This window comes from Arthrobacter sp. NPDC055138 (assembly GCF_053607305.1).
Genome location: NZ_JBSGTH010000007.1, coordinates 111,084 through 168,279, shown reverse-complemented (window position 1 = coordinate 168,279; position 57,196 = coordinate 111,084). Strand labels below are relative to the sequence as shown.

Annotated in this window: 55 protein-coding genes (2 of these 55 only partly in view); 17 read left to right on the top strand and 38 right to left on the bottom strand. The window is 66.5% G+C overall.

From position 1 onward, the window contains the following. Positions 1-400: the final stretch of a glutamate--cysteine ligase gene (locus ACWF5H_RS17155; protein ID WP_452038330.1), read on the top strand. It extends 749 nt beyond the left edge of the window; the window shows 400 of its 1,149 coding nt (coding positions 750-1,149); its start codon lies beyond the left edge, outside the window; it ends in the stop codon at positions 398-400. Positions 401-410: 10 nt separating this feature from the next. Here ACWF5H_RS17155 and ACWF5H_RS17150 read toward each other — a convergent pair whose 3' ends face one another. Further along, positions 411-2,711, bottom strand: a complete 2,301-nt coding sequence (locus ACWF5H_RS17150) for a glycosyltransferase family 2 protein (RefSeq protein WP_452038328.1) — start codon at positions 2,709-2,711, stop codon at positions 411-413. 246 nt (positions 2,712-2,957) lie between these two features. On the opposite strand from ACWF5H_RS17150, the gene ACWF5H_RS17145 reads away from it, so the two are divergent. Then, positions 2,958-4,544 carry a chitinase gene (locus tag ACWF5H_RS17145; protein ID WP_452038326.1) on the top strand — a complete coding sequence of 529 codons (1,587 nt, stop codon included), beginning with the start codon at positions 2,958-2,960 and terminating at the stop codon, positions 4,542-4,544. A gap of 44 nt (positions 4,545-4,588) precedes the next feature. On the opposite strand, the gene tsaD is transcribed toward ACWF5H_RS17145, so the two are convergent. From tsaD to alr, 6 genes are all read right to left on the bottom strand, one after another. Continuing rightward, positions 4,589-5,656: a tRNA (adenosine(37)-N6)-threonylcarbamoyltransferase complex transferase subunit TsaD gene (gene tsaD, locus ACWF5H_RS17140; RefSeq protein ID WP_452038324.1), complete on the bottom strand. Its 1,068-nt coding sequence runs from the start codon at positions 5,654-5,656 to the stop codon at positions 4,589-4,591. After that, positions 5,653-6,159 (bottom strand): ribosomal protein S18-alanine N-acetyltransferase, encoded by a 507-nt coding sequence (rimI, locus tag ACWF5H_RS17135; protein ID WP_452038416.1) that lies wholly within the window; start codon positions 6,157-6,159, stop codon positions 5,653-5,655. The genes tsaD and rimI overlap by 4 nt, the downstream gene beginning before the upstream one ends. Before the next feature lie 35 nt (positions 6,160-6,194). Continuing rightward, on the bottom strand, positions 6,195-6,863 hold the full coding sequence (gene tsaB / locus ACWF5H_RS17130) for a tRNA (adenosine(37)-N6)-threonylcarbamoyltransferase complex dimerization subunit type 1 TsaB (protein ID WP_452038322.1): 669 nt from the start codon (positions 6,861-6,863) through the stop codon (positions 6,195-6,197). A 78-nt stretch (positions 6,864-6,941) separates the two neighbouring features. After that, on the bottom strand, positions 6,942-7,361 hold the full coding sequence (locus ACWF5H_RS17125; RefSeq protein WP_364644494.1) for a VOC family protein: 420 nt from the start codon (positions 7,359-7,361) through the stop codon (positions 6,942-6,944). A 135-nt stretch (positions 7,362-7,496) separates the two neighbouring features. After that, positions 7,497-8,108, bottom strand: a complete 612-nt coding sequence (gene tsaE, locus ACWF5H_RS17120; protein ID WP_452038319.1) for a tRNA (adenosine(37)-N6)-threonylcarbamoyltransferase complex ATPase subunit type 1 TsaE — start codon at positions 8,106-8,108, stop codon at positions 7,497-7,499. 11 nt (positions 8,109-8,119) lie between these two features. Beyond that, positions 8,120-9,430 (bottom strand): alanine racemase, encoded by a 1,311-nt coding sequence (gene alr / locus ACWF5H_RS17115; protein ID WP_452038317.1) that lies wholly within the window; start codon positions 9,428-9,430, stop codon positions 8,120-8,122. A gap of 214 nt (positions 9,431-9,644) precedes the next feature. Here alr and ACWF5H_RS17110 point away from each other — a divergent pair, with 214 nt between their 5' ends. The 4 genes from ACWF5H_RS17110 to ACWF5H_RS17095 all read left to right on the top strand — a co-directional run bounded on the left by ACWF5H_RS17110 (position 9,645) and on the right by ACWF5H_RS17095 (position 12,164). Further along, positions 9,645-10,982, top strand: a complete 1,338-nt coding sequence (locus tag ACWF5H_RS17110; RefSeq protein ID WP_452038315.1) for a family 4 glycosyl hydrolase — start codon at positions 9,645-9,647, stop codon at positions 10,980-10,982. Positions 10,983-11,031: 49 nt separating this feature from the next. Beyond that, positions 11,032-11,415: a hypothetical protein gene (locus ACWF5H_RS17105; RefSeq protein ID WP_452038313.1), complete on the top strand. Its 384-nt coding sequence runs from the start codon at positions 11,032-11,034 to the stop codon at positions 11,413-11,415. 42 nt (positions 11,416-11,457) lie between these two features. Beyond that, complete coding sequence (locus ACWF5H_RS17100; protein WP_452038311.1) at positions 11,458-11,754, top strand: hypothetical protein; 297 nt, start codon at positions 11,458-11,460, stop codon at positions 11,752-11,754. A gap of 98 nt (positions 11,755-11,852) precedes the next feature. Further along, entirely contained in the window at positions 11,853-12,164 is a 312-nt protein-coding gene (locus tag ACWF5H_RS17095) for an MmcQ/YjbR family DNA-binding protein (protein WP_452038309.1), read from the top strand. Positions 12,165-12,206: 42 nt separating this feature from the next. Here the strand turns inward: ACWF5H_RS17095 and ACWF5H_RS17090 are convergent, their stop codons facing one another. The 3 genes from ACWF5H_RS17090 to ACWF5H_RS17080 form a co-directional block, all read right to left on the bottom strand. Beyond that, positions 12,207-14,807 carry an MMPL family transporter gene (locus ACWF5H_RS17090; protein ID WP_452038307.1) on the bottom strand — a complete coding sequence of 867 codons (2,601 nt, stop codon included), beginning with the start codon at positions 14,805-14,807 and terminating at the stop codon, positions 12,207-12,209. A gap of 4 nt (positions 14,808-14,811) precedes the next feature. Next, the gene (locus tag ACWF5H_RS17085) at positions 14,812-15,444 is read right to left on the bottom strand and encodes a TetR/AcrR family transcriptional regulator (protein WP_364644474.1); all 633 of its coding nucleotides are present in this window, start codon (positions 15,442-15,444) and stop codon (positions 14,812-14,814) included. A 62-nt stretch (positions 15,445-15,506) separates the two neighbouring features. Next, the gene (locus tag ACWF5H_RS17080; protein ID WP_452038305.1) at positions 15,507-16,934 is read right to left on the bottom strand and encodes an ATP-binding protein; all 1,428 of its coding nucleotides are present in this window, start codon (positions 16,932-16,934) and stop codon (positions 15,507-15,509) included. A 341-nt stretch (positions 16,935-17,275) separates the two neighbouring features. Between ACWF5H_RS17080 and ACWF5H_RS17075 the strand changes: the two genes are divergently transcribed. Genes ACWF5H_RS17075 through ACWF5H_RS17065 form a run of 3 tightly spaced genes read left to right on the top strand, consistent with a single transcriptional unit; the run spans position 17,276 to position 19,058 of the window. Beyond that, a complete protein-coding gene (locus tag ACWF5H_RS17075) occupies positions 17,276-17,662 on the top strand; it encodes an SHOCT domain-containing protein (RefSeq protein WP_364644468.1) in 387 nt (128 codons plus the stop codon). 44 nt (positions 17,663-17,706) lie between these two features. Then, complete coding sequence (locus tag ACWF5H_RS17070; protein ID WP_364644465.1) at positions 17,707-18,558, top strand: class II glutamine amidotransferase; 852 nt, start codon at positions 17,707-17,709, stop codon at positions 18,556-18,558. A gap of 38 nt (positions 18,559-18,596) precedes the next feature. Further along, a complete protein-coding gene (locus tag ACWF5H_RS17065; RefSeq protein ID WP_452038302.1) occupies positions 18,597-19,058 on the top strand; it encodes a DUF3817 domain-containing protein in 462 nt (153 codons plus the stop codon). 46 nt (positions 19,059-19,104) lie between these two features. Here the strand turns inward: ACWF5H_RS17065 and ACWF5H_RS17060 are convergent, their stop codons facing one another. From ACWF5H_RS17060 to ACWF5H_RS17050, 3 genes are all read right to left on the bottom strand, one after another. Then, positions 19,105-19,746, bottom strand: a complete 642-nt coding sequence (locus tag ACWF5H_RS17060) for a GAP family protein (RefSeq protein ID WP_452038414.1) — start codon at positions 19,744-19,746, stop codon at positions 19,105-19,107. 63 nt (positions 19,747-19,809) lie between these two features. After that, a complete protein-coding gene (locus ACWF5H_RS17055) occupies positions 19,810-20,979 on the bottom strand; it encodes an AI-2E family transporter (RefSeq protein ID WP_452038300.1) in 1,170 nt (389 codons plus the stop codon). 132 nt (positions 20,980-21,111) lie between these two features. Next, a complete protein-coding gene (locus ACWF5H_RS17050) occupies positions 21,112-21,528 on the bottom strand; it encodes a hypothetical protein (protein ID WP_364644454.1) in 417 nt (138 codons plus the stop codon). A 437-nt stretch (positions 21,529-21,965) separates the two neighbouring features. On the opposite strand from ACWF5H_RS17050, the gene ACWF5H_RS17045 reads away from it, so the two are divergent. Continuing rightward, positions 21,966-22,367 carry a PLD nuclease N-terminal domain-containing protein gene (locus tag ACWF5H_RS17045; protein ID WP_452038298.1) on the top strand — a complete coding sequence of 134 codons (402 nt, stop codon included), beginning with the start codon at positions 21,966-21,968 and terminating at the stop codon, positions 22,365-22,367. Between the two features lie 50 nt (positions 22,368-22,417). Here ACWF5H_RS17045 and ACWF5H_RS17040 read toward each other — a convergent pair whose 3' ends face one another. The 8 genes from ACWF5H_RS17040 to glgX all read right to left on the bottom strand — a co-directional run bounded on the left by ACWF5H_RS17040 (position 22,418) and on the right by glgX (position 34,103). Beyond that, positions 22,418-22,873 (bottom strand): GNAT family N-acetyltransferase, encoded by a 456-nt coding sequence (locus tag ACWF5H_RS17040; protein ID WP_452038296.1) that lies wholly within the window; start codon positions 22,871-22,873, stop codon positions 22,418-22,420. A 4-nt stretch (positions 22,874-22,877) separates the two neighbouring features. After that, positions 22,878-23,918: an L-glyceraldehyde 3-phosphate reductase gene (gene mgrA, locus ACWF5H_RS17035; RefSeq protein ID WP_452038294.1), complete on the bottom strand. Its 1,041-nt coding sequence runs from the start codon at positions 23,916-23,918 to the stop codon at positions 22,878-22,880. Between the two features lie 74 nt (positions 23,919-23,992). Continuing rightward, positions 23,993-24,403 carry a hypothetical protein gene (locus tag ACWF5H_RS17030; protein ID WP_452038292.1) on the bottom strand — a complete coding sequence of 137 codons (411 nt, stop codon included), beginning with the start codon at positions 24,401-24,403 and terminating at the stop codon, positions 23,993-23,995. Positions 24,404-24,742: 339 nt separating this feature from the next. Further along, complete coding sequence (locus tag ACWF5H_RS17025; RefSeq protein ID WP_452038290.1) at positions 24,743-26,395, bottom strand: NAD(P)H-hydrate epimerase; 1,653 nt, start codon at positions 26,393-26,395, stop codon at positions 24,743-24,745. A gap of 56 nt (positions 26,396-26,451) precedes the next feature. Next, complete coding sequence (locus ACWF5H_RS17020) at positions 26,452-27,624, bottom strand: DUF6226 family protein (protein ID WP_452038288.1); 1,173 nt, start codon at positions 27,622-27,624, stop codon at positions 26,452-26,454. A 10-nt stretch (positions 27,625-27,634) separates the two neighbouring features. Next, on the bottom strand, positions 27,635-29,473 hold the full coding sequence (gene treZ, locus ACWF5H_RS17015; protein ID WP_452038286.1) for a malto-oligosyltrehalose trehalohydrolase: 1,839 nt from the start codon (positions 29,471-29,473) through the stop codon (positions 27,635-27,637). Next, positions 29,470-31,776: a malto-oligosyltrehalose synthase gene (treY, locus tag ACWF5H_RS17010; RefSeq protein WP_452038284.1), complete on the bottom strand. Its 2,307-nt coding sequence runs from the start codon at positions 31,774-31,776 to the stop codon at positions 29,470-29,472. Before treY ends, treZ begins: the two co-directional genes overlap by 4 nt. 2 nt (positions 31,777-31,778) lie before the next feature. Then, positions 31,779-34,103 carry a glycogen debranching protein GlgX gene (gene glgX / locus ACWF5H_RS17005; RefSeq protein ID WP_452038282.1) on the bottom strand — a complete coding sequence of 775 codons (2,325 nt, stop codon included), beginning with the start codon at positions 34,101-34,103 and terminating at the stop codon, positions 31,779-31,781. Between the two features lie 215 nt (positions 34,104-34,318). Between glgX and ACWF5H_RS17000 the strand changes: the two genes are divergently transcribed. Together ACWF5H_RS17000 and ACWF5H_RS16995 are read left to right on the top strand one after the other, a co-directional pair. After that, the gene (locus ACWF5H_RS17000) at positions 34,319-36,076 is read left to right on the top strand and encodes a glycoside hydrolase family 10 protein (RefSeq protein ID WP_452038280.1); all 1,758 of its coding nucleotides are present in this window, start codon (positions 34,319-34,321) and stop codon (positions 36,074-36,076) included. Between the two features lie 9 nt (positions 36,077-36,085). Beyond that, positions 36,086-36,451 carry a hypothetical protein gene (locus ACWF5H_RS16995; RefSeq protein ID WP_452038278.1) on the top strand — a complete coding sequence of 122 codons (366 nt, stop codon included), beginning with the start codon at positions 36,086-36,088 and terminating at the stop codon, positions 36,449-36,451. A gap of 13 nt (positions 36,452-36,464) precedes the next feature. Here ACWF5H_RS16995 and ACWF5H_RS16990 read toward each other — a convergent pair whose 3' ends face one another. Further along, positions 36,465-36,854: a VOC family protein gene (locus ACWF5H_RS16990; protein ID WP_452038276.1), complete on the bottom strand. Its 390-nt coding sequence runs from the start codon at positions 36,852-36,854 to the stop codon at positions 36,465-36,467. A 178-nt stretch (positions 36,855-37,032) separates the two neighbouring features. On the opposite strand from ACWF5H_RS16990, the gene ACWF5H_RS16985 reads away from it, so the two are divergent. After that, positions 37,033-37,596: a dihydrofolate reductase family protein gene (locus tag ACWF5H_RS16985; RefSeq protein WP_452038274.1), complete on the top strand. Its 564-nt coding sequence runs from the start codon at positions 37,033-37,035 to the stop codon at positions 37,594-37,596. 3 nt (positions 37,597-37,599) lie between these two features. On the opposite strand, the gene ACWF5H_RS16980 is transcribed toward ACWF5H_RS16985, so the two are convergent. Continuing rightward, entirely contained in the window at positions 37,600-37,950 is a 351-nt protein-coding gene (locus ACWF5H_RS16980; RefSeq protein ID WP_364644819.1) for a holo-ACP synthase, read from the bottom strand. Positions 37,951-38,190: 240 nt separating this feature from the next. Continuing rightward, the gene (glmS, locus tag ACWF5H_RS16975) at positions 38,191-40,092 is read right to left on the bottom strand and encodes a glutamine--fructose-6-phosphate transaminase (isomerizing) (protein WP_452038411.1); all 1,902 of its coding nucleotides are present in this window, start codon (positions 40,090-40,092) and stop codon (positions 38,191-38,193) included. Between the two features lie 152 nt (positions 40,093-40,244). On the opposite strand from glmS, the gene coaA reads away from it, so the two are divergent. The 4 genes from coaA (at position 40,245) to ACWF5H_RS16955 (ending at position 43,643) form a co-directional block, all read left to right on the top strand. Continuing rightward, positions 40,245-41,222 (top strand): type I pantothenate kinase, encoded by a 978-nt coding sequence (gene coaA, locus ACWF5H_RS16970; protein ID WP_364644411.1) that lies wholly within the window; start codon positions 40,245-40,247, stop codon positions 41,220-41,222. A gap of 1 nt (position 41,223) precedes the next feature. Next, positions 41,224-42,036 carry a M15 family metallopeptidase gene (locus ACWF5H_RS16965; protein WP_452038272.1) on the top strand — a complete coding sequence of 271 codons (813 nt, stop codon included), beginning with the start codon at positions 41,224-41,226 and terminating at the stop codon, positions 42,034-42,036. 64 nt (positions 42,037-42,100) lie between these two features. Further along, positions 42,101-42,499, top strand: a complete 399-nt coding sequence (gene mscL / locus ACWF5H_RS16960; protein ID WP_452038270.1) for a large conductance mechanosensitive channel protein MscL — start codon at positions 42,101-42,103, stop codon at positions 42,497-42,499. Positions 42,500-42,662: 163 nt separating this feature from the next. After that, on the top strand, positions 42,663-43,643 hold the full coding sequence (locus ACWF5H_RS16955) for a hypothetical protein (RefSeq protein WP_452038268.1): 981 nt from the start codon (positions 42,663-42,665) through the stop codon (positions 43,641-43,643). 36 nt (positions 43,644-43,679) lie between these two features. Here the strand turns inward: ACWF5H_RS16955 and glmM are convergent, their stop codons facing one another. From glmM to ACWF5H_RS16885, 14 genes are all read right to left on the bottom strand, one after another. Continuing rightward, entirely contained in the window at positions 43,680-45,044 is a 1,365-nt protein-coding gene (gene glmM, locus ACWF5H_RS16950; RefSeq protein WP_452038266.1) for a phosphoglucosamine mutase, read from the bottom strand. Between the two features lie 218 nt (positions 45,045-45,262). Next, entirely contained in the window at positions 45,263-45,757 is a 495-nt protein-coding gene (gene rpsI / locus ACWF5H_RS16945) for a 30S ribosomal protein S9 (RefSeq protein ID WP_364644397.1), read from the bottom strand. A 37-nt stretch (positions 45,758-45,794) separates the two neighbouring features. Next, positions 45,795-46,238 carry a 50S ribosomal protein L13 gene (gene rplM, locus ACWF5H_RS16940; RefSeq protein ID WP_364644394.1) on the bottom strand — a complete coding sequence of 148 codons (444 nt, stop codon included), beginning with the start codon at positions 46,236-46,238 and terminating at the stop codon, positions 45,795-45,797. A gap of 468 nt (positions 46,239-46,706) precedes the next feature. Continuing rightward, positions 46,707-46,967, bottom strand: a complete 261-nt coding sequence (locus ACWF5H_RS16935) for a carbon storage regulator (protein WP_364644393.1) — start codon at positions 46,965-46,967, stop codon at positions 46,707-46,709. A gap of 139 nt (positions 46,968-47,106) precedes the next feature. Further along, the gene (locus ACWF5H_RS16930) at positions 47,107-48,531 is read right to left on the bottom strand and encodes a hypothetical protein (protein ID WP_452038263.1); all 1,425 of its coding nucleotides are present in this window, start codon (positions 48,529-48,531) and stop codon (positions 47,107-47,109) included. Then, on the bottom strand, positions 48,506-50,560 hold the full coding sequence (locus ACWF5H_RS16925; protein WP_452038261.1) for a flagellar biosynthesis protein FlhA: 2,055 nt from the start codon (positions 50,558-50,560) through the stop codon (positions 48,506-48,508). Before ACWF5H_RS16925 ends, ACWF5H_RS16930 begins: the two co-directional genes overlap by 26 nt. Next, on the bottom strand, positions 50,560-51,726 hold the full coding sequence (locus ACWF5H_RS16920; RefSeq protein WP_452038259.1) for an EscU/YscU/HrcU family type III secretion system export apparatus switch protein: 1,167 nt from the start codon (positions 51,724-51,726) through the stop codon (positions 50,560-50,562). Before ACWF5H_RS16920 ends, ACWF5H_RS16925 begins: the two co-directional genes overlap by 1 nt. After that, complete coding sequence (locus tag ACWF5H_RS16915) at positions 51,727-52,485, bottom strand: flagellar biosynthetic protein FliR (RefSeq protein ID WP_452038257.1); 759 nt, start codon at positions 52,483-52,485, stop codon at positions 51,727-51,729. It lies immediately after the preceding gene. After that, positions 52,485-52,760, bottom strand: coding sequence for a flagellar biosynthesis protein FliQ (gene fliQ, locus ACWF5H_RS16910; RefSeq protein WP_127511122.1), 276 nt, complete (start codon positions 52,758-52,760; stop codon positions 52,485-52,487). Before fliQ ends, ACWF5H_RS16915 begins: the two co-directional genes overlap by 1 nt. A gap of 2 nt (positions 52,761-52,762) precedes the next feature. Beyond that, entirely contained in the window at positions 52,763-53,626 is an 864-nt protein-coding gene (gene fliP, locus ACWF5H_RS16905; protein WP_452038409.1) for a flagellar type III secretion system pore protein FliP, read from the bottom strand. 2 nt (positions 53,627-53,628) lie between these two features. Continuing rightward, positions 53,629-54,498, bottom strand: a complete 870-nt coding sequence (gene fliO, locus ACWF5H_RS16900) for a flagellar biosynthetic protein FliO (protein ID WP_452038255.1) — start codon at positions 54,496-54,498, stop codon at positions 53,629-53,631. Next, a complete protein-coding gene (gene fliN / locus ACWF5H_RS16895; protein ID WP_452038253.1) occupies positions 54,499-55,197 on the bottom strand; it encodes a flagellar motor switch protein FliN in 699 nt (232 codons plus the stop codon). Then, the gene (locus ACWF5H_RS16890; protein ID WP_364644813.1) at positions 55,194-56,042 is read right to left on the bottom strand and encodes a flagellar motor switch protein FliM; all 849 of its coding nucleotides are present in this window, start codon (positions 56,040-56,042) and stop codon (positions 55,194-55,196) included. Before ACWF5H_RS16890 ends, fliN begins: the two co-directional genes overlap by 4 nt. Before the next feature lie 193 nt (positions 56,043-56,235). Continuing rightward, positions 56,236-57,196: the 3' portion of an OmpA/MotB family protein gene (locus ACWF5H_RS16885; RefSeq protein ID WP_452038251.1), read on the bottom strand. It continues 137 nt past the right edge of the window; 961 of the gene's 1,098 nt are visible here — the last part of the coding sequence; its start codon lies off the right edge, out of view; the stop codon is at positions 56,236-56,238.

The window sequence follows — 57,196 nt, the reverse complement described above, 5'->3', positions numbered from 1 at the left end:
GTCGACGCTGCAGGATGTCGGTGCCATCGCCGCACTCACCCAGTGCCTGGTGGACGAGTTCTCCACCGCACTGGACAACGGCTGGGCCATCCCCACGATGCCCCCTTGGCACGTGCAGGAGAACAAATGGCGGGCCGCCCGCTACGGCATGGACGCCATCATCATCCTCAACGCCGCCGGCAAGGAAATGCTGGTCACCGAACATTTGCGCGAGCACGTGCTGAACCGGTTGGAACCGGTGGCCCGCAAGCTTGGCTGCAGCAACGAACTGGCAGACGTGGAGAAGATCATCGATGCCGGTGCAGGCTACCAGCGCCAGCGACAGGTGGCCGCCGAACACGACGGCGACCTGCGCGCCGTCGTGCTCGATGCGGTTCGTCAGCTTCGCGGGTCCAACTGACCGGGTATGCTCACAGCCCGCTGGCCCGGCGCCGACGGTCGTGGCTGCCGCGCAGGTCGCGGTTCAGCCGCCGGTCACCGTGGTAGAGGATGGAACCGAAGTCGATTTCCTCGGCAGTCTTGGGAATCACCACCGGTTCGACAGGCTTCGACTTCTTGGGCTCGACGTAGAGCCAACTGATGGTCCCCAGCGCGATGTCCACCAGCGAGTTCTTGATCCCAATGTAGGAGTGGATCGCGTAGGTGGCCAGGCTGGCGTTAAGTGCGGCGAAGGCCGCATTGCCCCAGTTGCCGGCCATGACGTCCCGATAGAGCGTCAGCAACGAGAACGCCACCATCAGGTACGGGATCAGCACGTACAGGGCCGGTGCCGCCGTGCGGTCCTTGACCTTCGGCGTACGCACGAACGGAATCTTCTCGCCGGTCAACGCCTGCTGCATCGATTTGAAGACGCCGGCCAGGTTCACCGGCAGCATCACCAAGTTGAATCCGTAGATGCGGAAGATGTCGCTGAACCGGTGGCCGCAGTCGCGCAGGTCGCTGCCCATGGCCAGGAAGTAGGGCAAGGCCGCGACGAACACCACCGGGCTCAGCAGCCGGCTGTCATACGGGTAGGCCAGCAGGAAGACCAGGCCAAAACTGGCCCAGGCGATCGAGGCCATGTAGTTCACCTTCATGAACACTTCGCGGACCAGGATCCGCTCGTGCCGGTGGCGCCGCTCAACCAGTTGCGACCACAGCTTGGGCAGGATCAGCAAGCCGCCGTTGGCCCACCGCCGCCGCTGCACCACCAGCGAGCCGAAGTCGGGCGGGGTGGCGCTGTAGCTCAGCCGCTCCGGGTAGTTGGCCAGCTTCCAGCCGTGTGCGCCCAAGTCGATGCTGGACTCGGTATCTTCGATGACCGTCCGGTCCTGGATATAGGTGCGGATCTCGAATCCGCCTACCGTCTCCACCTCGACGATGTCTTCCAGCGCCTCCTTGCGGATCACTGCATTGGCGCCCACCCAGAAGGTGGCCCCGTAGTAGGTCATGCCCTGATGCAGGATGTGCTGGATGTCGGTGGTCGCGCCGGCTACCCGCTCAATGCGCGTGGGAGCCCCGCGGAAGGCGGAGTAGGGCGTCTGGGTGACCGCAACACGTTCATTGCCCGGGGACTCGAGGAAGTAAACCAGCCGCAGGCAGTAATCGCGCAGCAACTGGGAGTCGGCGTCCAACGTCAGCAGATAGCGGGTGTCCGGGATGTCGAGGTCCGCATCCTCGCCCTCCGGCACCTGCCTCAGGACGGTGTCGCCGGCGGCGTCCTCCACCGTCCAGCGCTGGCCCATCAAGGAGATGTACGAGTTCAGGTTCATCGCCTTGTTGGCCTCGTGCGAGAGGTTCGCGTAGCGCTTTCGCTCGAACGTCTCGGTTTTCACGCTGAACGTCCGCACCAGGCGCAGGTGCAGCTCCTCGATCCGTTCGGGGGCCAGCTCCGCCGATTGGGCGGCCGCAGCCTCCAGCGCCAGCAGCACCAGCCGGAGTTCACGCGCTAGCCCCATGACCACCAGGTCCACGAAGAACTCGTCCACGTGGTCCTCGATGCGCTCCGCCTCGGCGAACTCCTCCAGCCAGACGGCAGCCGCCTGGTATTCGCTGATCAGTCGCTTCAGATCGGACGACGGCGCGTGGTCGCCATTGCGGAACGCGGCCAGGGCGGCGCGGGCACGTCCGGCCGGCTCCCGCAGCCTGTCGCTGATCTCGGTCTGCAGGGCACGAGTGCGCTCCAGCCGTTGGATGACGGCGGGATCGGTGGGGAAGGGCGGGTCGTCCAGCAGCAGCACCACGCGCAGGTCGGGGAATTCCTGCAGCGCCGCGGACCAGAGAGTGGCACGGACGATCTCCGGCTCTTCGGCGTACGACGGCACCAGGACGGTCACCCCGTCGTCGTAGCGGGCAAAGTGGCGGTCCAACTCGCCGCGCGGGACGCGCTGGTGGTCGCGGAACCGGTACAAGGCACCTTGCCGTGCCAGCAGGTACATCAAGGCGGAAAACGTCAGGAACGTAACCACCGTCAGGTAGGAGGCAGCCTCCAGTTGAAACCTGAAGCCCGCACCCGGGTTGTTGGCGAACTGGCGCAGGATGGTGGTGACCACGTAGACGATCCAGGCCGTGACTGTGGTGATAATGCCCAGCCGTCCCAGCACGATCTTCCGCCCGGTCGGCTTCGGGTGCACGATGGACATCGGCTCCGACCGCTTTTCGGCACCCCACTGGCGGCGCCGCGGCGCGGGGTCCGCGACCGGAGCGATCGGCTCCGGGTGAGCGATGGGCATGGTGTCTAGCATGAAAACCCCCAACAAACAGGACGAAACAGGGCAGAGCGGTGGTGCTCTGCCCTGGTGGATCCTTGACCGGCGGAACGAACACCGGTGTTCCATAGTCTAGAGGCCCGCGGCGCGCAACTTTACAACGTTTAAACGTGATTAACAACACTATTTCTGGCGTGTCGCCCCGTAGTGACTACCTGTTACCGTACTGACATGGATTCCAGAGTGCGGAATCAGTAGTTGGGGAGAACAATGTCGAAGAGATTTCCGGGCCGCCGCCTGTCCTGGCTGCGGCTCGGTGTGCTGATCACCGCAACCGCCGCCATCGTGGCAGCGGCGGGGGTCGGCTGGGGCCAGTTCACCGATGCCCGCGCCGCCGCGGGCAAAGCCTCCTGGTTTGCCGGCTACGTGGACGCCACAGCTACGCCGTTCTACAGCTTTGAGAATCCTTCCAGCGATGCCGAGCGCAGCGTCATCCTCTCCTTCATTGTGGCCGACCCCGAAGCGTCCTGCACACCGTCCTGGGGAGGCTTCTACGGATTCGACGAAGCCCAAGCCACCATGGACCTGGACCGGAGGGTTGCCCGGTTGGCGGATACCGGCGGACACATCGGCATTTCCTTTGGTGGCCTGCTGAACAAGGAACTCGCCACCAGCTGCACCGACCCGGCCGCACTGAAGCGGGCGTACAGCCAGGTGCTGGATCGCTACAACGTGGACATGGTTGATCTGGACATCGAAGGCGACAACCTCGCAGATACCGCGGCCGGCGAACGCCGCGCCACGGTCATGGCCCAACTGGCCGCAGAGCGGGATGCAGCCGGCAAGGACCTGGATATTTGGCTGACGCTGCCGGTTGCCCCGCATGGCCTGACCGATGAGGGCATCCGCACGGTTGAGCAAATGCTCGCCGCCAAGGTGCCGCTGGCCGGGGTCAACTTGATGACCATGGACTACGGCCAGAGCCGGCAGCCGGACCAAAGCATGCTCGATGCCTCCATCCAGGCGGCGCGGTCGGCACACGTCCAACTCCAGGCAGCCTACCGTGAGGCCGGACTGGAATCGGGCGAACGGACGGTCTGGAGCAAGATTGGCCTGACCCCGATGATCGGCCAAAACGATGTGCCGGGCGAGATCTTCAGCCTGGATGATGCCACCGGCCTGAACGCCTTCGCCTCGGAGGTCGGTATCGGCCGGATGTCCATGTGGTCCCTGAACCGCGACGCCACCTGCAGTGCCAACTATGGGGACGTGACCAAGGTTTCCGACAACTGCAGCGGCGTGGAGCAGCAGGAGAGCAGCTACGCTGCCGTGCTGGGCCAGAACCTGGGCGGCCTGCCCCGGGCCGTCAGTGAACCGGATCCCACTGCCTCCGCCGCTGCGCCGGAAGGCACGCCCGCCGCGTCCGCTCCCGAGATCGTGGACGACCCGGCGACCAGCCCCTACCCGATCTGGAACAGCGAGGCTGCGTACGTGGCAGACGAGCGCATTGTCTGGCACCGCAATGTTTACAAGGCCAAGTGGTGGACGCGCGGCGATATCCCCGACGATCCCACCGCGACGGCAGAAGTGACCCCGTGGACATTGATCGGGCCGGTCCTTCCGGGCGAGACTCCGCAGCCTGTGGTCACGGCCCCGGCTGGAACGTTCCCGGAGTGGAAGATTGACACCATCTACCTCAAGAGCGACCGCGTCCAACTCGAAGGCCGCGTGTTCGAGGCGAAGTGGTGGACCCAGGGCGACAGCCCCGAGGCCGCCCTGCAAGGATCGGACAGCACGCCGTGGCTGGTCCTGACCAACGAAGAAGTGGCCAAGCTGCTCTCCGACCTCCAGAAGTAGCGGCTGCCCTGTAACGGGACCTTGCCCGGGTCGGGCAGGGCCCGTTACAGGTGCACGCTGGTGACCGGCATGGAGGAATCCGGCGCGAACTCGATGCCGGACGGCTGGCCGCCGGCCATCACCACCTGGGCGCCAAGCGCGGCGACCATGGCTCCGTTGTCGGTGCACAGCGAGACCGGCGGCACCCGCAGCGAGATACCGTGTGCAGCGCAGCGCTCTTCCGTCAGCGCGCGCAGCCTCGAGTTCGCCGCCACTCCGCCGCCCAGCAGCAGGTTGCTGATGCCGTGCTCGGTACAGGCCAGCATGGCCTTGGCGATGATCACGTCCGCCACCGCCTCCTGGAAGGACGCCGCGATGTCGGCCACCGGCAGGGGCTCGCCCGCGGCTTCGAACTGCTCCACGCAACGGGCCACGGCCGTCTTCAGGCCGGAGAAGGACCAGTCGTAGCGGTGCGGCCCGGGCGCCTCCGCCGACCCCATGTACTTGGGCTGGCTCAGCCCGCGCGGGAAGCGGATCCGCTTCGGATCGCCCTCGCGGGCCAGCTTGTCGATAGCCGGACCACCGGGATAACCCAACCCGAGGATGCGGGCCACCTTGTCGTACGCTTCGCCGGCCGCGTCATCGATGGTGGAGCCGAGCAGTTCCACGTCGTCGGTCAGGGAGCGCACGCGCAGGATCTCCGTGTGGCCGCCGGACACCAGCAGCGCGCCCAGATTCTCCGGCAGCACTCCCCCGTCCAGCACGCCGACACCCACGTGGGCCACCAGATGGTTGATCGCGTACAGCGGCTTACCGGTGGCCAGCGAGAGCGCCTTGGCTGCACAGACGCCCACCATCAGCGCGCCGGCCAGACCGGGCCCCGACGTCACTGCTAGTGCGTCCACCTCGTCCAACGTGACGCCGGCGGTCTCCAGCGCCTGCTCCAGTGTGGGGATGAACGCGTCCAAATGGGCGCGCGAGGCGATCTCCGGGATTACCCCGCCGAAGCGAACGTGCTCGTCCATCGAGGAGGAAACGGTGTTCGCCAGCAGGGTGTCGCCGCGGACGACGCCAACGCCGGTTTCATCGCAGGAGGATTCGATCCCCACCACCAGCGGCTGGGTGCGGTTCATCGGCTCTCCTCCGTCGTTTTCGGTTGCTCGTCTGCGGTGCCCGCCGCTGCGGCGTCCCGGCCGGGCATGCCGGCCCAGTCCTTGAGATGCAGCCGCATGATCAGCGCGTCGGTTCCGCCGCGGTAGTAGCGCGGCCGCACGTGGATCTGTTCAAAGCCGAACCAGCGGTAGAGCCGCTGCGCCCGCGGATTGTCCGCGCGCACTTCCAGCAGCACGTCCTCCACCCGCTGTTCTGCGGCCTGCTCGATCAGCAGGGTCAGCAGCCTGCTGCCGATCCCCTGCCCCTCGCGCTCGGGCACCACGGCAATGGTCTGCACATCGGCGATCGGCCGCACACACATCAGGCCGGCATAGCCGATGACTCCGCCGAGCGCATCGACGGCCACGTAGTAGCTTCGGGTGTCCTGCGCCAGTTCCTCATAGAACATTTCGGTGGGCCAGGCATCGGCCGGAAAAAGTTTCTGCTCCAGGGCGTCCACCGCCGGAATATCGGCCTCGGTCATCGCCCTGATCCGGCCCGCGGGCTGCGCGGCGGCGGTCACAGTGCGCGCTTCCGCGGTCCGGGGACCTTCGCGTCGGATTCGCGCAGGTACAGCGGCGCGGTGTCCAGCAGGTCCAGCCCCTTTTCCAGCTTGACGACGGCGGTGCGGCCCAGCGCTTCGGCCGTCGGCTGGGTGCCGCTGTACTCGGTGACGCCGCGCAGCTGCTCCGGGTACAACCCTGCGCCCATCCCGTAAACCGGCAGGTCCGGGACCTCGGACGGTGCGGCGACGTGCGGGCCGTCCAGCAGTTCATGTGTGCCGCCGGTGCTGCGGTAGCGCGCCCAGTACACTTCCTTGCGCCGGGCGTCGGTCGCCACCACGAATTCGTCTACGCCGGCGCGCCACGCGTCCAGCGCGGCATCCACGGCGATGGCATCCAGGCTCATCACGCCGTGCAGCGGTTTGCCCCAGGCGAAGGCCAGCGACCGAGCGGTGGCAATGCCGGAGCGCAGGCCCGTGAACGGCCCCGGGCCCACGCCCACCACCAAGGCGTCGATGTCTGCGCCGGCGACGTCCGCCGTCGTCATGATCTTGCCGATTCCGGGGGCCAGCACTTCGGCGTGGCTGCGGGTGTCCTCGGTGGCGAAGGCGGCCAGGGTCTCTCCTTGTCCGGTCAGCAGCGCGGCGCTGGCGATGGCGGAGGTATCAACGGAGAGGATCAGCACGCATCAATTTTACTTGAGGTCTACCGCCGTCCATCCCATCGGCCCCGGCGCCCGCAGGTCTGCGGGCGGGCCGAGCGGTCACGACGGCGGCTGGCCGGCAATATTCACCATCCACTGGACGCCGAACTTGTCGGTGCACATGCCGAAGGTGTCGCCCCAGGGAGCCTGCTGCAGCGGTTCGGTGACATCGGCGCCGTCGATCAGCTTGTCCCAGTAGCCGCGCAGTTCGGCCTCGTTGTCTCCGCTGAGCGAGAGCGAGTGACTGGAACCGGGGGTGTAGTCCATGTTGTTGGGCGTGTCCGCGGCCATCAGCACCAGGCCGCGCTCGGTGGCCAACTGCGCGTGCATGATCTTGTCGATCTCCGCCGGGTCGTCGCTGGCGTGGAAGTCGCCGAAGGTATTCAGCGTCAGTTCGCCGCCGAACACCGACTGATAAAAGGTCATGGCCTCTTTGGCCTGGTCGCGGAATCCCAGGTACGGGGTCAGCGCTGTCTCCATGGTTGGCCTCCTCGCGGGTCTGCTCTCGCCCTCGATTATGGACCTGTGCCCGGGGGCAGTGAAGAGCGCATGCACCTGCGGCGCCTCCCGCTGCGCTAAATCGTCCGGAACGCCCTGCGGCTCCAGGCTGCGGCGTCAGGCGAAGATGTACGCTGCCCAGCGCGGCCCGTAGGCCGCCATCCGGATCAGCCGGGGCTCGCCGTCGTCGGGCTCTTCAAAATCCAGTACGACGTCGGTGCTCGCCTGCGTGCCCGCGGCGCCTTCGGCCGGGCGGTTCACCAAGTCGGCCCCGCTGGGCCGGACCAGCGAAATGTCCAGCCAGCTGTCGGAGAGATGCTCCACCCGGCCGCGGCCCCACTCCACCACCGTGACGGCCTCGTCCATGGTGTTCTCCAGGTCGATGTCGTCGATCTCGCCCTCGGACTCCAGCCGGTAGGCGTCCACGTGGACCAGGTCCGGGCCGCCGTTCATGCTCGGATGGCTGCGTACCAGGACGAAGGTGGGCGAAATGATGCCCGGCCGGACGCCGAGTCCCTCCCCTAGGCCCTGGGTAAAGGTGGTCTTCCCCGCGCCCAGCTCGCCGCTGAGCACCACGAGGTCGCCGGCCCGGAGTACCCTGCCCAGCCGGGCTGCAAGCTCCTGCGTCTCCGCCGCGGTGCCCACATGGAACTCGCGTTCCCACACCGGCGTGGCGTGTTGCTCGGGGGCCACGCCTGCCGCGCCCGGCTGGCCCGCTTCGCCGGTCATGCCGCCGCCGGTCATGCCAGCACTGCGCCGGCGTCCCCGGCGCTGTCCGTGTTCCGGTCGTCCGCCGCGGGCAAGGCGGCGCGGACCTGGGCGGCTGCGGCGGCCTGTTCCGCCGCGGACGCGGTAAGCCCCGCCGCTTCCGCCATGGGAGCGGCTTCCCCGCCGTCGTCCTGGTCCTCGGCGGTCCCGGTGTAGTAGCGCGGGACGCGCGGGCTCACCCGGGTGACAATCTCATAGTTGATGGTGCCGGCGGCGACCGCCCAGTCGTGGGCATCGGGAACATCCGGGCCCGGGCCGAAGACGATCACTTCCTCGCCGGTGAGGTCGCGGGCGTTGCTGGTCCGCAAATCCACCACGAACTGGTCCATGGCCACCCGTCCCACCACGTCGTAGCGCTTGCCCTCGATGGCCACCTGGACGCCGGAGGCGCTGCGCGGGATGCCGTCTGCATAGCCCAGCGGCACCAGGACCAGCGTGGTGGGCTCGGTGGTCAGGTAGTTCAGCCCATAGGAGACGCCCTGGCCGGGCGGTACCTGCTTGCAGTTGGCCACCCGGGCGCGCAGCGTCATGGCCGGCACCAGCCCCAGTTCCTCGGGGCTCTGCCCGTCAAAGGGCGACAGCCCGTAGATGCCCAGGCCCACGCGGACCATGTCGAAGTGTGCATCCGGGCGGCTGAGCGTGCCGGGCGTGTTGGCCAGGTGCCGGACCTCCAGATCCAAGCCGGCGTTCTCTGCCACCGCCACAGCCTCCCGGAAGCGGTCCACCTGCTCGTCCGTCTCGGGACGGTGCGGTTCATCGGCAACGGCCAAGTGGGAGAACACGCCCACCACGCGCAGCAGCCCCTGTTCCTGGTACTCCACGGCCCGGTTGACCAGGTCTTCCCAGAGCGCCGGCGGACAGCCGTTGCGGCCCAGGCCGGTGTCAATCTTCAGGTGCACGCGCGCGGGACGTTCCAGCTGTCGGGCGGCCTTGACCACCGGTTCCAGCTCCCAGCCGGAAACGCCCACGTCGATCCCCGCCTCGATGCCGGCGGCGAAGTCGGTATCCGGGGTGTGCAGCCAGGCCAGGATGGGGGCGTCGATGCCCGCTTCCCGCAGGGCCAGACCCTCGGTGAAGTGGGCCACGCCCAGCCAGCCGGCACCGGCTTCCAGTGCGGCGCGGGCCACGGGAATGGCGCCGTGGCCGTAGGCGTCCGCCTTGACCACCGCCATCACGCGGGCGGGGGCTGCGATCTCACGCAGGTGCCGCACGTTGGCGCGGATCGCGTCCAGGTTGATGACGGCTTGACGGTCATAGGGCAGCGGTGACGTTGTAGAGCTCACGGATTTATTCTCCCATCCGAAGCTTGCTTTCCAGCTGAAGGGTTACGCGGAGCACGGGCACCGCATGGGACACGCCGGCAGGGCCCTTCGACCGGGCCGCGGATTCACGCGGCAAGGATGCGTGGTTTGCCCTAGCTGGCACAATACAAGCAAGGGTCGCGTCCCGGGCTCGGGTCCGCCGATTGTTATCCAATGTCAATGTTCGGGGGAAGCGGTGGCAACACTTGCCATTCTGGGCGGCGGCGGGTTCCGCGTGCCGCTGGTCTACCGTGCGCTGGCCGAGGGGCCGGCGGCGGGACTGGTGGACCGGCTGGTACTCCACGACGTGGACGCGGGCCGCCAGCAGGCGATCGCCCGGGTGCTGGCGGACGCTCCGCTGCCCGGGGGCGTCCGGCCGCCGAGGATTGAGTCCGCGCGCAGCCTCGACGACGCGCTGGCCGGATCCGACGTCGTCTTCTCAGCCATTCGTCCCGGCGGCACGCAGGGCAGGACGCAGGACGAACGCATTGCCAGCCGGCTGAACCTGCTGGGTCAGGAGACCACCGGAGCGGCAGGCATTGCCTGCGGCCTGCGTGCAGTCCCCGCCGCACTGGATATCGCCAACCGGCTGCGCGAGCTGAGCCCCGGCGCGTGGCTGATCAACTTCACCAATCCCGCCGGGCTGGTCACCGAAGCCCTGCTGCCGGTGCTCGGCCACCGGGTGATCGGCATCTGCGACACGCCCCTCGGGCTGGTCCGCCGCTCCGCCAAGGCCGCCGGTGCCCCGCTTCGCCGCGGCTCGTTGGCGGGAGTGGACTATGTGGGGTTGAACCATTTGGGGTGGCTGCGCGGATTGGAGCGCGACGGCGGGGACCGCCTTCCGGAGTTGCTCGCCGACCCCGGCAGGCTGCAGTCGTTTGAGGAGGGCCGCATCTTTGGGACCCGGGAATTGCAGATCCTCGGCGTCATCCCCAATGCCTACCTGTTCTATTACTACTTCCGACGCGAAGCCACTATGGCGCTGGCCGGGGCGGCCCAGACCCGCGGCGAGTCCATCCACGAACTGCAGCAGGAGTTGTACGGCAGGCTGCAGGCCTCCGGAACGCCGTACGCGGAATGGGAAGACGCCCTGCGGCGCCGTGAGGAAAGCTACCTGTCCGAGGCCCGCGAGATCGGCGTTTCCCGCGATGAGGAGGATCGAGCCGCAGGCGGCTACGAGCACGTTGCGCTGGACGTGATGCGTGCCCTGCTAACCGGCGAGCGCAGCGAGCAGATCCTCAACGTCCGCAATGCCGGGACCATCCCGCAACTGCCGGAGGACGCCGTCATCGAGGTACCCTCGGAGGTCGACGCGGAAGGCGCCCGTCCCCTGCCGGTGAAGCCGCTGAGCCTGCACCAAGCCGGCTTGATGACCCAAATCAAAGCAGTGGAGCAGGAAGTCATCCGCGGCGGGCAGGGCGACCGTGCTGCCGCGCTGCGGGCCTTTATGATCCACCCGCTGATCACCTCCGGCCACGTGGCCCATCGGCTGCTCGAGGCCTACGAACAGGCCCACGGATACCGCTGGAACTGAGATGGAACAGGGGCCGGGCACCAGCGGTTCAGCGTCGAGAGTCCCGACCGTGGTCCAGGCTGCGGCCTTCTTACTGGCACTGGCGGCCAGCGCCGCCGCCCTGTTCCTGCCCACGGTCGTGCAGGAGACGGTGTCCGGCTCCCCCGGAGCCGAGCCGGAACGCAGCATCGAAACGCTCACGCTGCTCCAGGCCAGTCCGGGGACCATCCTCATTCCGCTGGCTGTTCCGCCGCTGTTGACGCTGCTTCCGCTGCTGGTTCCCCGCCGCGCTGCCTGGCTGGCCGGCATCATCTGCTGCGCCTTGTTGTTTGGGTTCATCGCGCTGGCCACGGCAACGGTTGGCTGGTTCTACCTGCCCGCTTTCGCCACAGCGGTTGTGGCCGTTTTCCTGCGCAACGCAGCCCGGGCCGCCCGCCATCCGAAGGCCGGCTGAGCGAGCCTCGCCGCCGCCGGCTTCCTGGGACATAATCACCACATGGACTTCGTTGGCGGCCTGATCGCCGTGGGCCTGGTGGCGTTGATCATCGCCGCGACCGTGGCGATGGCGTCCCGGCCGTGGCGTGGCGGTCCGGGGTCTTCGGGGCTCTCCGGCATGTTCGGCGCGATGGAGGAGATCTTCGCCCCGGGCCGCTACGAGGCGCGGATCGAACAGGAACGGCAGCAGCAAGCTCCGGCCCCCGCCCCGATCCCCGGTGACAAGCCCAAACCCGGCGACCAGAGCGAGGCCGGCGGCCCCGCCGACCGCGACGACGGAAACAGCCCGCAAGGCTGAGGCCCCGCCGGAACTGCCTGCCGGCCGGGCAACGCGTGGTCCGGATCGACCGCCGACGGCGCTGGCGCCGGCGGTCGGAACGGTGGCAAGGTAAGTGCATGCCCACCGAGGACGATGCGCGCCGCCTCTGCCTGGCCCTGCCCGGTGTCACCGAACGGTCCAGCTGGGGCCGGCCGGCGTGGTTCGCGAAGACGCTCATGGCCCGCATCTGGGAGCCGGGCGTGCTGACCGTCAAGACCGAGGAACGGGAGGCCCTGGCCGGCACGCATCCGGACGTTTTCTTCTGGACGCCGCATCATGACCGGTCGCCGCAACTGGTGCTCCTGCACTTGGCCAAGGTTTCACCGGCCGAGCTCGAAGAACTGCTTGACGAATCGTTCAGGATCGCCGGCGGCCGGCACCTTCCCTGAGGGATGGTGCCGGCCGCCGGCAGTTGATTCGGGTCCGCGTTCCTAGCGGACTCCGGCCGCGAGGGCCTGGTCCTGCTCGGGCGTTTCCACCTGCTGAACCAGCTTGGCGCCTTCCACGTCCACGTCCGGCAGGATCTTGTCCAGCCACCGGGGCATCCACCATGCGGCCTTGCCGAACAGATGCATGGCCGCCGGGATCAGCGTCATCCGGACCACGAAGGCGTCCAGCAGCACACCCAGTGCCAGCGCGAAGCCGATCGGCCGGACCATGGTCAGATGGGAGAAGATGAACCCGGCGAAAACGGAGACCATGATGATGGCCGCGGCCGTGACCACCTTGGCGCCGTGGTTGAAGCCGCTGACCACGGCGGCCCTGGCGTCTTCGCCGTGCGCATACGATTCACGCATACCGGAGACCAGGAACATCTGGTAGTCCATCGCCAGGCCAAAGAGCACGCCGATCATGATCATCGGCAGGAAGCTCAGGATGGGCCCCGGGTCATGCACATCGAACACGTTGCCCATCCAGCCCCACTGATAGATGGCCACGACGGCGCCGAAGCTGGCCCCCAGCGAGAGCAGGAAACCGGCGGTAGCCAGCAGCGGCACCAGGATGGAGCGGAAGACCAGCAGCAGCAGGATCAGCGAGAGCCCGATGACGATGGCCAGGTAGACCGGCATGGCGTCCGCCAGCTTGTCCGACACATCGATCTGCATCGGCGGCTGGCCGGTGACCGAAATCCCGACGCCGGTGCTCGCCTCGAGAGCGTCCGTCTGGGCCCGCAGGTTGTGGACCAGATCCTCGGTGCTTTCGGCGGCCGGGCCTTCCTCCGGAATGACCTGCAGCACCGCGGTGCGGCCGTCCTCGCTGGTGCCGGTCGGAACGGCGGCGGACACATGATCCATGGCGCGCAGTTCCTGCGAGAGCTTCAGCAGCGTCTCGTCCGTCTCAGCCCCCTCCAGTCCGGCCGGCAGGTCGGCCACCACGATCAACGGACCGTTGATTCCTTCGCCGAAGTTTTCGCCCAGCTGGGTGTAGGACTGGTAGGCCGTCGAGTCCGCCGGTTCGGAGCTGCCATCCGGCAGGCCCAGCCGCAGCTCGGCGGCCGGCACTGCCATCATGCCCAGCACGGCCACGCCAGCGATCAGCGCCAGCCACGGGTGTTTGGTGACCGACTTGCCCCAGCTGCGCTTCGGATCGTTGTGGAATTCGTGTCCCGGCGCCGAAACCTGGGCACCGGCGGCCACCGGGCCGGTCAGCCCGGCCTTGGCCCAGGCCCGGTTGGAGAGGATGCGCCGGCCCATGATGGCCAGCAGCGCCGGGGTCAGGGTCAGGGCAACGACGACGGCGACGGCCACCGTTGCGGCTCCGGCCAGTCCCAGCACGGTCAGAAACGGAATGCCCGGCACGGCCAGCGCGGCGAGCGCGATGATCACGGTGAGCCCGGCGAAGAGCACCGCGTTGCCGGAGGTTCCGGTGGCACGGCCGATGGACTCGGCCAGCGGGACACCGGACAGCATCTGGGTGCGGTGGCGGTTCACTATGAACAGCGAATAGTCGATGCCCACGGCCAGCCCGAGCATCAGCGCCAGCACCGGCGAAACGGAACTCATCTCGACCAGACCGCTCAGGGCCATGGTGCCGCCTACCCCGACGCCGACGCCGACCAGCGCCATCAGCAGCGGCAGCCCGGCAGCCAGCAGCGTGCCGAGCATCAACACCAGCACCGCGGCAGCCACGGCAATACCGATGACCTCGGCCGCACCGAACAGGCTGGAAATGTCTTCGACGATGTCCTTGCTGTACTCCGCCTGGAGGCCGGAAACCAAGCCGGCTTCGGTGACTTGCTGGACCTGTTCGCGGTCCTCCTTGGAGACCGACATCATGTCCTGTTCGAACTGGACCTGGACGAAGGCGGCCGAACCGTCCTCGGCTACGAACCTGAGTCCGTCCGATGACTGTTGTTGCAGCTTGGCCGCTTCCAGATCGGCAACCCCGGTCTCATACTCGGCCCGGCCGTCCTCCAGCCGCTGCTCGGCTTCGTCCAGCTGCGCCTGCGCCTCTTCCAGCTGGGCCCGCTGCGGCTCCAGCTGGGCACGGACCTGCTCGGCCATGGCGGTTTGGCCGGCGGCTTCGAGCTGCTCGATCTGTGCCTCCGCGGCCTGTACTTGCTGCAGCCCCGGCTCCAGCTGTGCCTTGCCTGAATCCAGTTCGGCCCGGCCGTCGTCGAGCTTCTGCGCCGCGGCTTCCAGTTTCTCTTCGCCGTCGGCAATTTTCTCCGGTGCGGTGTCCAGCGAGGCCTGCAGGTCCACCGGATCCGTGGCGCGCTTGACCGCGTCCAGGTCGGTCAGGTCCGCGGAGATCTGGGCAATGGCCTCCTCCTGCTTGGCAGTGAATGCCGTGCCGTCCGCCGTCGTGAACACAATGGTGCCGAGTCCGCCGGAGGCGTCCGGCAGTTTCTCCTGCAGCTCGTCCGCCACCGCCTGTGCGGGGGTGCCCGGAATGGTAAAGCTGTTGGACAGCGTGCCCATGAAGGCTGCGACGGAAGCGCCGACGGCCACCATGATTACCAGCCATGCAGAGACAAACCACCAGCGCTTGCGCGCGGCCAGCTTGCCGAGTCTGTAGAGCAGTGAAGCCATGCGATTAGTCCTTGGAGTTGATGTTGAAACCGGTACGCAGCAGGTCGAGGCTCTCCAGCAGTTGCTGCCGGAAGGCCGACGGCGGAGGTGCCTCGCCGTCGGGCGTCTGGGTGGCTGCCATCCGCATGGCAGCCTGGGCACAGGCAATCAGCGATCCGGCGAGCGCGGTGACCGTCAGTTCGCCGGCGCTCTCCGGCAGACGGTGGCGCAGCCCGTCTTCGAGCGACTGCTGGGCCTGGCGCCAGATCTGCAACTGCATGCGTTCAAGCTGCGCGTCGTCGGCACCCATTTGGTAGATCTCGCAGAGCAGCGCCAGCCGTTCCTGGCTAATGTCCCCGCCCAAAGTGGCGAGCACGGCGTCCATGATCGGTTCGTCGGCGGAGCGCTCATCGAGCCGTGCGAAAGACTCTTCCAGGAATTCCTCCACCGGCAGCGTGACCGCTGCCTCGATGGACGGAAAGTAATTGAAGAAGGTCCGACGCGAGACTCCCGCCTCGACGGCCAACTGGTCAACGGTGAAGCCGCCGGGCCCATGCTCGCGGGCGAGCCGCAACGCCGCAGCGGTCATGGCTGCGCGGGTTGCCACCTTGTTCTTTTCGCGCCGCCCCTCCAGAGGGACCCCGCTGTCTACGTTCACCCCCACAGCTTAGAACCAAACTTGCACACCATGCAAAATTGCCCGGTGTGCACGGAGGACGCTTACGTAGGCATCTCCCTCATCGGTACGCGTACATCGGAGCCGCCCTCCCGCGTCAATCGAGTGCGCACCGTTACCAGGCCGGGCGCTGGAACGAATCCGCCGGCAAAGAGGGCCTCGCCCTGCCGAAAGAACGGGGATAGTTCGAGGAAGGTCCGCGGAACAAACCCGAAGGTGGACGCCAGCCCGTCCAGATCGCTCGGCGAGCTCATCTTCATGAGGGCCAGATTGTCGCATTGCGAGATGATGTCCGGGTCGAGCTTGGACGGCCGCTGGGTCGACAGGAGCAGCCACAAACCGAACTTCCTCCCTTCGGCGGCAATTTGGATGATGCGTTCGCGCACGGCTCGCTGCAAAGGGCTGCCAGGCTCGGATGAGCAGAGATTATGGGCCTCATCGATCACGATAAGCAGCGGCTCTCGAGCATCCCGGGCAGCCCAGAGGCTGTCGAGGACGGACAGGACCACCACGAGGGACTCTTCGGCGAAATCGAACCCGCCCAAATCGAGTACGGTAGCGTCCGGTCGGCCGGCGAGGATCTCCGAAGCCGCGGCGTCGTGGCGTGCCCACACGCGCCATTCAGCGAGCCTGAGGTTTTCAATCCGGGATGCCAAGGCATCGGACCCTGGTGATTGGGCCCTCCGCAACTGTTCGACGATGGACTCCGGCTCGGCTCCCCCGATGAAGTTTTCTATATGCAGGAAGTCGTTGTACTCCGCCCGGTCAATCAAGGGGTCTAGGCGCAGTACCGCCGCCTGGGATCGAGTCGACATGGTTGAAAAACGGGCACGCAGCGGCTCCGCTCCCTCGACATTCGGACGCAAGACGCGGACGCTCCGGGAGCCCAGCGGGGCAGCGGACCCGGCCGCTGCTTTGTCGGCCGATTCACCCAGCAGTACGAAGTCTGCGTTGGGGTCGAGAATCACCATCGGCAGCCTGGTCCGCAGCAGTATCTCCTCAAGGACAACGCCCAAGGCATAGGTTTTTCCTGAGCCGCTTTGGCCGCACCAAAACGTATGGCGGTTGAATTTTTTCGGAATCAACCGTGCGTCGAAGCGGTCCGTGTTCGTGAAAGTACCAATCTCCAACAGGGCGCCCGAGGAAGAATGGAGCAACTCGACCAGGCTCCGGTCTGCGGCGGCGATCCGCGCCTCACGAAACCCCGCGGCGGGGACCGGTGTGACCATTCCTTCCGAATTGAAGGAACCTATGATCCGCCCCGAGCCGCTCATGACGCCGCTTTCCCCCATGCGGAGCTGATGGATCTGGCCCATCATCGGCAGCCGGTCGGGCACGTCGATGGAAACCAGTGAACCTAGATCAAGCCGTTCCCGGCCCACGCCCTGAAAGCTGAAGGAACGCCCGTCCACGGACGCGGCCATGAAACCGTCAGCTGCTAGTGAGTGGTCATCGGCTTGGTCTGCGGCCATTGTCCCGGCTCCCGAAAGCGTGGCTTGAATTCAGCGGACTGCATTAGCTCCGCCTTGAGTTTCCCAAGCATTCCGGGCCCGCACAAGGGAGAATGCTGCCGCCGCTGAGGGTGCCCAAAGGCCGTTGAACCAGCCCCGGAATCTCACCCTTGCAGGATGAGGTGCCGGCTCTGACAGCCGGACGATACTAGCTCTACCTATCGGAGGCTCACGTGCCACGAATCTCCGACGGCGCCTGAGAAGGCAGTCCGCTGGATAAGCCTGCGGGGTTGCGTTTGAGGGGAATCATCCCGGGCCGCAATATTTACGGTCATGGGCCAACATAATGAATAGGATTTCCGATGGACTTCTGGGAGAACTTCTGGAGCATCATCTGGTGGTTTGTTTGGGTTTTCGCCTTCACGACCTACTTGATCGCTGTGTTCATGATTATTGGCGATATTTTCCGCGACCACACTCTCAACGGCTGGCTCAAGGCAGTCTGGATGATTTTCCTGATCTTCGTACCGTTCCTGACGGCCTTGATCTATCTCATCGCCAGGGGCTCCGGCATGACGGAACGTTCGGCCGAGCGCGCACGCATCAATCAGGAGTACACCGAGTCGTACATCCGCGATGTCGCCCGGACGAGTCCCAGCGAGGAAATCTCGAAGGCTAAAGCGCTTTTGGACTCCGGAACCATCACCGAAAGCGACTACACGAAGATCAAGACCCGCGTCCTGGCCTGACGCCGGCGCTGACCTGGTGCTATTTGCGCCCAGAGGAGGTAGCCATGTGCCGCTGGCTGGCGTATTCGGGATCGCCCGTGCACTTGGACGACCTGTTATTCAAACCTGCCAATTCGCTCGTCATGCAGAGCAAACACTCCCGCTTGGGTGCTGAAACCACCAATGGAGACGGCTTCGGCGTTGGCTGGTACGGCAACTTGCCTACGCCGGGGATCTTCCGCAGCACGGAACCCGCGTGGAACGACCGCAACCTGCAGGAACTCTCGTCCCACGCGTCCTCCGGCCGTGTATTCGCGCACATCCGCGCCTCCACCGGCTCGGCCGTGCAGCAGACGAACTGCCATCCATTTCGCCACGGGCATTGGCTGTGGATGCACAACGGGCTCATCAGGGACTTTCCGAAGGTCCGGCGGGACCTGGTGCTGGCCGTGGAGCCTGGCCTCTTCCCCCTGATCGAAGGATCAACAGACTCCGAAGTGTTCTTCATGCTCGCGCTCACCTTCGGTCTGGAGCAGGACCCGCCGGCAGCGGTAGCTTCCGCAGTTGGGCTCATCGAAAGCACCGGCAAAAACCACGGCATCGAAAACCCGCTGCAGATGACCGTCGCCACTACCGACGGGGACACCACCTGGGCCTTCCGCTACTCCAGCGAAGGCCGGTCGCGCTCCTTGTTCCACAGCACAGACGTCGCGACCCTGAGAGCCCAGTATCCCGACAACCCCATGCTGAAATTGGTCTCCGACGATGCACGGTTGGTGGTATCCGAACCATTGGGCGATCTGCAGGGAGCCTGGGAGGAAGTGCCGGAGTCAACCTGCGTCGTTGTACATGACGGCGAAGTAAGCACGCATCCATTCACACCCGAGGATTCAGCCGCAACGACCTCTGGACGGTAGTTTGGGAGGGAACCCCTTCCCCAACCCAAGGACCGCATGTGTCTCCGCGCACCCTGTTCCGGACCGTCGCTCTAGCCGAGGCCGTCACCTGGACCTTGCTTCTGGCCGGTCTGGTACTGAAATACGGCACCCACACCACCGAACTCGGCGTGAGAATCGGCGGCGGCCTGCACGGCTTCGTCTTCCTCTGCTATGTGACCAGCACCTGCTTCACCTGGGTGAACCAGAAATGGTCCCTCGGCCAGGGCACGCTGGCGCTGGCTGCAGCCTTCGTCCCTTATGCCACGATTCCTATGGAACGTGCGATGGAGCGCCGCGGCAGACTCGACGGCGGATGGCGGCTGGCTGCCGGCGGCGAGCGGCCACGGGGTGTGCTGGAGAAGCTTCAGGCGTGGGTGCTCACCAAGCCGGTCACCGCCGTCGTGGTGGCCCTCGCAGCGGTGGCAGTGGTCTTCAGCGTCCTGCTGTTCCTGGGCCCGCCCGGCACCTGGTTTTCGTAGTTCGTGGGCCGCTGCTTTCCAAAGCCGGGTTTACCTCCCGCCGGCATCAGAGATGGAGCAGGCTGTAGCCTCCGATAAAGGCACCTATGGCGAGTATCGTCACCGCCGTCACCAGTCGGCCGTTTCGTTGTAACCAGGCATAGGCGGCCGCCAGCTGCCCTTCGGCTCGTTCCGGCGCCCGAACCCAATAGGTAATCGGCAGGACGACGGCCGACTGGGCGACAACCGCATAGCCGAGAACCAATAAGGCTCCCTCAAGGGGTGACGGCTCTTGGACGCTGATCAGCACCCCTGCGGTGATGGCCAGCAGGAGTGCCTTCGGACGCAGATTCAGTCCCAGGCCCAGTCCGATGAATTCCCACGTGCGGGCGGACTGTAACCGTGCGGTGATCTTGCCCAGCATGGCGCTCTCCCCTGTGCCCTTGCGCCGGAAAAGGTAGACGGCGTAGCCGATCAGGAAGGCTCCGATCACCAGGCCCAGCGCGGCCGTCAGCTCATCCTCGTTCCACCTCGGAATGACGGGCATGAGGCCCAGCCCAACCGAAGAAAGACCCACGATCACGACCGACCCGGCGATGGTGCCGATCAGGAACGCCAAGGCACGCCGCCGTGGACGAGGCGAGAGCAGAATGATGATGGTGATGCTGGCCGGCACCGTGCTCATCGCCCCGGCTACGGCGACCGGCACAAGGCTCACGATGAGTTGCAGCACGCGGTGCTCACTCGGCCCTGACGGCAGCGTGCCGCGACATCATTTCTTCCGCGTGCCATCGGGGTGCGGGCGGTCCGGTTTCCTCCGTGGGCGGCGGGAGCGGATGGCGTCGTCTTCGAGCCTCAGGGCGGATTCGATGTCCTTCTTGTCCCCCGTCAAAGCCCGACGCCAGACCTTGGTTGGGTCCGAGTCGAGGAGGATGGTGCGGACCAGCAAGGTCAGCGGAACGGCGAGGATGGCACCCACTGCTCCGAGGACGACGGCCCAGAATAGCACCGAGACAAAGGTCAAAGTCTCGCTGAGGGAGACCGCATTGCCAATGTACTTGGGCTGAATGATCGACTGGATGACGCTGTTAATCACGCCGTAGGTGAGTATGACGGCGAGGACAACGGGCCAGCCCCCGCTCAGGGCGCCAAAGACCAGCGGCGGAATAATGGCGATGAAGTAACCGATGTTGGGAATGAAGCTGCAGATAAACGACAGCACCCCCCAGGCCATGGCGCCGGGCACTTGCAGGATAAACAGGACGAGCCAGTTGAACAGGCCCTGGGCAGCTCCCAGGATGGCGGTGGCCACGGTATAACGGCGTACGTCGACGGCGAAGCCGCTGAAGGCAGTGGCCATGGCCGGCCGATGGGGCTGCAGATGGGTCAGGAGGGCGGCCACTCGTCCTCCGTCAATGGCCATCAAAATGAGCATCGTCAGGATGATCACCAGTACGCCGATAAGACCAGTGATGTTCCCCAGCAAATCGGTGATGACCCCGATGATGCGGCCGGGGGTGAATGCCTGCAGTACAGTCTGCGCCTGTTCGGAGCCGACTCCCACCGACTCCAGCATTTGGGCGATAGAGGCGCCCAGCTGGTGCAGCTGGGGAGCGTATTGCGGCAGCAGCGCAGAGAACTGAGCGAGTGCTGCAAGCAGGACAACGGAAAGGCCGATCAGCACGGCGAATCCGGCGGCGATGGTGGCGCCGGTGGCAACTCCCCGTGGTACTCCGTGCTGCTGCAACCAGCGCCGGACCGGATGCACGCAGATGGTGATCACCAACGCCAGGAATATTGGTGTGAAGATCCCCCGGATCGCGGCGATGCCGAAGGCTGCCACGGTTGCGCCGCCGAGGGCAAGCAGAATGGTGGTAGCGCGGGGAAGGCCAGGACGCGGGACCGGTTCGGACCCTTCGGGTACCGGTGATTCAGGCTGCATTGCCCCCTCCTTCGCCGCTAGTCGTAGTCTAGGGTCGCGGATGTGTTGTCAGAAGGGGACGGATGCGGCGCTTCCCGGCAGACCGGGTACGCTTCTCCGGTCCTGGACCAGCCAGCCCTCGAGGCATCGGACTTAACAGTTGAGCTCGCTTGCTACGCCGTCACGAGCGGATTTGACGTTGTCTGCTTCGTTCTTCAAGGAAGTAACCGCTTGCCGAACGGTGGCGTCATCGGGAACGTCGTCCACGGCAGCCTTCAGCTCGTCCATGGCGGAAGCCAGGGCGTCGGTCCGGTCCTTCGCCACGTTTGTGGTTGCCCCCTTGAGATCGTTAAAGGTGTTGCTCACCTCTTCCCGGGCCGAGCGGATCTCATCGATGGTGGCATCCGGCGTCAGGGTGTCTCGAAAGTTTTGCAGGGCGGCGGTGAAGGCATCGGATGCCCCGCAGGCTTTGGCAACATTCTCCTCGGGACTGGCGGAGCAGCCCGTCAGCATCCCCACGGCCAGCCCTAAAGCGGCAGTTCCTAGCAAAACCGGGTGTTGTTTCGACATTGACTGTTCCTCTCTTGGATACCGGTCGCGCCGGCGCCGTCGGCCATTGGCAGACAGGTTTACAGACACTTCAAGTGTGGGTCGGGCCGCTGGTGGTGTGCTTCACCCACCGGGGGTGAATTCGGCTCCTGTAGGAGAGGGCTTTTCGCGGATAACGCCGTTTGAAGGCCGGGAGGAAGCCAGTTGGCATCGAGGAAGAGCCCGACGGCGGTGCTCTGTCCGAGGAAGGGCGCGCACCCAGGCCCGCGATCAGACGCAAAGACGAGCCGGAAAGCGGTGGGCCGAGCAGACGGAAGCCCGCCGCCACCTACCTCACCCGGAATGGATGAGGTGCCTGCGACGATGGACGACGATCCTTAAGCCTAGAACGCAGGCAACGTGGCGGGACAGTGCATACCGTTGCCATTGCCTCCAGGGCGCGACCGAGAGGACTGATCGTGAACTTATGGGAAGACTTTTGGGACTTCTTCTGGTTCCTCTTTTGGACGGTCGCGTTTGTCGCCTACCTCATTACGCTGTTTTCCGTCGTCGCCGACCTGTTTAGAGACCGATCGCTGAATGGCTGGTGGAAGGCCATATGGATCGTCTTCCTGATTTTCCTCCCCTTCCTCACGGTGCTGGTCTATCTCATAGCGCGGGGAACCGGCATGGCCGAAAGAAGCCAGCAACGCGCCCTGGACACGCAGGAAGCGGTCAACAAATACATTGGGGACGTCGCCGGAACCAGTCCCAGCGACGAGATCGCGAAAGCGAAATCCCTGCTGGATATGGGCACGATCTCCGCCGACGAGTATTCGGCCATCAAGAAGCACGCGCTCCACGGCCTCCGCGTGCCCTAACGAAGATCCTCGGGGCATTCCCCCGCCCGCCACCCAGCGCGGGCGGGACGTCAGTCGTCGAACCGGGCGAAGGCACGCAAGGCGCCGCCGTCGTTGTCGGTGACCTGCGTATAGCCAAGGGATTCGTAGAACGCCTTCTGGCCTGCCTCGTCATCCGTCAGCAGGACCTTTTGCCGGACGTGGGAGAACGGTCGCAACACCAACCGCACCAGCCGTCGGCCGATCCCCCGCCGCTGGAAGGCCGGACGGACCAGCACGTCCTGCAGATAGCAGATCGATGCCCCGTCGGATATCACCCGGGCCAGCCCAACCAGTTCGGTGCCGGCGTGGGCAACGGCGATGGCGGTGGAACCGGATAGGGCAGCCGAGACCGTCTCCGGCGACGAGGTGTAGGCGGTCCAACCGACGGCATCGTATAAGGCGAGAACCTGATCAAACTCCAGCGCGGCCGCATCGGTGAGGCGGACGTCCAGAGGCGTCTCGTCTGTCGCGGCGGGACGGTCCACGGAGCTAGCTTTTCGGCTTCCAGATGTTGATATCGGAGTCCACCGCAAACCGGTCGATGGCGGCGGCTTCCTCGCCCGTGAAACTGAGCGTGGCTACGGCGGCGAGGCTGCCCTCCAGCTGCGTGACGCTGGACGCCCCGATCAGCGCCGAGGTCACCGGCGAGCCCTTCGACTGCTCGCGCAGCACCCAGGCGATGGCCATTTGCGCCAGCGACTGACCGCGGTTCTCCGCCATTTCGTTCAGCCCGCGCACACGGTCCAGGTTTTCCTCGGAGAGCATTTGCGGGAACAGCGACTTGTTCTGTGCCGCGCGGGAATCCTCCGGGACGCCTTTCAGGTAGCGGTCCGTGAGCATTCCCTGGGCCAGCGGCGAGAAAGCGATGCAGCCCATGCCCTCCTCGTCCAGCACTTCCAGCAGGCTCGGGCTGGCATCTTCCACCCAGCGGTTCAGCAACGAATACGAGGGCTGGTGGATCAGCAGTGGCGTTCCCAGTCCGCGCATGATGCGGGCCGCGTCCCGGGTCTGTTCGGGCGTGTAGGAGGAGATGCCGGCGTACAGGGCTTTGCCGGAACGGACCGCCTGGTCCAGGGCGCCCATCGTCTCTTCCAGCGGCGTGTTCGGGTCCGGCCGGTGGCTGTAGAAAATGTCCACATAGTCCAGCCCCATCCGCTTCAGCGAGGCATCGAGACTGGACAGCAGGTATTTACGCGAGCCCCATTCACCGTACGGCCCCGGCCACATCAGGTAGCCGGCCTTGGTGGAAATCACCAGCTCGTCGCGGTAGGGCAAAAAGTCTTCGCGCATGTGCCGACCAAAATTCGTCTCCGCGCTGCCCTCGGGCGGACCGTAGTTGTTGGCCAGATCGAAGTGTGTCACGCCCAGATCGAAGGCCCGGCGCAGGATGGCACGCTGTACCTCAAACGGCTTGTCGTCGCCGAAATTGTGCCAGAGCCCCAGCGAGACGGCAGGCAGTTTCAAGCCGCTTCGTCCCACCCGGCGGTAGGGCATGTTCTGGTACCGGTTCTGTGCAGCTTCAAACGCCATCCACTCATCATGCCATCGAGGGCCGGCAGATGCCGACCGGCCCTCGGCGGGCTACCTGTGTGAGGGTCGAATTGCTAGCGGCGGTCGCAGTGGAACCGGACCTTGTTGCTCGACACCCAGCCGTCACCACTGCTGTAGCTGACAGCCTTGTAGGTGCGGCCGCACCGCAGGCCGCCGTCACGGCTGGTGAAATCGCCGCGATGGGTCCAGACGTAGTAATCATTGACGGCCCGGTTACGGGAAACATTGACAATCCAGATATGGACGCGTTTGGCTTCATAGTCCGAGCCGTGTAGCCGGTAGTCGCCCCGGCCGGAAATCCGCAGCGACAGGTCGGCCCCCCGGCCTCTGTCCGCCTGCGACGTCGAAGACGTTGCGGCGATGCTGCTGGCACTGGCCGGCGCTGCCAGCCCCATGCTGGCGAGAAGTCCCCAAAGAACGCCGGCGATCAGCAACCACGCGCGCCATTTTGCTGAAGTTTTCATCACTCAAAGTGCTTCCGTGATTTCCGGGTGGCCCGGACGCGGAAGGCGCGTCCGCCTGTCGATCAACGGCTTGGCGGGGCCCCCGGCCCTTCTGTCGCCGCTGCCGCTTACTTGCGCCGGATAACCACGGGACTGCCCCCGGCCCATTAGTGGTTACAAGAGGTTGCCATCCCTCGGGAGGATCATGACTCCAGTGCTCCACCCCGTGCCCCTTTGGTGCGGTTTGCACGTGTATACAGCGTAGTGGAAACAGGTCAAGCCGGATACCCCGGAAAGCCCTTTTTTCCGGTGCCTCGGGACGTGCACCGACCCATCTTCCGCCACCCTTCGGACGGGCGGCTACGGGTTCCGGCCGGCGATGATCCTGCCCACCACATCAGGGACTGCGGCGCTGATATCGGATGCAGCCAGCGGCCGGCCCAGCGCGGATAACGACGGCGGTGCGCACCGCCCGCTGGCTGCTCCCGCCGCGCCCGGCGACGGTGTGGATGCCGCTTCGCCCAGTCGCGCCGCCTCAGCCCCGGCCAGGCCGTGGAGGCAGGCAGCCATGGCAGCAACCACTGCCCAGCGCTCCGGTTCCGCGAATCCGGCCGCTTCGAACTGCTCGCTCCGGACTGTCGCTGCGAGGGCTCCGAGGATCCCGGCGAGCGTGTCGCCGGATCCCGCCGTGGCCAGCCAGTCGGGCCCGTCGTCTTGGCAGAACAGGAGGCCGTTGGGTGCGGCGATCACCGTCACAGCGCCCTTGAGCAGCACTGTGGCGCCGGTCAGACCGGCCGCCAGCGCGGCGAATTCGGCGGGCGAGGCTTCAATATGGTCCCGATCCGTCGCCACGCCCTGTGCTTCCAGGATCCGGACCAGTTCGCCAGCGTGCGGGGTCAGGACAACATGGGGGCCAAGCTCAGCCGGGAGCACGTCGAAGGCGCCAGCGTCGGCAACCACCGGCAGCCCGGAAGCCATGGCGTCCCGGGCGCGCCCGCGCTGTTCCTCGTCGCCGTCGGTTCCAGGGCCCACCAGCCATGCCTGGACACGGGCATCCGCCACTGCGCCCTGCGAACAGACTGCTTCCGGCGTTTGCAGGTTGATCAGCCGGCACACCTCCGACGGCCCCAGATACCTGATCATGCCGACGCCGGTGGCCGCCGCCGCCCTGGTGGCGAGCAGGGCCGCACCGGGATAGGAAGCGGAACCGGCGGCGATGCCCAGCACCCCGCGGGTGTACTTGTGGTCGGTCCGCCGCGGCACCGGCCAGAGCATGGCCAGATCATGCGGTTCGAGCCGCCGCAGTCCCGGCTCCGGAAGCAGGCGGCCGAGGCCGATGTCCGCCGTCTCGATCCTGCCGGCGAGCGCCGCCGCGGGATCGAGGAACAGACCCGCCTTGGCCCCGCCGAAGGTTACCGTGAGGTCTGCGGGCAGCACAGGGCCGTCCACCTGACCGGTTTCGGCGTTGACGCCGCTGGGCAGGTCGCACGCCACCACCAACGGCCGGCGGCCGTAGCCGCCGTCGGAATCCAGCAACGTCTGCACCAGCTCCCGGGCCGGGCCGCGGAGTCCGCCGGCGGCACCGGTGCCCACAATCCCATCGACCAGGGCGTCCGCGCCCGCGCAGATGTCTGCCGCCGCCCGAACCGCGTCGGCCAGAGCCGACGCACCACCGGCAGCCTCCGGATCCAGCCGGATCACCCGGCCGCCGCCCCGTTCGAAGGCAGCCAGCGCCTCCGGGTGCACTCGCTCGGAAGTGAGCACCGCCGTCGTCATGGCGCCGCGCTGCGCCACCGTGGCCGCAGCGAAGAGGGCGTCGCCGCCGTTGTTGCCGCTCCCTGCCAGCACCACCAGGCGGGCGCCATAGACCCGGCCGGTCACGCGTTGAAGTTCCCGGATGATGCCGGCGGCCAGCCCGGCGGCCGCGCGGGCCATCAGTTCCGGACCATGTCCATCCTCAAGCAGCGGGCGTTCGGCGGCGCGGATCTGGTCCGGCGTCCAGGCCTCGATCATGAAGTCCTTTCGGTCGGGGAAACGAGCGGGCTGGGGGTTGGACGGTAGAAGGCGGGCTACTGCCGCAGCGGCCAGGGCTGCCAGCCGTTCGGCAATAACTTCAGCGTCCGTTCGGCCTCGGAGAGTTGTGCTTCCGTGTAGTCGTGGGACGGCTCGCCGCCGCCGCCTTCCCAGCCTGAGCCATCCACCCGAACCAACTGGTATTCGGCACGCCGGTGCTGTCCCAGGGGGTAGCGCTCCGCGAAGCCCCCGGCCGCCACGGCGAGCACGTGCTGCTCCAGTCCGGCCGCCTCGGAGTCCAAGGTTTCATCGCAGGCATCGCAGCCGCAGGACGGAAACGGTGTGCTGTGCAGCAGACCGCTGTGCAGTAGGATCCCGGGGAAATCGGTAAACGTGAAGACCAGCGGCGCCGCATCCGGACTGGCCGGGTCCACCCGGACCGCCCGGAGCACGCGCACTTGGCCCCGCATCCGGGCAGTTGTTTCGGCCGTGACGTCCCTGATGCTGGCCACGTAGGTGGAGGCCAGATGTTCAATCAGGCTGTCCGCCACGGCGTGGAGGCCGCCGAAGCGATCGGTGTTGCTGGTGACACTGTAAGAATCCGAGGCTGCTTCCTCGTCGCCCCACCGGATGCCGTAGGAGATTTCTGCCCCGTCCGCATCCCGGTAAACCTCCATCGGAAGGTCCGGCCGAACGTAAGGTTTCCAACCGGCGGGCAACGGAACCGGCTGCGGCAGATTCGCGTCGTGCTCCTCGAACCGCGGCAACGGCTCCGGATCCGACTCGGCCCAGTCGCGGATGGTGGCCAGCGACTCCGCAAACTGATTCACGTCGGCGGCGTGCAGCCGCTCCACCAGGCCCTGGACGACCAGGCTCATTTCGTGGTCCCCGGCCTCGGTGATGCCGCCTTCCATGCTGCGCCACCGGGCGTCCGGCCGCTGCGCCACCACGGTGTTGCCGGTGAAGACTTCCGCCGCGTTACCCAGTTCAGCTTCAGCCAGCAGCGCGGCAGTATTGGCCCGCAGGAACTCCAGCAACCGGACCGGATCGGCCGCCAGAGAAGCAGCATCTTCGCCGTGCCGCGCACAAAACCCGACAAACGATGCGTAGCCGGCGACGTGCCGGACCTCGGGTCCTTCCGCCTCCGACCGGTACAGCGCCCGGCTGGAGTAGACGGGGAGCGGCGGCCCGGTGGCCGGTCCTTCGAACAAGTCCTCTGCAGCAGCCATGCAGCCGATCCTAGCCTGCGGCCCCGCTGTGGACTATGGCGGCCGAGTGCCCGGGCAGAACCAGTCCGGCAAACGCCCCGGCTGGCGAAGCATCGCCCGTGGTAGCGGCTGCGCTCCCGGTAGCGGCTGCGCTCCCGGCTGCGGCTGCGCTCCCGGCTGCAAATGCAGCGCCATCGTCCGTGGCCAGCACCACCGCGCCGGGCCCGGCCGGGACGGTGCTCGGCTCGGCGGAGAAGTTGCAGCAGATGGCCAGCGGGCCACGGTGCAGGATGAGCCAGCCGGCGCCCGCGTCAGTGTGCACCGACACCGCCGCAAAGTCAGGGTCCGTCAGCTCGGGATGCTGCTTCCGCAGCGCGATCAACCGCCGGTACAGCTCCAGCATCCGCGCGTGGTCGCCGGTTTCCGGCTCGCTCCAGTCCAGCTTGGAGTTGTGGAAGGTCTTCGGGTCCTGCGGGTCGGGCACCACCCGCGGGTCCCAGCCCATCCGTTCGAACTCCTTGAGCCGGCCGGCGGAGGTCGCTTCGCCCAGTTCCGGCTCCGGGTGCGAAGTGAAGAACTGCCACGGGGTGGACGCGGCGAACTCCTCTCCCATGAACAGCATGGGGGTGAACGGGGCGGTCAGGTTCAGCACCGCAGCGAGCGCCAGCTGCCCATAGCTCAGGCTCCCGGTGAGCCGGTCGCCGGCGGCACGGTTGCCGATCTGGTCATGGTTTTGGGTGCAGACCACCAGCTGCGGTGCCGCCACCCGGTCCTTGTTGATCGGCCGGCCGTGGTGCCGTTCCCGGAACGAGGAATAACTGCCGTCGTGGAAGAAACCGTCCCGCAGCACCTTCTCCAGCGCTCCCAGTCCGGCGAAGTCTGCGTAGTAGCCGCTGGTCTCGCCGGTGAGGTTCACATGCACGGCATGGTGGAAATCGTCGCTCCACTGCCCGGCCAGACCGTAGCCGTTCGACTCCCGGGGCTCGATCAGCCGCGGGTTGTTCAGGTCCGACTCGGCGATCAAAAACAACGGCTTGCCCAGTTCCGCCGCACAGGTGTCCGTCACCGCCGCGATCTCCTCCATGATGTGGACCGCCCGCTCGTCCCGCAGCGCATGCACCGCGTCCAGCCGCAGCCCGTCCACGTGGTAGTCGCGGAACCACATCTGCACGTTGTCCGTGATGAAGCGGCGCACCTCGTCCGAGCCGGGGCCGTCCAGGTTGACGGAATCGCCCCAGGTGTTCGCGCTGCCGCTGCTCAGGTACGGCCCGAACCGCGGCAGGTAGTTTCCGCTGGGGCCCAGATGGTTGTAGACGACGTCCTGGATCACGCCAATGCCCTTGGCATGCGCCGCATCAACGAACCGCTGGTAGGCGGCCGGCCCTCCGTAGGTCTCCTGCACGGCGAACCACAGCACGCCGTCGTAGCCCCAGTTGTGTGTTCCGTTGAACGCATTGACCGGCAGCAGTTCCACGTAGTCCACGCCGAGTCCGGCCAGGTAGTCGAGCTTGCCGGCGGCTGCGTCCAGCGTTCCCTCGGCGGTGAACGTGCCGAGATGCAGTTCGTAGACCACCCCGCCCAGTCCCGGGGAAACCCAGTCCTGGTCCCGCCACGGGTGAGCCGCGGCGTCGAATGTCCGGGACAGTCCATGTACGCCGTCCGGTTGGCGGCGCGACCGCGGATCCGGCAGCGCCCTGTCCTCGCCGTCGAGCAAGTAGCCGTAGTCAAGCTCCCCCTCGGGCACGGCGGCGGTGTCCGGCAGCCGCCACCAGCCGTCGCCGCCGGGTTCGTGCAGCGGCAGCCGGGATGGGCCCGCCTGGAGTTCCACCGTGCCGGCCTGCGGTGCCCAGACCGCGAAGTCCCGGCTCATGCTCCTTCTTCCCCGCGCACCAGCAGCGCCACCGGCAACTCGGCCAGCACGTCGGACAGGTGGAGGGCGCCCTCGCTGCTGTGGCTCCGCCCGCTCAGCACGTCACGGTATGGTCCCGGCGAAAGGACGGCGGCGGTATCCCGCCACCCGCCGTCCCGCTGCAGCCGCACCGGCAGCCGGGTGGCCAGCGTGATTGCGCCGCCGCGGTCGAAGCCGAACACGTGGTCGGCGGCGGGTCCCTGCACCGAAACGGCCTCGTAGCCGGTGAACAACTCTGGCCGGTCCCGGCGCAACTGCAGTGCCCGGGCGACCACCAGCATTTTGGCCGCCGCGCCGTCGTCGACGGGCGGGGTCCCGTCCCTGCCCAGATCCTCAAGCGCCATGCGCCGGGCCTGGAAGTCCACCCGCCGGCGGTTGTCCGGATCCACCAGCGAGTGGTCCCAGAATTCCGTGCCCTGGTAGACATCGGGCACGCCGGGCATGGTCAGCTGGATGAGCTTCGCGGACAGCGAGTTGCTCCGGCCGAAAGCCACGGTTTCCTCCACCAGGCCGACCAGCAGGCGGTTCACCTCCGGGTCGTCGAAGGCCGCATCCACGGCGGCATGCAGTTGCTTTTCGAAATCGGCATCGGGGTCGATCCACGAGGTGCTGTTGCCGGCTTCGCGGGCCGCCTTCTCCGCGTAGGCATGCGCACGTTCCCGGCTGAACGGCCAGGCTCCCAGCGCCGCCTGCCACAGCAGGTCCGCGAACGGCAGGTCTCCGAACGGCGCCAACCGGTCCAGCTCCGCCAGCCGGGCCGGCCATTGGTCCGCAAGTTCGGCGAGCACGGAGATCCGGGCGCGGGTGTCCTCGCTGCGTTTGGTGTCGTGCGTGGAGAGCGTGGTCATCGCCAGCGGCGCCTCCTGCTGCCGGCGGATCAGCCGCGTGTGCAGCTCGAACGGCTCCACCGCGAAGATCGATGGGTCGGCGCCCACCTCGTTCAAGGAGGTCAGCCGCGTGTACCGGTAGAACGCGGTGTCTTCCACGCCCTTGGCCATCACCATGCCGGAGGTCTGCTGGAAGCGCACCGCCAGCTCGGTCAGGGCCCCTTCAGGCTGCAGCAACGGCAACAAGGTGGTGACCGCTTCGGCTAGGTCCGGGCGGCGGGCCTGGGCCGCGATTCCGGCTTCCGCTAAATAGTCTGCGCCGACCGGCAGGTAACTCCGGTACACCGGAAAACAGCTCAGCAGTTCCGCGAGCGCATCCGCGGCGACGTCGAAGTCCACTCCCGCGTCGGCCGGGACCAGCCGCGCCAGGCGCAGTACCTCGGAGCGCAGGATGCCGTCCGCAATGCCCCGTTTGGTGTCATGGATCATGTGCTGGTACGGCTGGACCGGCGCTGCCTCGGTCAGGCGTTCCCGCCCGTCGGGATCCACCAGCAGCCGGTCTATCTCCGCCAGCGCGTCATACCCGGTGGTTCCCGCGCAGGCCCAGTCCGCCGGCAGCGTCTCCCCCGGTTCCAAGATCTTCTCCACCAGCACGTAGGCGCCGCCGGTCAGCTCCTGCAGCCTCTGCAGGTAACCCTTCGGGTCCGCCAGCCCGTCCGGGTGATCCACGCGCAGCCCGTCGACCAGGCCCTCGTCGAACCAGCGTTTAATCTCGGCGTGGGACTCGTCGAAGACCCACGGCACCTCCACCCGGACGCCGGCCAGCGAGTTCACCCCGAAGAACCGGCGGTAGTTCAGCTCCGCGTCGGCCCGGCGCCAGTTCACCAGCTGGTAGTGCTGGCGCTCGTGGACTTCCCGGGCGGTGGCGCCGTCGTCGGCTGTCCCCGCTGCGACAGGGAACCTGTTCTCGTAGTAGCGCAGCTCGCCGTCGTTCAGCTCCAGCGCATCCAGTTCCGCGTCCCCGTCGCCCAGCACCGGAATCCGGATCTTTCCGCCGCCGGCGTCCCAGTCGATGTCGAACGCTTCGGCATAGCGGGACCCGCGGCCCTCGGCCAGCAGCGACCACCACCAGCGGTTGTTGGCCGGAGTCCCCACGCCCATGTGGTTCGGGACGATGTCCACCAGGACGCCCAGCCCGGCTTTCCGCGCGGCTGCGGAGAGCGCGCGCAGCCCGTCGATCCCGCCTCTGGCCGGATCCACCGCACCGAAGTCCACCACGTCGTAGCCGTGATCGGATCCCGGTTCCGCGGTGAGCAGGGGCGACAGGTAGACCCAGTCGACGCCGAGGTTGTGCAGGTACGGCACCAGGTCTGCCGCGTCATACAGCGTGAGCGATTCCCTGATCTGAAATCTGTAGGTGGACGCCGGTGCCCTCATCCTTACTGCTTCCCCTTCTTGCCCTTGGCTGCCGGCTTTGCGTCGGATTCATCAGCGGCCGCCTCCGGCGCAGCGCCAGCGTCCGGTTGCCGCCCGGGGGCCGACGCCTGCACAGATTCGGCGGCCTCGGGTTCCGCAGCCTGCCCGGATTCGTCCAGCCGCTCCGACTCGGACATGGCTGCCACCGATGCCGCCACGGAATGGTCCGGTTCGTCTTCCTGCGGCGAATGGGCCCGCAGCACCATGGTGGACTTCGCCGCCACCGGCGCGGTCTCCCCGGCCTTCAGCGGCCCGGTCGAGTCCCCGCCGCCCGCGGTATCGATGATGATGTCCCACGCCGGCGCATATTCCCGCGGCGGCAGCACGAATGGCACATCGTCGTCGTCCGCATTGAAATAGATCAGGAAGTGTTCATCGGTGATCCGCTGCCCGCGGTCGTCGCGCCCACGGATGCCCTGGCCGTTGAGGAAGACACCGATGCACCGGCCCAGCGCTTCGTCCCAGTCCTCCGGTTCCATCAAGGTCCCCTCCGGGGTGAGCCACACAACGTCGCTGAGCGGTTCGCCCTCGCCGCGCCGGACCGGCTTCCCGTCAAAGAACGTCCGGCGCCGAAAAGTGGGGTGGTCGGCCCTCAGCCGGTTGACCGTGGCTACGAACTCGAGCAGCGGCTGGTCCAGATTGTTCCAGTCCACCCAGGACAGCTCCGAGTCCTGGCAGTACACGTTGTTGTTTCCCTGCTGGGTGCGGCCCAGCTCGTCGCCGTGGGCAATCATCGGCACGCCCTGGCTCAGCAGCAGCGTGGCCAGGAAATTTCGCTGCTGCCTGGCACGCAGGGTGAGGACCGCAGGGTCGTCGGTAGGCCCTTCAACCCCGCAGTTCCACGAGCGGTTGTGGGATTCGCCGTCGTTATTGTCCTCGCCGTTGGCCTGGTTGTGCTTCTCGTTGTAAGAGACCAGGTCCCGCATGGTGAAGCCGTCGTGGGCGGTGATGAAGTTGATGGAGGCGACCGGCCGGCGGCCGGTGGCCTCGTACAGGTCGGATGACCCGGTGATGCGGGACGCGAATTCGCCCAGCGTGGACGGCTCGCCCCGCCAGAAATCGCGCACAGTGTCCCGGTAGAGGCCGTTCCATTCGGTCCACAGCGGCGGGAAGTTGCCCACCTGGTAGCCGCCCGGACCGATGTCCCACGGCTCCGCGATCAGCTTGGTCTGGGACACGATGGGGTCCTGCTGCACCATTTCAAAGAACGTCGAGAGCCGGTCCACATCGTAGAACTCGCGGGCCAGCGTGGAGGCAAGGTCGAAGCGGAATCCATCGACGTGCATTTCCGACGCCCAGTAGCGCAGCGAGTCCATCAGTAGCTGCAGCGAGTGGGGGTGGCGCACATTCAGCGAATTTCCCGTGCCTGTGTAGTCCATGTAGTACTGCGGCTGGTCCTCCACCAGCCGGTAGTACGCCCCGTTGTCTAACCCGCGGAAGGAAAGGGTCGGGCCCAAATGGTTGCCTTCTGCCGTGTGGTTGTACACGACGTCGAGAATCACCTCGATGCCGGCCAGGTGCAGTTCACGGACCATCGCCTTGAATTCCTGCACCTGCTGACCGGTATCGCCGGAGGAGCAGTAGGAATTCTGCGGCGCGAAAAAGCCGATGGTGTTGTAACCCCAGTAGTTGGACAGACCCTTGTCCTGCAGCGTGCTGTCGTTGACGAACTGGTGGACCGGCATCAGCTCGATCGCGGTGATCCCCAGCTTCTGCAGGTGCCCGATCACCGCCGGATGCGCGATGCCAGCGTAGGTGCCGCGTTGTTCTTCGGGGATCTCCGGATGCAGCTGGGTCAGGCCCTTGACGTGGGCCTCGTAGATCACCGTGCGGTGGTACGGCGTGCGCGGCTTGCGGTCACCGTCCCAGTCGAAGAACGGATTGACCACGACGCCGAGCATCATGTGCTCCGCCGAGTCTTCATCGTTGCGGGAGTCCTCGTCGCCGAAGTTGTAGCCGAACAACGGCTGGGCCCAGTCGATCTGGCCGCTGACGGCCTTCGCATAGGGGTCCAGCAACAGCTTGTTCACGTTGCAGCGCTGGCCCTGGCCGGGATCGTAGGGCCCCTCCACCCGGAAACCGTACTTCTGCCCCGGCTGGATCTGGGGCAGATAACCGTGCCACACATAGCCGTCGACGTCTTTGAGTTCGACCCGCGTTTCGGCGCCGTCGTCGTCGAACAGGCACAGGAACACGGCATCCGCTGCCTCGCTGAAGACGGCAAAGTTGGTGCCGGTCCCGTCGTAGGTTGCCCCCAGCGGGTAGGCGTCTCCCGGCCAAACTTCCATGCGCATACTCCTGATCATCGATGGGGATCCCCTCATCCTTTCTTACCTCATGGCCCGGACAATGGACATCCCGGGCGATCCGCCCCAGAGTCCGGACAACGACGACGGCGCCCGGCACCGCGCGGAATCCGCCGTGTCCCGGGCCCGCTAAATTCCCCTGCAGACTGTTGCCTGATGCGCCCGATCAGGCACACCGGTGCCACCGGTCCTACACAATGACTGGTACTACTGTCGACCGGGCCGGTGCGGGCGTATCGTTGACCTACTATCGGGTTCTCGTGAAGCGGGGGCTGGCCATGAATGGCGGCGATTCGGGATCCAGCGGCGTCGTCTCGCGGCGCGGGTTCACCAGGGCGACGGCCCTGACGGTGCTCGGCGCGGCAGGTCTGCTCAGCGGCAGTCCTTCCCGGGCTGTCACCGCCGGCGGCCCCCTTGAGCTGAGCCTGGCGGCAGCGGTCATTAATAGGGTCTATCGTGTCACCGTCCGGGAACCGGCCAGGGTCACGGATATGCCCAAGCACGAGTTCCGCGGCTTCTGGCTCTCCACCGTGCTCAACATCGACTGGCCGTCCCGCTCCGGGCTGACGGCGGCGGCCCAGCAGACCGAACTGCGCAGCTGGCTGGATCTGGCCCGCAACCGGAACCTTAATGCGGTCATGCTGCAGGTCCGCCCGGCCGCCGACGTCTTCTGGCCCTCCGCTGCGGGAGAGCCTTGGTCCCGCTACCTCACGGGCACGCAGGGGCGGAACCCGGGCTACGACCCGCTGGCCTACGCGATCGGCCAGGCGCATGCACGGAACCTGCACTTGCACGCGTGGTTCAACCCGTTCCGCGTCTCCATGACAACCAACCTGGCCGACCTGATCTCCTGGCATCCGGCCCGTAAAAATCCCGGCTGGACCTTCGCCTTCGGAGGCCGGCGCTACTACAACCCCGGCATCCCCGCCGTGCGCAGCTTCATCATCAAGGTGATCGCGGAAGTCGTGGCGAAGTACGACGTCGATGGCATCCACCTGGACGACTATTTCTACCCCTACCCGGTCGCGGGGCAAAGCATCCCGGACTCGGCCGCCTACAACGCGTACCGGCGGACGGGCGAGAGTCTGGCCGACTTCCGCAGGCGCAGCGTCAACACCTTCGTCCGCGACCTGAGCGCCAGAATCTTCGCCACGAAACCTCGGATGCTGTTCGGCATCAGTCCCTTCGGTATCTGGCGCAACCAGTCGACTGACAGCCGGGGCTCGGCCACCTCCGGCCTGCAGAGTTATGACGCCACGTTCGCCGACTCCCGTCTCTGGGTGAAGCAAGGCTGGCTCGATTATGTGGTCCCGCAGCTCTACTGGCACCAAGGCAACGCAGCCGCGGACTACAACACGCTGGTGAATTGGTGGGCGGGGCAGGTCAAGGGCACCACCTGCAAGCTCTACATCGGTGAGGGTGCCTACAAAGTGGGCGACGCTGCCCAGGGAGCCGCGTGGCAAAAGCCCCGGGAACTCTACAACCACACCGCCAAGTGCCGGGCCACCTCGGGGGTCAGCGGGCAGGTTTATTTCTCCGCCAGCTCCGTCCGGTCCAACCGGCTGAACAGCATCGGCCTGGTGAAGGACAAATTCTACCGGCGCGTGTCGATGACCCCGGTGATGTCCCATCTGGGCGCCCAGCGACCCTACGCACCGCTGATCACCAGCGCGCGGTGGAACGGCACCGCCGTCGAACTCATCTGGCGGGGCGCCACCAGCGGGACGCTGCCGCGGCACTATGCCATTTACCGCTGGGACTCCAACGGCGCCGCCGCTGCCGTGATCCCGTCCCAGGCCGGCGCGCTCCGGCGGGTGCAGCGGCGCCGCGGCAATCCGGAGCGGTTCGTGGACACGGGCACGGTCCGGGGACGCACCTATTGGTATGTGGTGGTCGGCATGAGCGATGTCATGGTCGAATCCGCCGCGGCTTCCGCCATCTTCATTCGAGCCTGAGAGGACGTTGTGACGAAACCGCCCCGGTCGGACGGCGATCAGGACCTTGTCCTGCTCGAGGCCCTGGCCCGCCGCTTTTCCAAGGACCCGCTGGTGGAAAGCGGCACCATGTTCCGCAGTCCTGGCCTTCGGGTTGGCGGAAAGATTTTCGCGTTCCTCGGCCACGACCACCGCCTGATCGTCAAGGTCCCACGGCCGCGCGCCGAAACTGCTGTGGCTTCCGGTGCGGCAGAACCGGTCACCATGGGAGAGCGGACCATGAAGGAATGGGTGGCCTTTCCCGCGGTGGCCGACGACGCGTCGGCCACCGAGCAACTGTGGGGCAGCGTCGCCGAGGAGGCCTACTCGTACGTCAAAAGCATCGGCGGCGACTGAGAATGGCCACCGGTCACGCCGGTGCCTGCGGTGCGGGTTGGAACAGTTCCACTAAATTCCCGGCAGGGTCCGTGAGCAATATTTGCCGGCCGCCGGGCCCTTCCACCACGTCGCTGCGGAACTGCAGCCCTGCACCGCGCAGCCGGCCGATTTCTGCGTCCAGGTCCTCAACGATCAGGTGGATGCGGTTGCGTCCGGCGGCCGCATACTCCGCCGGAGTGGCGCGGGCCCCCGAACTGGGTGGCCCGGATAGCAACAGCCGCAGCGGGCCGCGCGTCACGTCGGCAAAGCCGGGAAATTGCAGATGCACGGTGAAGCCGAAATTCTTGGTGTAAAAATCGACGGCCGCCCCCACATCGTCCACCAGGTAGCGGACGCTTGCGTACTGGTCCGGTGCTGTCACGGCTCATTCTCCTTCGATCATGGCCTGCTGCCAGTGCCAGCAGGATACATCGTGCAGTCGTCTCCGAATAGGCCCGGATCCGCTGCGCCCGCGGGGACAGCAGCCGTTCCCCTGACGGAGCTGGTCGGCAACAATGGGACCACGCGCCCCCGCCCTTCCGATCAGCTCAGGAGTTATCGTGGCCAAACTGCTGTATACAGCCATCATGTCGCTGGACGGCTACATTGCCGACCAGAACGGCAACTTTGACTGGAGCATGCCGGACGAGGAAGTTCATTCGTTCGTGAATGACTTGGAGGATCGTGTCGGTACGTATCTTCTCGGTCGCCGGATGTATGAGGTGATGGTGTTCTGGGAAATCGTGCCGACCGGGGGCGACGTCGCTCCGGTCGAACGCGAGTTCGCCGAGTCGTGGTTGCGGAAGGACAAGGTGGTCTATTCCCGGACCTTGGACAAGGCCTCCAGCGCCCGCACCCGGATCGAGCGGGAGTTTGACCCGGATCTCGTCCGCCGGATGAAAAACGAAGCTGCAGAAGACCTGAGCATTAGCGGACCGGAACTGGCCGGCCACGCGTTCAGCGCAGGGCTGGTCGATGAATGCCGGTTGTTCATGTCGCCGATCGTGGTCGGCGGCGGAAAGCGCTTTTTGGCGGAAGACCTGAAGGTGGACCTCGAGCTGCTGGACGAGAGGCGCTTCGGCAATGGGGTGGTGTACCTGCGCTACCGGGTGGCGGGCGGCTGACCGCTACTTTTCGGCTACCACCATGGCCGTGGCCAGATCGCCGTCGTGGCTCATGGACAGGTGCCAGTACTTCACGCCCCGGGCCTGGGCCGCCGCGGCAACGGTGCCGGTGAATTCCGGATAGGGGTCTCCGCCAGCGTCGACGCAGATGGTGCAGTCCTGCCAGTTCATTCCCGAGGGGGCGCCCAGCGCCTTGGCGATCGCTTCTTTGGCGGCGAAGCGGGCAGCCAGTGACCTGGTGTTGAGTTCACGCTCGGCCGGGGTGAAGAGCCGCTCGAGCAAGGCCGGGGTGCGCTGCAGCTGCCGGCGGAATCTGGAAACTTCCACCACGTCCACGCCGATGCCGACGATCATTTCCCGGCTCCGGCGCGCACGGCCCACGGCGAGCGGGCGCATCTGGGCGCCAGCATGGGCTCCGGACTGGATCGGAGCGTGCACCGCACCGGCGGCACGGAGAGCAGCCGCACCCGCAGCCGTAGCGCTGCCCGCCCCGCGCGCACCCGACGCTGGGGAACCGCGCAGTCCCCGATCCGGTTGTACGGGGTTCGGGGCGCTGCAAAGAGGAGGCGTGTGGCCATGCTTGCCTGGGGCCTGTTATTCGACCGTGACGCTCTTGGCCAGGTTGCGAGGCTGGTCGACGTCGAAGCCTTTGGCCGTGGCCAGTGCGCAGGCGAAGATCTGCAGCGGAACCGTGGTCAGCAGTGGGGCCAGCAGGGTGGGCGTCTCCGGTACGAAGAAGACGAACTCCGCGAAGTCCTTGACCGCCTCGTCGCCCTCTTCGGCGATGACGATGGTCTTGGCACCGCGGGCCCGGATCTCCTGAATGTTGGAGACCACCTTGGCGTGCAGCGAATTGCGCCCGCGCGGCGAGGGCACCACCACGAAGACCGGCTGGCCGTCCTCGATGAGGGCGATCGGTCCGTGCTTGAGCTCGCCTGCGGCGAACCCTTCGGCGTGGATGTAGGCCAGTTCCTTCAGCTTCAGCGCGCCTTCCATGGCGACCGGGAAGCCCACATGCCGGCCGAGGAACAGCACCGATTTGGTGTCCGCCATACGGACAGCCAGGTCCTTGATGTCCTTGGCGTTGTCCAGCACAGCCTGGATCTTGGCCGGGATCTTGCCCAGGTCTGCCAGGATGTCTTTGATCTCGCCCTGGAACTTGTTGCCGCGAAGCTGCGCCAGGTAGAGGCCCAGCAGGTAGGCCGCGGTGATCTGCGCCAGAAACGCCTTCGTCGAGGCAACGGCGATCTCCGGGCCGGCGTGCGTGTAGAGCACTGCGTCGGCCTCGCGCGGGATGGTTGAACCGTTGGTATTGCAGATGGCCAGAACCTTGGCGCCCTGCTCTTTGGCGTAACGGACGGCCATCAGGGTGTCCATGGTTTCGCCGGACTGGGAGATGGCCACGATCAGCGTATTGGCATCCACGATCGGGTCGCGGTAGCGGAACTCGTGCGAAAGCTCCACCTCCACCGGAATCCGGCACCAGTGCTCGATCGCGTACTTCGCCACCTGGCCGGCGTAGGCCGACGTGCCGCAAGCCAGCACAATGATCTTGCTGACCGTCTTGAGCAACTCCGGATCGATCCGCAGCTCGTCCAGGGTCAGGCGGCCGTCCAGGTCGGACCGGCCGAGCAGGGTTTGGCCGACGGCCTCCGGCTGGTCGTGGATTTCCTTCTCCATGAAGGACGGGAAACCGCCCTTTTCCGCGGCGGCTGCGTCCCAGTCGACCTCGAACTCGGTTCCCTGGGCCTCGTTGCCGAAGAAGTCCGTGATTTCGACAGTGTCCGGGGTGATGGTGACGATCTGGTCCTGCTCCAGCTCCACCGCGCGGCGGGTGAAGTCGATGAAGCCGGAAACGTCGGAGCCCAAAAAGTTCTCCCCCTCGCCCAGTCCGACGACCAGCGGCGAGTTGCGGCGGGCAGCGACGACGACGTCGGGCTGGTCCTTGTGGATGGCCAGCAGGGTGAACGCGCCCTCGAGCCGCTGGCAGGCGAGCTGCATGGCGTTGGCCAGGGTGGCGGTGGCAGGGTCCTTGGCCACCAGCGAACGGTAGATGTCACCGAGCAGCACTGCCGCCACTTCCGTGTCGGTCTCTGAGAGCAGCGTGTGGCCCTTGGCCAAAAGAGACGCACGGATTTCGGCGAAGTTCTCGATGATGCCGTTGTGGATCACGGCCAGCTGATCATCGTCGGCCAGATGCGGGTGCGCATTCTGGTCGGTGGGTCCGCCGTGCGTTGCCCAGCGGGTGTGGCCGATGCCGGTTAGCGACTCGGGCAGCGGGTCGGCCTCGAGTGCGTCCAACAGGTTGCTCAGTTTGCCCGACTTCTTCCGCGATTCGATACCGGACTCGGAGATGACGGCTACCCCCGCGGAATCGTAGCCGCGGTATTCCAGGCGGCGAAGACCTTCGAGAACAACATCCAGGGCGCTGTGATCAGCAACGCTGACTCCGGCCCCGCCGTCGCGGCGGCCAACATATCCTACGATTCCACACATGGGGTTAAGGGTACCTGCCCGCAGCGCAGCCGTTGACAGCATGGCCTCTCCGCCCTGCCATCGGCCGCGGGCGGTGAGCCGTCGGCGTAACCCGGCTCGCCGCCGTCGCGCGCCTTTTGGGATTTGAAACCCGCAGCAGGCACAATTCATAGGTGACTGATGCGACACCGAAGACGACGGCGTCAAGCGGTGAGAGTAATTTCACACCATACGTTGAGCTGGACCGGCAGACCTGGTCCCGGCTGTCCAACGAGATTGAGCAGCCCCTTGACCAGGACGATATTGAACGGCTCCGCGGCCTGGGCGATGCCCTGAACCTGGACGAGGTCCGCGAGGTCTACCTGCCGCTCTCCCGCCTGCTGAACCTGTACGTGGGCGCGGCCGGCGAGCTGCATAAAGCCACCACTACGTTCCTGGGCGAGACCACCCGCCGCACCCCGTTCGTGATCGGCGTGGCAGGGTCGGTCGCCGTCGGAAAATCCACCACGGCCCGCGTGCTGCGCGAGATGCTGCGCCGCTGGCCGGACACCCCGAACGTTGAACTGATCACCACGGACGGGTTCCTGTACCCGAATGCGGAACTGGCTCGGCGCGGCCTGATGGAACGCAAGGGCTTCCCGGAGTCCTACGACCAGCGGGCGCTGCTGCGGTTCGTGTCCGAGGTCAAGTCAGGTGCCGAAGAAGTGCGGGCGCCCTGGTATTCGCATCTGACCTACGACATCGTGCCGGACAAGGAAGTGGTGGTCCGCCGCCCGGATGTGCTGATTGTTGAGGGGCTCAACGTGTTGGCTCCGGCACGCCCGCGGGCGGACGGACGGACCGGGCTGGCATTGAGCGACTTTTTCGATTTCTCCGTTTATGTGGACGCCAAGACGTCCTATATTGAGCAGTGGTATGTCAGCCGCTTCCACAAACTGCGGCGGACGTCGTTCGCCGACCCGGAATCCTATTTCCACCGCTACGCCTCGCTCAGCGACACCGAGGCCACCGAGACAGCGCTGGGGATCTGGCGCCGGATCAATGAACCGAACCTGAGGGAGAACGTGCTGCCGACACGCGGCCGGGCACAACTGGTGCTGACGAAGGATGCGGACCACTCGATCCGCAGAATGCTGCTGCGGAAAACCTGACATGACAGCTCTGAGGGCCCCGGCGCTCGCCGCCGGCCTGGCCGCCGTGCTGGCCCTGCTCACCGGTTGCGTTCCTGCCGACGAGCCCACCCCCTCCCCCAGTACGACGGCGGCTCTGCCGGGTCCGTCGGAGGACGCCACATCCCTCCCGGTTCCGTCGCAGAGCACGAAAGCCGCGAAGAAGAAGGCCGATAAGTCGCCCGGTGCCGGTGAGGACCACGCCAACCCGGCGAGCATCGGCGTCGTCGTGAACAAGCGCCGGCCGCTGGTCCCGCTGGACTACCACCCGGGCGACCTGCGCCGGCCGGCCGTGAGCATCGGGACCGGCGGCGAATCTGCCCTGCTGCGCGATGCCGTGGCGGACGCCACCGAAAAGATGTTCAACGCGGCCGCGGCCGACGGCGCGCCAATGGTCATGGTCAGCGGATTCCGTTCCTATGCCACCCAGGTGGACACCTACAACCACTGGGTACGCCAGCACGGAAGCGAGGCCGCCGCAGACATGATCTCGGCGCGTCCTGGCTATTCCGAGCACCAGACCGGCCTGTCCATGGACGTCGGCGACAGCACCGGTGCGTGCAATCTGCAGCAGTGCTTCGCCGAGACCGCCGCCGGCATCTGGGTCGCCAACAACGCCCAGCGCTTCGGGTTCATCATCCGCTACTCGCCCGGGGAAGAGAAGGTGACCGGGTATTCGCCTGAGCCGTGGCATCTGCGCTATGTGGGCAAGAAGGTGGCCGGGAAGATGGCACAACGAAGCATCAATTCGCTCGAAGAATACTTCGGCTTGCCCGGTGCGCCCGGATATTCATGATGCCTTCGGGAGACATTCCACTTGAGGTCTCTGCTCCTGCGCGGAATAGGGATACATTTGCGGAATGTTAAAGGGGTTCAAAGAATTCATTATGAAGGGCAACGTCGTTGACCTTGCCGTCGCTGTTGTTATTGGCGGAGCTTTCGGCATGGTGGTCAATGCCCTGGTCAATAGCGTGCTGATGCCGTTTATCGCCGGCCTGGTGGGCTCGCCCGACTTCAACAGCTTCCTGCTGTGGAACTTCAGGGGCAACGAGGTCGCCTTCGGGGTGCTGCTCACCGCCATCGTGAACTTCTTGCTGATTGCGGCGGCGGTTTACTTTGTGGTCGTGGTCCCGATGAACCACATGATCGAGCGGCGTAACCGCCGGCTCGGCATCACCCAGGAAGAAGAAGCCATGGATCCGCAAATTGTGCTGTTGACCGAGATCCGCGACGCGCTGCAGGCCCCTAACCGTCGGTAGCCACCAAGCGCGGCATCCGGCGCGTCAACCTCTTCAGGCCCGTCCCGCACCACTGCGGGGAGGGCCTGACGTTTTGGCTCGGTCGGCGTACGCTCGGAGCATCGCCACCGGCAGGCGACCGGTGGACTCCTCCCGAAGTATCCGAAGAATCAGGTGAATCTCCATGAAACACCATTCGCCGCTTGCCCTGTTTGCCAAGCTGGCTGCCGCCCTGTTGACGTCCTTCGCCCTCCTCTTAACCGGGATGCCGGCTTCCGCCGGCCCTCAGGTGTCCGACAGCTCCCGTTCACCGTCCGGGCGGACGGCCAGAATCATCGACCTGCCGGACGCCACCTCCGCCGAGGGCATTGCCGCTGGCCGCGGCAGCACGTTCTACGCCGGCGACTTGTACGCAGGCGACATATACCGCGGGGATCTGCGCCGCGGCATGGCCAAAAAGTACATCGACGCGCCGAAGGGACGCTTCGCCGTCGGGATGGCCGCCGATACGCACCGGCACCTGCTGTTCGTAGCCGGCGGCCCCACCGGCAAGGCCTATGTCTACAACACCCGGACCGGGAAGCCGGTTGCCGATTTCCAGCTGAACGACCCGGCCCATTCGTTCATCAACGACGTGACACTTGGCCGTGGCGGCGCCTGGTTCACCAACTCTGTTGACGACGAACTGTATTTCCTACCGATCGGCGAGGACGGGCGGATCGGGAAGCCCAAGACGCTGCAGCTGAGCGGGCCTGCCGCAGAGCGGAGCGGGGACTTCAACCTCAACGGCATCGTTGCGGCGGACCATGGGCGGAAGCTGATCGTGGCCCACACGGCCAACGGGGCCCTGTACACGGTGGACCCGCGGACCGGTGCCAGCCGCAGGGTCTCCGGCGTCAAGGTCAGCAACGTCGACGGGCTGGAGCTGAAGGGCCGTTGGCTGTGGGCCGTCCAGAATACCGACAACCAGATCAGCAAGATCAAACTGGACCACAAGCTGGCGTCCGGGACGGTCCGATCCGTGATCACCAGCGACGCCTTCCAGACGCCGACCACCGCAGCACTGATCGGCGACAAGCTGGCCGTGGTGAACGCCAAGTTCGACACCGGTAACCCGCCGACGGCGGACAGCTACGAGGTAGTAGTGGTCGATGCCTGGCGCTGACCTCGGGCGGCGCGCGCAGTGGCCGCCGCGCCGGGGCTAGTCGACGTCGGCCGGCTCCAGAGCCAGCTGCTGTTTCACCGTCTGGGCTAGGTCCTCGGCGGTGGCCTGCGCCGTGGCCATGTCGGCGGCCTCCACCATCACGCGGACAACGGGCTCGGTGCCGGACGGCCGCAGCAGCACCCGGCCGGTCTCGCCCAACCGCGCGGACGCAGCCTCGACGGCAGACTGGAGCGCCTGATTGGTTTTGACGGCGCTCTTGTCGACATCCTTGACGTTGATCAGGACTTGGGGCAGCCGGACCATCAGCCGGGACAGTTCGGACAGCGGCTTGCCCGCCTTGGCCAGCTGTGCAGCCAACTGCAGGCCGGTCAGCACGCCGTCGCCGGTGGTGGCATAGTCCGAGAAGATCACGTGGCCGGACTGTTCGCCGCCCAGCGAGTAGCCGTTGGCGCGCATGTTCTCCAGCACGTAGCGGTCGCCCACCGCGGTTTCCTCGATCCGGATGCCCGCTTCCTGCAGCGCCAGCTTCATGCCGAGGTTGCTCATGACGGTGGCCACCAGGACGTCGTCCTTGAGCCGTCCCGCATCGCGCAGGGCCAGTGCCAGAATCGTCATGATCTGGTCGCCGTCGATCACCTCACCGCGCTCGTCCACGGCCAGGCAGCGGTCTGCGTCGCCGTCGTGGGCGATACCAAGGTTTGCGCCATGCTCGACGACGGCGGCCTGCAGCTTCTCCAAGTGGGTGGAGCCCACGCCGTCGTTGATGTTCAAGCCGTCCGGTTCGGCGCCCATCACTACGATGTCGGCACCGGCGGCGCGGAAGACTTCCGGCGAGCAGCCGCTGGCTGCGCCGTGGGCGCAGTCGAGGACAACCTTCAGGCCCTCGAGCCGGACCGGCAGCGTCTGCAGCAGGTGCAGGATGTAGCGGTCCTCGGCGTCGGAGAAGCGCTGGATCCGTCCGACGTCTGCGCCCGTGGGCCGCAGACGCGGCTGGGACATTTCCTGCTCGATCGCGTCCTCGACCTCGTCGGGCAGCTTGTGGCCGCCGCGGGCAAAGAACTTGATGCCGTTGTCCGGAGCCGGGTTGTGCGAGGCGGAGATCATGACTCCGAAGTCGGCGTTAAGGTCCCCCACCAGGTAGGCGGCGGCGGGAGTTGGCAGCACCCCGGCGTCAAAGACGTCCACGCCGGAACTTGCCAGACCGGCCTCCACGGCAGAGCTGATGAACTCGCCGCTGGCGCGCGGATCGCGGGCGATCACCGCCGTCGGGCGCTTGCCGCTCTCAACTTCCCGGTGGCCAAGGACCACTGCGGCAGCCTGCGCAACTTCCAGCGCGAGCTCTGCAGTGATCAACCCGTTTGCCAGGCCGCGGACTCCGTCGGTACCAAATAATCTAGACATTGCGAATCATTTTACGGCAGCGTTCCGCGTAGTCGGTTCACAGCGTGTCGGCGGTCACGCGAGCCGCCTCCGGCCCGGGTCTACTTGACGCTTGCCGCGAGGCTCTGACCTCTGCCTGCCCCCGGGTCGGCAGGGCGCACGGCGGCTTAAACGGCCGCGAGGCCCCGCAGCAGATGCTGAGGGGCCTCGCGGTGGAAGCACAGGACTTCCGAAGCGGTTTAGCGCTTCGAGTACTGGGGTGCCTTGCGGGCCTTCTTGAGGCCGGCCTTCTTGCGCTCGATGATGCGAGCGTCGCGGGTGAGGAAACCGGCCTTCTTCAGCGTCGGGCGGTTGTTCTCGCGGTCGATCTCGTTCAGCGCACGGGCAACACCCAGGCGCAGCGCACCGGCCTGGCCGGACGGGCCACCGCCGTGGATGCGGGCGATGACGTCGTAAGCGCCTTCCAGATCCAGGATCTTGAACGGATCGTTCACTTCCTGCTGGTGCAGCTTGTTCGGGAAGTAGTTCGCCAGTTCCCGGTCATTGATGGTCCAGTTGCCGGAACCCGGAACCAGGCGCACGCGGGCGATGGCCTGCTTGCGGCGACCCACGGCAGCTCCGCCGACGGTCAGGGCCGGACGTTCCTTCTTGGCGGTCTCGGTCGCCTCGGAAGACTCCGAGGTGTAGCTGGTGAGGGCTTCGCCCTCAGCAGCAGTGTTCAGCTCTTCAGCCACGATTCTCCTTGAATTAAGTTTCTAGTGGTGGCCGGCGCTACTGGGCGACCTGGGTGATTTCGAAGGTCTTCGGCTGCTGGGCAGCGTGCGGGTGCTCGGCACCCTTGTAGACCTTCAGCTTGGACAGCTGCTGGGCAGCCAGGGAGTTCTTCGGCAGCATGCCCTTGATGGCCTTCTCAACTGCGCGCACCGGGTTCTTTTCCAGCAGTTCGGCGTAGTTGACGGAGGACAGGCCACCCGGGTAACCGGAGTGGCGGTAGGCACGCTTCTGTTCGAGCTTGGCGCCGGTCAGGGCAACCTTCTCAGCGTTGATGATGATGACGAAATCGCCCATGTCCATGTGAGGAGCAAAGGTCGGCTTGTGCTTTCCGCGCAGCAGTGTTGCGGTCTGGCTGGCAAGACGACCGAGGACAACGTCGGTGGCGTCAATGACGTGCCACTGGCGGTTGATATCGCCGGGCTTCGGAGTGTACGTACGCACGGTTTTTGCCTTCGTTTGGTGTTCTAAGGTAGCGGCGCATTCTTCACAGAACGCACGCGCAAAGTTGGTGATGCGCTACCGGAACTTCAGGTGAGGACTGAAATCTAACCAGTGGCCCAGAGTGTCTCGGCTATTTCCGTGGATCAGGTTGGCCCTGCAACCGGGCCGTCTCACGGACATAGCGTATCGAGGTTGGACACGCACAACGACGATTAAGATTATCCTGCCACGCCGGTTAGGTCAAAAAAGACAAGAACGACGGCGGTGCCACGCCGCGGTGCGCCCCTCCGAGCTGCTCGCCAACGGTCGGACGCCGCCGTTCTCGGCGTGGCCGGCGCCCGGAAGTCGGTGTCAGCGAGCCGGCGCCCGCGAGTCTGTGCCGGTGAGCCGGCGTCGTGCAGGCGATGTCAGCGAAGGCGACGGCGATGCCGGCTAACACGAAACCGCCCGTGCCGGCTGACGTGGAGGTCAGCTCCCGCTGGATTCGGTAGTGCCGGCAACATTCAGGCCCAGCAGGGCCTTGATGCGCTCTTCGGCTTCCGGCCCGCTCTGAGCGGCAGCCACATTGGCTTCGCTGACGGCCTGGACCACTTCGTCGCGCTGGATTTTCACGCCGCGCGGTGCCTCGATGCCGAGACGGACGCCGTCACGGCGGGCGTCCAGCACGGTGATGACAATGTCGTCACCGATCAGGATCCGCTCTCCGGGTTTACGTGTCAGCACCAGCACCCGTCAACTCTATCGCAGGAAAATCACGGATCTGCCGGGTCACGGCACGACTTCGTGGCGTGGTGAATCAATTAAGCGGAAATGGAAATGGGTCTGGGCGTGCCGGAGCCCGGATTCCTGTGAACCGGCAGATGGGGCGTCAGAGCCGGGCGGCCTCGGACGGCGCCCCGTCGATCCAACCGACGGGCACACCCAGGGTGTTGACGGTCTTCGGCGTGCTGGTGTGCCTGCTTCCGGTCACGGCAAGACCGTCCGGAACAACAACACGCTGCACGGCCTGCACCCAGCGATCCGTGTCCTCGGCCTTGCGCCCGGCGTCCACGGCAAGCCAAATCTGGTCCGCCCCCAGCGCGGGCAGGATCGCGAGCATCTCCAGGGTCGGCGTGAGCGTCTGGCCCAACCCAAACGCCACGAATACGCTCTGCCCCCGTTCCACTCCGCGGGCGCGGGCACCGATGGCGCTGTTGCGGTCCCGCACCGGCCGCCTGACATCTGCGGCGTGCGCGCCGGCCATCCTGACCGTGTTCCCACCGCTGGAGATCCAATCCGCGGCATCCGACGGCGCCCCGTTGACGGCAGGCGCTGCGGCGGCCATGGAATTTGCCGCCTCTAAGGCATTGCTGCCTTGGCCAATTACCAGCACCAAGTCTCCGGGCCCGTAGAGCGGCGAGGGAATGATCGGCGCAGCCGTCGCTCCCGGTCCAGGTCCTGGTCCCGGAGGCAGGTGCGACTCGTCCGGTTCCCCCGTTGCTGCGCCATGCAGTACCCCGCTGACGACGACCGTGCCCGCCACGACGTCCGTATGGCTGACCGCCTCTGGCCCGGCGGGTGCGCCGGTAGACGCAGCGAGAGTCCCAACCGATGCAGCGGCAGTTCCAGCAGGCGCCGCCGGCGTCCCCGCAACTGCGGCGTCCAGTTCCGCACCCAACACGGTCGGCCCGGGCTCTGGCACGGTGTCGGCTGCAGGTTTCGCGTCGGTCCGGCGCCGCCCAAAACCGGGCCGTGCAGGGGTCGGCACGGCACCCGCCGGCGCGGCACCCGCCGGTGCGGCACCTGTCAGCACCTCACCTGCCGGGGCGGCATCCGCCGGCGCAGCATCGGAGGCCGGAGGGCCAGCCTCAGGCCGAGTTGTTGGCGGCACGCCAGCCTCGGGTTCCGTGCCCTCCAGCTTGGCGCCCTTGGGCAGCCGGGTGGGCCGGGCGGTGTTGAACGTGAGGTTGTCCATGATGACCGCGAACTGGTCCGTGTGCGTGGACACGTGCAGTTCGGGCGCCTTGCCGTGGACGCGGGAGCCATGCATTTGGGATTCGGCGTGCTCGGCGTCCGCCAGCAGCGCGGCGATGCCCGCGCGGGCCTTCTGGTCCAGCGCATGCTGGCCGCGCATGGGCGGGGCGGGAAGTTCCACGGTGACTTCGTAGTGCTCGCGGGCGAAGAAGCCGCGGATGCCGCCGACGGTGACCTTCTCCGCGGCGACGATCCTCGCGTCGGGTCCGTGCTCGGCCAGGACCTGGGCTTTGAGTTCCTGGAGTGAAGCGCCTTTAAGCTGCAGCCGTCTGGCCGACACGCACTACCCCCACGGTCTCGATCTTTACGTTGGCGGAGGTGACCTCCTGGTAGGACAGTACCGGAAGTCCGCCGGACTGCGCCGAGACCAGCCGCCGGATGGCCGGGCGGAGCGCGGGTGCGCAGACCAGCACGGCGGTAAGCCCGTTGGCTTCCACTTTCTCCAGGGCATCCCGCAACGAGGCCAGCACGGCTTCGGTCCGGTCGGCCGAGAGCAGGATCTGCGTACCCAGTTCGGACGGCCGCATGCCCTCCAGCATCGATTGCTCCAGCGTGGGATCGATCATGATGACCCGCAGCAGTTGCCCGTCCAGGTACTGCGCGGTCAGGGCCGGCCCCAACGCCTGCCGTGCGGCCTCGATCAGCCCCTCCGGATCGGTGGACGACTTGGCCTTGAGCGCCAACGCTTCGTAGATACGCGGCAGGTCGTTGATCGGGATCTGCTCCGCCAACAGTCCCTGCAGCACCCGTTGGACCTCGGCCAACGAGAGCAGCGACGGGGTGAGTTCGTCGACGGCGGACGGGTTCACGGACTTCACACCCTCGGTCAGCACACGCACGTCCTCGCGGGTCAGTAGCCGGGCCGCGTTGGCCGAGATCAGCGAGGACAGATGTGTCACCAAAACCGAGACCCGGTCGATCACGGTCGCTCCGGTCATCTCCGCACTGTGCCGCATCTCCGCCGGCACCCACTTGCCGACCAGCCCGAACACCGGCTCCACCGTGGCGATGCCCGGCAGCGAGTCCAGGTTGTCCCCCAGCGCCAGCACCTTGCCCGCCGGGGCCTCGCCGCGGCCCGTCTCCACGCCGGCAATCCGGATGGCGTAGGTGGACATCGGCAGGTCGATGCTGTCGCGAGTGCGCACCGGCGGCACCACAATGCCCAGTTCCATCGCGATCTTCCGGCGCAAGGCCCGCACCCGGGCCAGCAGGTCGTCCGACGCGCCGGAGACCAGGTCCACCAGGTCAGGTGCCAGCTGGATCTCCAGCGCATGCACCCGCATCTGCTCGATCAGGTCCTCGGTAGTCTCCGAAGCGGCAGCCGGCGGACCCGCTTCGGCGGCCGCGGCGTCGTCGTGCTTGGCTTTGGCCGCCTCCGATGCCTTGAGCCGCTGGGACATGAAAATCAGGAACGCGCCCACCAAGATGAACGGGATCTTGGGCATGCCCGGGATCAGGGCGAGGAGAATGGCCGCGCCGCCGGCGATCATCAGCGCCTGCCGGGACTGGGTCAGCTGGTCGGACGCATCCGAGCCCATTTCCGAGTCCGCGTTGGACCGTGTTACCACCATGCCGGTGGAGACGGCCATCAGCAGCGCCGGGATCTGTGTGACCAGGCCGTCGCCGATGGTCAGCAGCGTGTAGGTGCTGACCGCCTCGCCGATCGGCATGCCGCGCTGCAGCATGCCGATGGCGATGCCGCCGACGATGTTGATGATGATAATGATGATGCCGGCGATCGCATCGCCCTTGACGAACTTGGACGCACCGTCCATCGCGCCGTAGAAGTCGGCCTCGGCGGACACCGCGGCACGGCGTTCGCGGGCCTGCACGTCGGTGATCAGGCCCGCGTTCAGGTCGGCGTCGATCGCCATCTGCTTGCCGGGCATCGCGTCCAGCGTGAAGCGCGCGCCCACCTCGGCCACGCGCTCGGCGCCCTTGGTGACCACCACGAACTGGATGACCACCAGAATCAGGAACACCACCGCGCCGATGATGATCGAACCGCCCACGGCCACGTGCCCGAAAGCCTCGATCACCTGCCCGGCGTAGCCGTCGCCCAGCACCAGCCGAGTGGACGCCACGTTCAGGCCCAGCCGGAACAGCGTGGCCACCAGCAGCAGCGACGGGAACACGGAGAAGTCCAGCGGCTTCTTCACGAACATGGTGGTCAGCAGGATCACCAGCGCCAGCAGAATGTTCACGATGATCAGCACATCCAGCAGCCCGGCCGGGATCGGCACCACCAGCAGCAGGATGATGCCCACCACGCCCATGGGGACAGCGAGCTTGGAGAGGTTGCGGTTCATCAGTCACCTCCAGGCGACGGTAAGGACAGGGCACGGCGGCCCTGCCGGGTTGAAGCATGGGCGGCAGCATCGGCATCGGTCATCGCCGGCTCCGCCATCGTGTGGACCCCGACGGCTGCGCCGCGGGCTTTCAGGCTCATCACGAAGGCCAGCACGCGGGCCACGGCGTTGTAGAGCTCCAGCGGGATTTCCTGCCCGATTTCGCACGCCGCGTGCAGCGCCCGCGCCAGCGGCACGTCACGCACCACCGGCACGTGCGTGGTCTCCGCTTCCTCGCGGATGCGGGCCGCAATCAGGCCGGCTCCCTTGGCCACCACGCGCGGCGCGGATTTGCCCGGTTCGTATTTCAGCGCCACCGCGTAGTGCGTCGGGTTCACCAGCACGACGTCGGAGCCTCCCACCGCGGCGATCATGCGGTTGCGGCTCATCGCCAGCTGCCGCGAGCGCCGCTGCGACTTGATCAGCGGATCGCCTTCGGAGTTCTTGCTCTCGTCCCGGACTTCCTTCTTGGTCATTCGGGTCTTCTTCCGGTTGCGCCGCATCACCACCATCACGTCCAGCGCGGCCAGGATCAGGCCGGCGATGATCGCCGTCTGCAGCAGTCCGACGGTGCCGGCGCCGGCGGCGTCGAGCAGCGAGGTGACAGAGAGCCCGCCGGCGGTCATCAGCACCGGGACCAGTCCCTGCACCACGAAGTATAGGGCAAGTCCCACCACGACGGTCTTCAGCAGCGCCTTCACACCCTGCCAGAGCGCCTGCATGCCGAACACCTTTTTGAGCCCGTTGACCAGGTTGAACTGTTGGGTTTCCGGCTTGAACTTCTTCCAGTGGATGCCGCCCTGCAGCGCCGCGCCGGCGATGATTACGGCCACCACGGCCAGGAACATCGGCGTGAGCGTGTACATGATGGTGCCCAGCCCATCCTCCAGCGCCTTGACCACCAGCGCCGGATCCGGCGACGCGATCATCCGCGTGACGGTGAACATCTGGTCGGTGCCGGCCTGCGAGGCCCGGTCGATGGTCATCGGCAGCATCACCGCGGCAGCGCCGATGCCCAGCCAGGCGGTCAGGTCCTGGGACTTGGAGAGCTGGCCCTTTTGGCGGACCTCCTTCATCCGCTTGGGCGTGGCTTGCTCTGTCCGTTCTTCGGAGGTTTCCTGCGACACCTAGCCCACCCCCGTCAGCGCCGTCACGGCCTGGCCGGCCAGGGACGAAACAATCCGCGGCAGCGCCACGAACACCACCCCGCCCAACATCAGGGTCAGGAAGATCTTCAGCGGAAAGCCCAGCGCAAACGCGTTCAGCGCCGGGGCCACGCGGGTGAGCAGGCCCAGACCGGCGTCGGCCAGGAACAGCACCACCAGCAGCGGCCCGGCAATCTGCACAGCGGCCAAGAACATCTGGGTCACGCCGGTGATCATCACCTGCACGGGCTCGGCCAGGTCCACTCCCCCGCCCAGCGGAAGTGCGGTGAAGCTGCGCGCCAGCCCGCCAATAATCAATTGGTAGCCGTCGGAGGCGAACAGCAGCGCCAGCGCGGCCATCTGGAACAGCCGGGTGAACTGGGCGCCGTTGACCATGGACTGCGGATCGAACGCCTGCGCCATCGAGAAACCGCCGAACAGGTCGATCAGCGTGCCCGCGGACTGCACCGCCGAGAACACGATGAACACCAGGAAACCCAGCAGCGCGCCCACCAGGATCTCCAGCACCAGTGCCCCGAAAAACCCTGCGGTGCTCAGCGGCTCGTAACCGGTCACCACCCGCGGCGACACCGCCAGCGCCAGCCCGACGCCGAGCATGGCCTTGATCCGGGCCGGGATGGCGCCGTACGAAAACGGCGGGGCTATGAGCAGGAAAGCCACCATGCGGACTCCTGCCAGCATGGTGGCCTCGATCCACGCCTGGTCGAGCGGGATGTTCATTATCCGCCGCCGAGCAGGCCGGGGATTTTCTCGAACATTTCCTGGGTGAAGGAGACCATCTCGGAGATCATCCAGTGCCCGCAGACCAGCAGCGCCACCGCCACGGCCACGGCCTTGGGCACGAAGGACAGCGTGATCTCCTGGATCTGGGTCATCGACTGGACCAAGGAGACGGCGAAGCCGACCACCAGGGCGGTGACCAGCACTGGGGCGGAGAGTTTGGCGGCGATCAGCAGGCCCTGCAGGCCGATGTCCAGGACGGCGTTTGTATCCACAGCTAGGTACCGTAACTTCCGACCAGGGCGGTGATGATCAGGCCCCAGCCGTCCACCAGCACGAAGAGCAGGATCTTGAACGGCAGCGAGATCATCACCGGCGGGAGCATCATCATGCCCATCGACATCAGCGCCGAGGCGACCACCAGGTCGATCACCAGGAACGGCACGAAGATGACGAACCCGATAATGAACGCGGCACGCAGTTCCGAAATCATGAACGCCGGGATCAGGGTCTGCAGCGGCACTTCCGCCGGGTTCTCCGGGTTGGGCAGGTCCGCGGCCCGCATCATCAGGGCCAGGTCTTCCTGCCGGGTATGCGCCAGCATGAAGTCCTGCAGCGGCGCGGCGGCGGCCGAGATGGCGTCCGTGAACGTCTCGGTCCCTTCCATGTACGGCTGCACGCCAAGCTCGTTCACCTGGGTCAGCACCGGCCACATAATGAACAAGGAGAGGAACAGGGCCAGCCCGGCCAGCACCTGGTTCGGCGGGATCGAGGGCAGGGACAGCGCGTTCCGTGTCATCGCCAGCACCACGAAGATCTTGGTGAAGGACGTCATCATCAGCAGCAGTGCCGGGGCCACCGAGAGCAGCGTGATGCCCAGCAGCGTGATGACGGCCGACGACGGCGTGCCGTTGGGACCGTTGATCTCCACAGAGAACCCGCCGTCACCATCCGGCGAGCCCGGTTCCGTTGGTGCCAGCGGGTCGACCGGCGGCACCGGGGCGACCGGCGACGCGAAAGCCGAAGGCGCGTTAAGCAGGGCGGCGGCTACGGCAAAAAGCACTGCCAGCAGTAATGCCAGGAGTGCTGCGGTGGCCAGACGGGGCCAGCGGCCTGCCGTCGGGGCCAGAGTGCCGGTGATGCTCAACGCGAACGGACCTGCTTCAGCGCTTCGGCCGTCTGCTTCCACGTGGACGGGGACAGAATGGAGCCGGCCAGCGGGGAATCCGGCCCCTGTTCCTGCCAGCCGGCGGCCCGGGAGGCCCGGCGGCCGGTGCGTTCGGAGCGGCGCCCGCCCTCGATCGGGTACAGGCCGGCGTGCCGAAGCGGAATGACATCCGTCTTCTGGCCCGGCTCGTCAAAGGTTGGGACATCGAATTCCTGCTCGACGGACGGCCGGTCGTAGCCGTGCGTGTCCGCATCCATCGGCATCTGCACGGCGGCGCGACGGGCCGCACGGCGCGAGACATCGGTGGAGCCGGCGGGGGAAGCAGCTGAGCTGCCCGCTACCGCGGCATCGAACGGGTCGAAGGCGTCGCCGGCGGCAGATGCCGCGGCACGGCGGGGCGAGGCACCGCCGTCGTACTGGGCGGCTGCCTGGGGTTTTGACTGGGCGGCTGCCTGGCCGTTGCCCGCGGCGCGCACCGGGGCGCGGCCAGCGGCTGGGTCCTTGCCAGCCGCCCGGCCGGTGGCCAATTCCAGCAGCCTGGCGAAGCTGTCCGACGCGGTCTGCGGAGCCCGGTGGGCGGGCTGCGCCTCTTCCTCCACCGGCGCCTCGCGGGTGTCGAGAACATTCACGGCCTGGTCGGTCACGCCCAGCAGGAAACGCTGGCCGTCGGCGTCCACCACCACAACCGAGGCCTTCGGCCCGATGGTTTGACGTTCCACCACGCGCACCAGCTTGCGGGCGCCGGTGCGGGCGCCGCGGCTGAAGCGGCGCTGCAGCACCCAGAGCAGTCCGAGCACCACGGCCAGCGAGAGCGCTACCCGCAGGGAGAGGACAACGGTCTCCATTTAGAGGAGTCCTTCGGGCACATCGAGGATCTTGGTGATGCGCACGGCGTAGTCCTGGTCGACGACGACAACCTCGCCGTGCGCGATCAGGCGGCCGTTGAGCAGCACGTCCGCGGGGGCGCCGGCCGAGCGGTCCAGTTCAATCACGCCGCCCGGTTCGAGGTTCAGCACATCGCGCACGGACATCCGCGTGCGGCCGATCTCGACGGTCAGTGCCATCTCCACGTTGTTGATGCGGCCCAGCTTGGCCAGCACGGACTCGTCCACACCGCTGCCGGCAGCATTCTCGCGCAGCCGGATGGCGAACCAGCCGCCGGCCTCGCCGTCGCCGCCGGTCAGCTTGAAGACGGCTGCTTCCGGATCGGAGAACAACGTTGCGGCGTTGGCCACGTGCGCCTCCCCCAGCACGCCGGCGCCGAGCACCGACGTGGCAGCTTCCAGCGCCGGACGCAGCAAGTCCGCGGCGGAAACCAGCGGGGAATCGGTACCAGCAGCGGCGGAAAGCGCGGCCTGGTCGGCCACGACCAGCGCCACATCGGCCGAGGTGCCGCCCACGAAGGAACCGACCACGGCGGAGGCTACCTGTCCTGGCAGCGGCCCGCCCTCGTCCTGGCGCACCGCGTAGAGCGGAGTATTGGTGGGCAGCAGTCCGAGGAGCGCGTCGGCGGCAGCAGCCTGCAGGGTCTGGGTCTGTGTCATCGGGCGTTCTCCTCGGTTGTAACAATGACTCCGGCCAGGCGGTTGCCGTTGGCGCCGACGGCGGCATGGGCCAGACATTCGCCGTTGATGGCAACATCCAGCGGGCGGTGCTGCGGATGCGGCAGCGGCAGCAGATCGCCCACGGACAGGTCCAAAACCTGGCCCGGGCGGACGCGCATGGGTGCGAACTGCAGCGACACATCCACCGGGATCTGCACCAGTTGCGTCTCCAGCAGTTTCCGGGCGTTGGCCGGGCTGCTCAAGGCGAACGAATCGCGCAATTGGGTCAGCAGGACCTCGGCCGGGATGGCCACGGTGGCCGGTGCGGACAGATCGCCCACGCGGATCTCAAACGTGGCCACGATCATCAGGTCGTTCGTGGCAGCGGCCTGGGCGAACTGCGAGTTGTAGTGGATCTGGTCCAGGCTGATCGGCGTGGTCAGCAGCGAGCCGAGCGAGTAGCGCAGGTCCTCCAGCGCATCTTCCATCAGCCGGCTGACCAGTGCCTGTTCAATCTGGGTGAACTTGCGGTCCGGGTAGTTGTGGGTGCCGTTTCCGCCCAGCATGTGGTCCACCCAGGTCATCGCGGCCTTGGTGGGGAACTGGAGCACCGCCTTGCCGGTGATGTCGTCCAGAGCGCAGAGCACCATGGCTGTACTGGCCGGCAGCGAGGCCGCGTACTCATCGTAGGTCTGCATTTGGACCTGCTCAGAAGTCACCGTGCAGATCACCCGGACCTTTGCGGTCAGCTGGGTGCCCCACTGGCGGGCGAACGTTTCGAAGGCCAATTCCAGCACGCGCGAATGCTCGCGCGCCAGAGTGGTTGGCCTCCGGAAGTCGTACACTTCGACGGCTCTGGCCGGCTTTTCGGGCGCGCTAGATTGCGCATGTTCCTGGACCGTCACAGCAGGCACTATCGGCAGCTAAATCGCGGACGTTAGGAGTCCGCGAGATGTGGTGCATTGGGGTCGCCCCAGCGTCCCCGTCCCTGGCGCCGGATGCTGGCTGCGCGCCTATTGCGGGCAGCAGCGCAGCCCCTCAGTGGTCGCCGGTTTTCCCGCCCGGCGCCGGTGCGTAGGTGGCGCTCGGTGCCGGACCGACGGAGCCGTTGTTGTCGCCGGTGACGATTGTGCCCCCACCGGAGCCTCCGCCGGGCTCGCCGGGCACCCGCTCGGCCGAATGGCCTTCGGAGCCTTCAGCCTTCGCCGCCTCGGCCGCGGCTTTTTCTGCCGCGTCGGCTTCGGCAGCCTTCTGGACAGCTTCCGCCCGTTCGGCGGCAGCCTCCTTGGCGGCACCGGCAGGGTCCTTGATCACTTCGGGCATCAGGTTCCGGATGGCTTCGGGCTGCCCGGAGAGCACCACAATGTCGACCCGGCGGTTCATCGCCAGATCCTCATCGCTCCCGCTGGCCTTCAACGGCCTGGACTCGCCGAAACCCACGGCGGAGATCCGATTCGATTTCACCCCGCTGTCCTCCACCAGATGCCGCAGCACATTCACTGCCCGCTCGGAGGAAAGTTCCCAGTCCAGGGCCCCGGGATCAAGATGGCGCACCTGCGCCGTGTGTCCTTCAACCTTCAGTTCGTAGCCGACAGGCTTCAGTACCGGGCCCACCACATTGAGGATCTTGATGGTCTGCCGCGTGAGTACCGGTGAGTCCGGCTCGAAGAACGTCTCGCTGCCGATCAGGCGGACGGTCAGGCCGCGCTCATCCAGTTGGAAGCGGACCGCCTTTTCCAGTCCTTCTTCCTGCAATCCCTTGGTGATCTTCTCCTGGATGCTCCGCAGGTCGTTGACTTCCTGGATGGCCAGGTCCAAATCGGTCTTCTGCTCGCCTTCGGTGTCCTCCTCGGCGTCACCGGCGGTAAACCCCTGGCCGTCTTCGTCGATGAGTTCCGGTGGCACCACTACACCCTCAGCCGTATCAACGGTCTGGGTACGGACCACACCAAAGCCGGTGGCCAGGGAATTGGCCAGTTGCTGGAACTTGGCTGCATCA

Coding starts and splice junctions, on each gene's coding strand:
- ACWF5H_RS17025 (WP_452038290.1), bottom strand. CDS start 26,395: ATGATCGAGGCCTGGACGCCGGACCAGATCCGCGCCGCCGAACGCCCG.
- glmM (WP_452038266.1), bottom strand. CDS start 45,044: ATGTCTAGATTATTTGGTACCGACGGAGTCCGCGGCCTGGCAAACGGG.
- ACWF5H_RS17055 (WP_452038300.1), bottom strand. CDS start 20,979: ATGCAGCCTGAATCACCGGTACCCGAAGGGTCCGAACCGGTCCCGCGT.
- ACWF5H_RS17000 (WP_452038280.1), top strand. CDS start 34,319: ATGACTGGTACTACTGTCGACCGGGCCGGTGCGGGCGTATCGTTGACC.
- ACWF5H_RS17125 (WP_364644494.1), bottom strand. CDS start 7,361: ATGGAGACAGCGCTGACCCCGTACCTGGGATTCCGCGACCAGGCCAAA.
- ACWF5H_RS17020 (WP_452038288.1), bottom strand. CDS start 27,624: ATGGCTGCTGCAGAGGACTTGTTCGAAGGACCGGCCACCGGGCCGCCG.
- ACWF5H_RS17145 (WP_452038326.1), top strand. CDS start 2,958: ATGTCGAAGAGATTTCCGGGCCGCCGCCTGTCCTGGCTGCGGCTCGGT.
- ACWF5H_RS17050 (WP_364644454.1), bottom strand. CDS start 21,528: ATGTCGAAACAACACCCGGTTTTGCTAGGAACTGCCGCTTTAGGGCTG.
- ACWF5H_RS16915 (WP_452038257.1), bottom strand. CDS start 52,485: ATGAACATCCCGCTCGACCAGGCGTGGATCGAGGCCACCATGCTGGCA.
- glgX (WP_452038282.1), bottom strand. CDS start 34,103: ATGGAAGTTTGGCCGGGAGACGCCTACCCGCTGGGGGCAACCTACGAC.
- ACWF5H_RS16980 (WP_364644819.1), bottom strand. CDS start 37,950: ATGATCGTCGGCATCGGCGTGGACGTGGTGGAAGTTTCCAGATTCCGC.
- ACWF5H_RS17070 (WP_364644465.1), top strand. CDS start 17,707: ATGTGCCGCTGGCTGGCGTATTCGGGATCGCCCGTGCACTTGGACGAC.
- mscL (WP_452038270.1), top strand. CDS start 42,101: ATGTTAAAGGGGTTCAAAGAATTCATTATGAAGGGCAACGTCGTTGAC.
- tsaD (WP_452038324.1), bottom strand. CDS start 5,656: ATGAACCGCACCCAGCCGCTGGTGGTGGGGATCGAATCCTCCTGCGAT.
- mgrA (WP_452038294.1), bottom strand. CDS start 23,918: ATGGCGTTTGAAGCTGCACAGAACCGGTACCAGAACATGCCCTACCGC.
- ACWF5H_RS16925 (WP_452038261.1), bottom strand. CDS start 50,560: ATGAACCGCAACCTCTCCAAGCTCGCTGTCCCCATGGGCGTGGTGGGC.
- ACWF5H_RS17100 (WP_452038311.1), top strand. CDS start 11,458: ATGGACTTCGTTGGCGGCCTGATCGCCGTGGGCCTGGTGGCGTTGATC.
- ACWF5H_RS17075 (WP_364644468.1), top strand. CDS start 17,276: ATGGACTTCTGGGAGAACTTCTGGAGCATCATCTGGTGGTTTGTTTGG.
- ACWF5H_RS17150 (WP_452038328.1), bottom strand. CDS start 2,711: ATGCCCATCGCTCACCCGGAGCCGATCGCTCCGGTCGCGGACCCCGCG.
- ACWF5H_RS17080 (WP_452038305.1), bottom strand. CDS start 16,934: ATGGCCGCAGACCAAGCCGATGACCACTCACTAGCAGCTGACGGTTTC.
- ACWF5H_RS17090 (WP_452038307.1), bottom strand. CDS start 14,807: ATGGCTTCACTGCTCTACAGACTCGGCAAGCTGGCCGCGCGCAAGCGC.
- treZ (WP_452038286.1), bottom strand. CDS start 29,473: ATGAGCCGGGACTTCGCGGTCTGGGCACCGCAGGCCGGCACGGTGGAA.
- tsaE (WP_452038319.1), bottom strand. CDS start 8,108: ATGACCGGCGAAGCGGGCCAGCCGGGCGCGGCAGGCGTGGCCCCCGAG.
- fliO (WP_452038255.1), bottom strand. CDS start 54,498: ATGGAGACCGTTGTCCTCTCCCTGCGGGTAGCGCTCTCGCTGGCCGTG.
- ACWF5H_RS16955 (WP_452038268.1), top strand. CDS start 42,663: ATGAAACACCATTCGCCGCTTGCCCTGTTTGCCAAGCTGGCTGCCGCC.
- fliN (WP_452038253.1), bottom strand. CDS start 55,197: ATGACACAGACCCAGACCCTGCAGGCTGCTGCCGCCGACGCGCTCCTC.
- ACWF5H_RS17095 (WP_452038309.1), top strand. CDS start 11,853: ATGCCCACCGAGGACGATGCGCGCCGCCTCTGCCTGGCCCTGCCCGGT.
- treY (WP_452038284.1), bottom strand. CDS start 31,776: ATGAGGGCACCGGCGTCCACCTACAGATTTCAGATCAGGGAATCGCTC.
- ACWF5H_RS17030 (WP_452038292.1), bottom strand. CDS start 24,403: ATGAAAACTTCAGCAAAATGGCGCGCGTGGTTGCTGATCGCCGGCGTT.
- rimI (WP_452038416.1), bottom strand. CDS start 6,159: ATGACCGAGGCCGATATTCCGGCGGTGGACGCCCTGGAGCAGAAACTT.
- glmS (WP_452038411.1), bottom strand. CDS start 40,092: ATGTGTGGAATCGTAGGATATGTTGGCCGCCGCGACGGCGGGGCCGGA.
- ACWF5H_RS16965 (WP_452038272.1), top strand. CDS start 41,224: ATGACAGCTCTGAGGGCCCCGGCGCTCGCCGCCGGCCTGGCCGCCGTG.